The following is a 57,671-nucleotide window of genomic DNA, read 5'->3' as shown; positions in this document are numbered from 1 at the left end:
AGCACCGTGAAGAACAGACTGTGCTTCAGCGTGAAGCGGAACAGGTCCGACTCGCGTCCCGCCAGTCCCACGGCCGCGCAGGCGATGGCGATGGATTGGGGCGAGATCATCTTGCCCGTCACGCCGCCGGTGGTGTTGGCGGCCACGAGCAGCACGTCGGAAACGCCGATCTGCTGGGCGGTGGTCGCTTGCAGCGCGCCGAACAAGGCGTTCGACGATGTGTCGGAGCCGGTAAGGAACACGCCGAGCCAGCCGAGGAAGGGCGAGAAGAACGTGAACGCCCTGCCGGTATGCGCCAGCGCCAGCGCCAGAGTCGCCGAGAGGCCCGAATAATTGGCGATGAAGGCGAACGCCAGCACCATGCCGATGGCGTAGATCGGGATCTTCAGCTCGTTCACGGTCTCGCCGAAGGTCCGGGCGGCGTCTGCCGGGCGCATGCGCAGATAGAGCACCGACAGCAGCGCCGCGATGAGGATGGCCGTGCCGGTGGCCGAGAACCAGTTGAACTGGTAGACGGCGTCGTAAAGCGTGGGCTGCGGCACGATCGGCGGCGTCTTCTCGACGAGACGGTGCAGGAACGGCACCTCGATCTTGATCACCCAGCTCGCCAGCGGCCCGCCGGCGGCGAAGAGCTGCTTGAACGGTTGCAGGCTCCACAGCGTCACCATGGCGGTGAGGATGAGGAAGGGCGACCAGGCTTTCAGCACCTGCCCCGGCGTGTGATGCGCGCCGGCCTTGTGCGTGCCCGCGCCGGAGGCGGCTTCCTCGGCGCTCAGCGCGAAGCGGAAGATGTGCTTCGGCTGCCATACCTTGAGAAACAGCGTCAGGGCGACCAGCGAGGCGATGGCGGAAGTGATGTCCGGCAGTTCCGGCCCGATGTAGTTCGAGGTCACGAACTGGGCGACGGCGAACGATCCGCCGCCGACCAGAACCGCGGGCCAGGTCTCGCGCACGCCGCGCCAGCCGTCCATGATCGCCATGATCCAGAACAGCACGATGATGGTCAGCAGCGGCAACTGCCGTCCGGCCATCTGGCCGATCTCGAAGGGATCGAGGCCGGTGACCTGCCCGGCGACGATGATCGGGATGCCCATGGCGCCGAAGGCGACCGGGGCGGTGTTGGCGATGAGGCACAGGCCGGCGGCGTAAAGCGGCTTGAAGCCGAGCCCGACCAGAAGCGCCGCCGTGATCGCCACCGGCGCGCCGAAGCCGGCCGCGCCCTCCAGAAACGCGCCGAAGGCGAAGCCGACGAGCAGCATTTGCAGGCGCTGGTCCTCGGTGATGGACAGGATCGACGAGCGGATGATGTCGAACTGGCCGGTCTTGACCGAAACCTTGTACAGGAACACCGCGGCGACGATGATCCAGGCGATCGGCCAGAGGCCGTAGAAGAAGCCGAAGACGCCCGACGCCAGCGCCCGGTCGACGGGCATGCCGTAGAAGAGGATCGCCACCAGCAGCGACAGGACGACGGTGATCGTGCCGGCGACGTGTCCCTTGAGGCGCAGGACGGTCAGCGCGACGAAGAAGAAGGCTATCGGAACAAGCGCCACGAGGCTCGAAAGCCATATGTTGCCTGCGGGATCGTAAACTTGTGCCCAGGCTTGCATGGTGTGAGGGCTCCACGTTGGGGCGGGTGCGGAACGGCAGGCGGCGTCCATGCCGACGTCTGCGCTGCCGGGACGGTTACGGTCAAACTGGTCTGACCATTTATCGCTGCGGGGAAAAGGCCGGCCGAGGCTACGTCGGCGGGCTGCGGTCAACGGCGCCTGCGGATCGCTGTCGGCGCAGGCTTTGAATGGCGCGGTTCCGGTCCGATTCCCTCCGGCCCCATGATGCCGTCGGGCTTGTGCATGCTGCGGCCGGGATCATGACGATCCATGGCGGCGAGGTGATGCGCTTCATGCGTTGCGACTCCCGGTGATCTTGTCGTTTGCTTTTTTGAATCCGTCCAGTTTTGGTCAGACCATCATACCAATTTCGCGACATAAGGTGAAATGCGCGCCGGAGTCAACTGATTTCATACGAAACATTCAGGCGGAAAGGGGCGCGCGTGACGGCGCGGCTCGGGGCGGCTGCGCGCGCGGCGGGCGACGGTGGATCGTCCGCTCAAAACTTGTCTTTGCCCTGCGTCAGAGGCGTGTAACATGCCGGTGCTACCGATTGAGATCTGTCATGATAAGGAGCCGGTCATGTCTCTCGCCCCGGGCACGGCCCGCGCCGACGCAGCAGTTGTTTCCCCGGAGCCGAAAGACGGCCGCCATCATGTCGTCGTGATCGGCGCGGGTTTCGGCGGCTTGCATCTCGTCCACCGCCTGAGCGGCGCGGGCGTCCGGGTCACGCTCATCGACCAGCGCAACCATCATCTGTTCCAGCCTCTGCTCTATCAGGTGGCGACCACCATCCTCGCCACGTCCGAAATCGCCTGGCCGATCCGCCGGCTGTTCCGCGACCGCAAGGAGGTGAGCACGCTGCTGGCGCGCGTCGTCGGTGTCGACACGGCCCGCCGGGTGGTGGAACTGGAAGACGGAGACAGCGTCGGCTACGATACGCTGGTGGTGGCGACGGGCGCCCGGCATGCCTATTTCGGTCATGACGAATGGGAAACCGTCGCGCCCGGTCTCAAGACGCTGGAGGACGCCACGACGATCCGCCGCCGTCTGCTTCTGGCTTTCGAGCGCGCCGAGCGCGAACCGGACCCGGCGAAACGCGAGGCTTTGCTGACTTTCGGCGTGATCGGCGCCGGCCCGACCGGAGTCGAACTGGCTGGCATTATCGCGGAACTGGCGAAACAGACGCTCTGGCAGGAGTTTCGCAACATCGATACGCGCAAGGCGCGCGTCATGCTGATCGAGGCCGGGCCTCGCGTTCTCGCGGCTTTCCCGGAAGATCTGTCGACTTACGCCGCCGAGGCGCTGAAAAAACGCGGCGTCGAGCTGCGACTCGGGCAGCCGGTTTCGGATTGCACCGGCGAGGGCCTGCGGATCGGCGACGAGTTCATTCCCTGCCGCACCTCGGTCTGGGCGGCCGGAGTGGCGGCCTCACCCGCCGCCGGATGGCTGGGCGTGGAAGGGGACCGTGCCGGAAGGGTGCCCGTCCGGCCCGATTTGACGTTGGCCGATCGGCCGGAGATTTTCGTCATAGGCGATACCGCCGCCGTGAAGGCTCCCGATGGCGGTCCGGTTCCGGGGATTGCGCCGGCGGCCAAACAGCAAGGCGAATACGTCGCCCGCCTGATCCGGGCGCGGCTGGCCGGCGAGCGCGCGCCGGAACCTTTCCATTACCGCCATCAGGGCAATCTGGCCACGATCGGCAAGGGCGCGGCGGTCGTTCATATGGGACGGCTGCGCCTGCGCGGCGGGCTTGCCTGGTGGGTGTGGGGGATCGCGCATATTTTCTTCCTGATCGGCACGCGCAGCCGCGCCGCGGTCGCGTGGAGCTGGTTGTGGAGCTACCTTACCGGCCAGCACAGCGCACGGCTGATCACGCAGGGATCGCAACTCAACCGGAAAAATTAGAGCATCGAACCGACTGGATACGCCTTGTTCAGCTTGAAACAGGCCGTATTCCGGCTTCCTTGTTTCGAGCGCATTCCGATTGCCGTCATCCTGCAAGGCGCCGAACGCAGTCGATGCCGGTTGCGTCACTGAGGATCGACAACGCGGCAGGGGGCTAAAACCACCGGTCAGCCGACTCCGCGAGGTTTTGTCAGGAGTTCCAGGTATCGGGAATGCGCGGTCATCCATGCGAGCGCGCCTGCCTTATATCGTCGATCTGCCGCCGGTCTCCGGGCGATCGGCGTCCCATCCGGCGTGCTTCCTCGGAAAATAAAGCTCAAATCATGCCGCAAGCTCAAATTTAAAATTATACAAATTTTAGAGTAGCCAAAATTGTAATTATCATAAGGTTTCTGCCAACTATTGCGTGTCACGACTTTGCAAGATAAATATACTATTCCATGACGATCGGCGAAAATCGCGTTGACGTCTTTCATCATTACACGGCATCTCCGGTTCCTGTCTTTCGGCGTCAGGCGGATGTGCCTGCAATGACGGCGACCGGGGCGCGCCTTTCGGCCGTTCCGTCTCTTTCTGGAGAGCTGGTCGTGAATACCGGGTTCATCGAGATGCGGGTGCTTGCGACGACGATGCCGAAGCGCCTCGTCACGACAGGGGCCGGCTGCAAGGTTGAATGGACATGGTGAGCTATCGGCATTCCATGGCCTGCCATACCGAAGGCATCCGGGCGCTCGCGCCGGTCAAATGGCGCGGCCTCGACGGCCTGATGAGCGTCTTCTGGGATGCGGAGGGTGAGGCCGGAGCGAAGGCCTACTACCTGTCTCCCGATCCGCGCATCGTGATCTTCTTCAACGACGTATCGCCGCACATTCAGATGACCAACAGGGAAGGCGGGTTCGAGCGGCATTACCGCCGGATGACGCGCGCGCTGTATGTGCCGGCCGGCGTTCCCTTGTGGACCAGTTTCACCTCATCGCATCGCTTCTCGCATCTGGATCTGCATGTGCACAAGGATCGGATGTTGAGATTTCTGTCGCCGTCGGTCGGCGCGTCGGTCGCGCTCACGGCGTTGCGTCGCCCTGTGGAGGTTCAGGATATCGTCGCCATCGAGAAACTCGCCAGCCTGCTGGTCGACGAAGTATCGCATCCGTCGAAACACGCGGTTTATGCCGAAAGCCTCGTCGGCAGCATCGTCACCGGGCTTCTCGATATCCCCGAGCGGGGCGGCGAGCGGCCAGGCGGCAGGCTTACCCAGGCGCAGATGAACAAGCTGATCGCGCGCATCGACGCTTGCAGCGGATGCCGGCTGACGGTTGCCGAAATGGCCGCGACGGTGGGCCTGTCCGAGAGCTGGTTCGCCAATGTCTTCAAGCAGACCACCGGCACCACGCCGCTGCAATGGCAACTCGGGCGCCGTATCGATCTCGCCAGGAAGCTGCTGGCGGAAAGCGACCTGACCATTGCGGATATCGCGGTCCAGCTCGGATTTTCCGATCAGGCGCATCTGACGAAGGCCTTCAGGCAGGTCGCCGGGGAAACGCCCGCCGCGTGGCGGCGCATGCGCCAGACCGGCTGACAGCGAAGGCTGTCCCGCCCGCATGGTTGCGGGCGGGACTTCATCTCACCACGTATGGCGCAGCGTTGCGGAAATCCTGCGGCCGGGATTGTACCAGTCCGCCCCGAAACCGCCGTAGGCGACGTGCTTCTTGTCGAACAGATTGCTGACATTGACCTCCAGCGAGGTGTTTTCGAGGACCTTGTAGCTGAAGGCGGCGTCGACGACGAAATTGCTGCCGGTCGATGTGGTGTTGGCGTTGTCGAAGTAATAGGAACCCGTGTAGCGCCCGCCGACGCCGAACGTCATGTCGCCGCGAACCCCTTCGCCTTTCAGCAGATAGCCGAGCCATAGCGAGGCCGCATGCCGGGGCACGAACTGCGGGCGATTGCCCACGTTGGCGGCCGTTCCGTCCTCGGCGATCTCGGCATCGAGATAGGAATAGGCCGCGGTCAGGCTGATGTTGTTCGCCAGCTCCGCCTTCGCCTCGAGGTCGAGACCCCTGACGCGCACCTCGCCGATCGTGGACTGAACCAGCGTGGCCGGGTTGGTGACGGTGATGTTGGTCTTGCTCAGGTCGTAGATGGCGGCGCTGAACAATCCGGGGAATGCGTCGGGCCGATACTTGATGCCGACCTCGAACTGTTCGCCGCGTTCGGGCTCGACGCCCAGCGACGGGGGCGCGACGGACTCGGCGTAGCTCGCATAGGTGGACAGTTGCTCGGTCCACTTGTAGGTCAGGCCGATGCGCTTCGAGAATTCGCTGACATCGTCCTTGGACAGCGTGTTGTTGAGCTTGTTCCTGGCGCTCAGATCGAGCCAGTCGTTGCGCAGCCCGACCGTCGCGATGAGCTTGTCCGCGATCGTCAACTCCTGCTGTGCGTAGACGGATTTGGTGGTCTGGTCGTTTCGCGTGCTGCTGATGAGCGGAAGCGACGTTGGCGGACCGGAAAAGACAGGGTTGGTCCAGTCGATACCCGGCGCAGGCCCCCAGTTCGTATCGGTATCGGATGTCAGGTCGTTATACCCCACACCGATCAGGGTACGGCTTTTGACGGTGTTGAAGGTCGCGTCGTACTGCAAATGCGCGTCGGCGACGAAATTCTCGCTTGAGAATTTGTTGGCGAAGAATGCCCGGTTGGCGATGGTCGATCCGTTCGTCGGCGTGGCGGAAATATAGGCGTAGCCGAAATCGGTATCGGTGTTGCTGTAACGCGCGTTGGAGCTGAAGCTCAGGCCGGAGCCGAAATCGTGGTCGAACATCACGCTGACCGTGTCCCGGTCCGTGCCGCGATAGTTGAAGTCGGGCTCGCCGAAGAACACGTTCCTGTCGAAATCGGAGCCCACGGGGTGCCCGCCGCTGCCGGGAACGCCGTCGCGGTTGAGATGATCGTAGACGATGCTCAGGCTTGTCCTGTCGCTCGGACGCCACGTCAGCCCGCCCATGAAGAAGTTCTGATCGTCTCGCGAATAGTCGTACTCGTCATCGGCTCTTCTGAACTTTCCGGTCAGACGATACGACAGCGTGCCGTCCTTGGTGATGTTGTCGCCGAAGTCGAAACCGCCCTCGATGAGGCTGAACGATCCGCCGGAGACGTAAGCCTCGCCGAACCTTTCGGTCTTGGGGCGCTTGCTGACGTAATTGACAGTTCCACCCGGATCGGCGACGCCGAAGACGGTCGAATTGGCGCCCTTCAGAACCTCGATGCGCTCGAAGGCGAAGACTTCCTCCCGCACCCCGCCGAAGGGGCGGCCCAGCGGAAGGCCGTCGCGATAGGTCTGGGCATCGAAGCCCCGGATCTTGAAGAAGTCGAACCGGTCGTCGGAGCCATAGAAATCCGCCGTCACGCCGGCGGTGTACTTGAGCGCTTCCTCGACGCTCTGGACGCCGCGCTGCTGCATTTCCTTCGCCGTGATCACGGAGACCGACGCCGGCGTATCGAGGATATCCGTCATCATCTTGCTGCCGCTCGATGTGCGCGTCGCCACGATCGAGCGCGCGTCGTCATCGGCGCGGGTGCCCCCGACGGTGATCGTGTCGAGAACGATGACGGAATCCGCCCCGGCTTCCTGAGCCCGCAATCCGGCCGGCAGAAGGGAGACAAGCGCCGCGCAGCCCAGTAATAGCGTACTCCGATAATGAATGACGGAGTTCCTGCTGTCTCCAGCATGTTGCTTTATAATCATTGTAATTTCCAAAAATTTGTGTTGCTATTACTGGCGATGTGCAAGGCTGGCGTCCGCATTGCCCGAGTGAGTGCCTGTTGATTCCCATCGAAAGCATGCCTCCGGCGCCATGATCGGGATATCCCCGAATGGCGGGCGACGACAGGATGCCCGGTATCATCTTGGGCAACTTGCTAACTTGAGCGAGCTTGTCGGGTATTGTAAATTTCCCTGTCTTTGTAGGAAGCCACGGAAATCTCACCATATTTTCGAGAAGAGGCGGGCCTTGCGGTTGACGCGGCCCGGTGAACCTGAAACTTAAAGGCAGGTGGCGACTATGGGCGGGGTCGGTTTGACCCTGCCGCGAAGCGTCGACATGCGGACGCTATTCTTGCTCACCCGCAGCTTCGGGAGTTCGCCCGAAGCGTCGTGAAACAGGCGTCATCAAACAGCCGTCATGGAGTATCTGCCGAATGCCGCGGTTCCTGCGTTTTCCCGTGCTGCTGGCCGTCATGGCTGTTTCGATCCTCGCTTCCGGCGGCGCCCGGGCGCAGGCGGTCCGGTCAGATGAAATCCGGGCGGGGGAGGGAACCTCGTATCCCGTCGTCATCAAGCATGCGCTCGGTACGACGACCATCGCCGGAAAGCCCGAGCGGGTGGCAACGGTGGCCTGGGCGAACCACGAGGTGCCGCTGGCGCTCGGGATCGTGCCCGTCGGCTTCGCCGCGGCCAATTTCGGCGATGACGACGGCGACGGGCTGCTGCCGTGGGTGGCCGAAAGGCTCGCCGCGCTCGGCGCGGACAAGCCCGTGCTTTTCGATGAAGGCGACGGCATCGATTTCGAGGCGGTCGCCGCGACCCGGCCGGATGTGATCCTGGCGTCGTACTCCGGCCTGAGCCAGTCCGACTACGACACGTTGAGCCGGATCGCCCCGGTCGTCGCCTATCCCGAATCCGCCTGGGCGACCGACTGGCGGGAGATGATCCGCTTCAACAGCGCCGGGCTCGGCCTTCCGGCGGAGGGCGAGGCACTGATATCGCGCATCGAGGGAGAGATTGCCCGCACCGTCTCCGGGCATCCCGAACTCAAGGGCAAGTCGGCGATGTTCGTGACGCATCTCGACACCACCAATCTCAGTGTCGTCAACTTCTATACCGCCAACGACACGCGGGTGAAGTTCTTTGCCGATCTGGGGCTGAAATCGCCGCAAAGCGTGGCGGAGGCGACGCGGCCGGGGCAGTTCGCGGCGGGGGTCAGCGCCGAGCGCGTCGACGCCTTCTACGATGTCGACATCGTCGTCACCTACGGCAGCCAGCCCTTGCTCGACGCCGTGCGGGCCGATCCGCTGCTGTCCAGAATGCCGGCGGTCCGCAACGATGCGATCGTCATGCTCGGCCGGAACCCGCTCGGCACGGCGTCCAATCCGACGCCGCTGTCGATCTCCTGGGTATTGAAGGATTACGTGGCCCTGCTCGGCGAGGCAGCCGGAAAATCCTCCCCGGAATCGCCCCGGTAATTCCCGATGACCGCCAGCCGCGCCGACCCGTTTTCTCATCCGCTGCCCGGCAGGGCACGTCGCGCCCGGAGCCTTTCGCTGGCCGCGCTGGTCGCGGTCCTTGCCGGGCTGTGCGTCCTGTCGGTCGCGATCGGCACGCGCGCGACGGGGTGGGCCGACATCGTCGCCGCGCTCGGCGGCCGGGTTGACAATATCGGCCAGGCCGCGGTCGCCGTCCGTATTCCGCGCACGATGCTGGCCTTGCTCGCCGGCGCGGCGCTCGGGCTCGCCGGGGCGATCATGCAGGGCGTGACGCGCAACCCGCTTGCCGATCCGGGCATTCTCGGCGTCAACATGGGCGCGTCTCTGGCGATCGTGGTCGGGATCGCGTGGTTTGGCATCGCTTCCGCCCATGTGTATGTTTTCACGGCCATTCTGGGCGCGGGCGTTTCCGCCGTCTTCGTCTATGTCATCGGCTCCCTCGGGCGTGGGGGCGCCACGCCGCTCAAGCTGGCGCTCGCCGGGGCCGCTACTTCGGTCGCTTTTTCATCGATGGTCATCGCCGTCGTGTTGCCGCGAAGCGATATCGCGGGCGGCATCCACTCCTGGCAGATCGGGGGCGTGGGCGGGGCGACCTTCGATCGCATCGCGCAGGTGCTGCCGCTTCTGGTCGCGGGCTTCGCCGTCAGCCTGCTTTCGGCCCGCAAGCTGAATTCCCTTGCGCTGGGCGACGAACTGGCGGCCGGGCTCGGCGAGCGCGTCGCGGTGGCGCGCGCCGTCGCCGCGTTCGGCGCGATCCTGCTGTGCGGGGCGACGACGGCGATTTGCGGGCCGATCGGCTTTCTGGGGCTGGTCGTGCCGCACCTGTGCCGCCTGCTGGTCGGGGTCGATCATCGCTGGCTGCTGCCTTTTTCCGCGCTGGGCGGTGCCGGCCTGCTGCTGCTGGCCGATATCGTCGGGCGCATCGTGGCGCGGCCGGCCGAACTCGACGTCGGCATCGTCACCGCCTTCGTCGGCGCGCCGGTCTTCATCTGGATGGTCCGGCGCCAGCGGGTGCATGAGCTGTGACGTCGATTCTTCCCACCCTCGACGCCATCGTCGGCGACCGCCGCCGCCGCGCGCGCCGGCGCGGTCTCGTGATCAGCATTCTGGCCGCGCTGCTCGTCGCGACGTTCGTCCTGACATTGTCGCTGGGACAATCCTTCACGCCGCCGCAGGATGTTATCCGCGTGCTGCTCGGGGAGCCGGTGCCGGGCGCGAGTTTCACCGTGGGGCAATTGCGGTTGCCGCGGGCGGTTCTGTCGGTTCTGGCCGGGCTGAGTTTCGGCCTTGGCGGGGTAGCCTTCCAGATCATGCTGCGCAATCCTCTCGCCAGCCCCGACATCATCGGCATCAGCTCGGGCGCGAGCGCGGCGGCCGTGTTCGCCATCGTCGTGCTGTCGCTGAAGGGGCCGGCGGTTTCGATCCTCGCCGTCGCCGCCGGTCTCGGCGTGGCGCTGCTGGTGTACGCGCTTTCGTTCAGAAACGGTGTCGCGGGCACGCGGCTCATCCTTGTCGGCATCGGCGTTTCGGCGATGCTCAACAGCTTCATCGCGCATGTTCTCTCCCGCGCGCCGGCGTGGGATCTGCAAGAGGCGATGCGCTGGCTGACGGGGAGCGTCAACGGCGCGCAGCTTGGCGATGCGGTGCCGCTGCTGCTGGCCATGGCCGTTTTCGGCGGGCTGTTGGCGAGCCGCGCGCGGGATCTTGACGCGCTGAGGCTGGGCGACGAGACCGCCGCGGCGCTGGGCGTGAGAGTTGCCCGAACCCGCGTCGTGATCATCGTCGCGGCGGTCGGCATGATCGCTTCCGCGACGGCGGTGGCGGGGCCGGTCGCCTTCGTCGCCTTCCTGTCGGGGCCGATCGCCGCCCGCATCGTGGGCAACGACGGATCGCTGTTGCTGCCGTCCGCGCTCATCGGGGCGCTGATCGTGCTGGCGGGGGATTATTGCGGCCAGTTCCTGATGTCGAGCCGTTACCCGGTCGGTGTCGTCACCGGCGCGCTGGGAGCGCCCTATCTGATTTTCCTGATCGTTCGCGTCAACCGCGCGGGTGGCTCGCCGTGACTGTTCATTCCATGATCGCTTCTTCCCCGACCGCTTCTTCCCCCATTGCTTCTTCCCTTGTCGCCAGCCGGGTTTCGGCGGGATACGGCGATACCGAGATCCTGCACGGGCTCGATCTCGCCGTGCCTTCGGCACGGATCACCGTCATCGTCGGCGCCAATGCCTGCGGCAAGTCGACGCTTCTGCGCATGATGTCGCGGCTCATCTCACCACGGCAGGGGCATGTGCTGCTCGACGGCAAGTCGATCCACCGCATTCCCTCCAGAGAGCTGGCCCGGACGCTGGGTCTGCTTCCCCAGTCGCCGGTGGCGCCGGAAGGCATCACCGTCGCCGATCTGGTCAGCCGCGGCAGGCACCCGCATCAGGGCATGTTCTCGCGCTGGGCGCGCAAGGACGACGAGGCCGTCGCCGCCGCGCTCACCGCGACCAGAACCGACGCTCTCGCCGGGCGGCTGGTGGACGAGCTTTCCGGCGGGCAGCGCCAGCGCGTATGGATCGCCATGGCGCTGGCGCAGCAGACGGAAATATTGCTGCTGGACGAGCCCACGACTTTTCTCGACATCAGTCATCAGATCGAAGTGCTCGATCTTCTGACGGATCTGAACCGGGCGCGTGGAACGACGATCGTCATGATCCTGCACGATCTCAATCTTGCGGCGCGCTACGCGGATCATCTCGTCGCGATGGCGGGCGGGCGTCTGCATGCTTCCGGCGCGCCCGAGGAGGTGCTGACGGAACGGCTCGTGCGGGAGGTTTTCGGCCTTGAAAGCCGCATCATCACCGATCCGACCTCGGGAAGACCGATCATGCTCCCGATCGGCCGGCATCGGATGGCGGCGGAAGAGGCCCGATCCGCTCCATAATGGTGCGGTCCGATGCGCTGCGCCGGTCACGATCAGGGCCGGCGAAAGCGGCCTGTGTTCGAGGAAATGCGGCATCCGGCGCGTTCAGATCCTGCGTTTCCGAATGTGGGCCGAAGTTGTTGGATCTACATGTCGAGACAATCATACTATTTCAGGTTGAGTAAAGAAAGCGCTTTACGGGATGAGTTCTGGCGCTTACACTTAACAAAAGGGAGGCTGAATATGCTTCCTGACGTAAGAATATCTGTGGCCGGATGATTTCGAGGCCAGCTATACCATCTGTCCCGCCGGCTTCTTCGCGGGCTGGAGTAATCCTTTCAACCGCGCGAACGAAGATTTCGGCACCCGTCTCCTGCGAAGTGCGTTCCGTTCAAACGGAATCGTTTGAATGATCAGAATCATCTTCTGCTACAACTCCCGAGATGTTGCCCATTTCCGTTCGGTTCAGGAAGAAATTTTATTCTATTCATGGTTGCATTAGTGAATATTCATATATATCAAGAATATTGCTCGTTATGTGATTGCAATTGAGAGAAATATACCAAAAAAATATTTTGTTATATTCATTTTGTCGATCATTTTCTCATCGGGGGGGAGCAATTATGGCCAGATATCCGGGCGCCGAGTGGCTGCCCTTCAGCGGGCCGTCCGGTTCGTTTACCGGCGGCCCCTTCAAGATCGTGCATCACACCACGGAAGGATCGTCGGCCGCCGGCGCGTTCAGCGCCTATCGCGCGAACCGTTCCGATCCTCATTTCACCGTCGATGACGGGAAGATCTATCAGCACATCGACACGGGCGTCGCCGCGCGGGCCTTGAGAAACCGGCCGGGCGGGGTGCAGACCAACCGCGATTCCGCCATCCAGATCGAGGTGGTCGGTTTTGCCCACCGGCCGAAATCCAGGGCGACGCTGCGCAATGTCGCCCGGCTTTGCCGCTGGATCGAGGCCACGCACGGCGTGCCGAAAGTGTGGCCCAACGGCCGGCCCAGGCCCGCGCGCGACGGCGTGGATCCGGGCGGGCATAACCGGGACGCCCATGTGTGGGATACGAAGGGCGGGCACTACGGGCATTCCAACGTGCCGGAAAACACCCACTGGGACCCTGCCTATTCGGATGACGAGGTGGAATTCCTGATGCGGTACTCCGGCGAGGAGGGGCCGGCCTTTTGGGACGAATTTTCTTCCATTCCCGAAACCGATCCCGGCCTCGCGTCCGACTACAGCCGCATGCCGGATCATGGCCATGTCGAGAAGCATCCCTTCGAGGAGCATTCCGCGCAGGCGCGGGTGGCGTCCGGCGCGGCGGCGCGCGAGGAAGCCCGCATGCGGCTTGAGAACCTGCTCGGCGGCTTCGGCGCCGGCGTGCTCCCGGCGGTCGAGGCGGCGGTCGCTTCGGGCCGCATCGATCCCGTCCGCTTCGGTATCGATCCCGCCGCCATCCTGCCCGTGCTCGACCGGATCCGCCCAGCAGGGTTCGAAAGCCGGGCAAGCAGGGGCGGGGGGCTGGAACGGCTCGGCAACATCGCCGGGCTGGAGGCGATCGTGCGCCGGGTGGGGCGTCCGCCGCTGCTGATCCGCAACGACAGGGTGCAGTTCGAGCCGGTTGCGTTGCTGCCTCAGCTCACCCAGGCGAACACCCAGCGGGTCGACCGTTTCGTCCCGTCCGTCGGGCGGGTCGAGTTCGTCAACCACGCGTTCCGCTGGGGCGGCACGGGTTTCGTTGTCGACGAGGCGCCCGGCGGCCGGCGCAAGGTGGTCACGAACCGCCATGTCGCGAGGCTGGTGGCGCGGCGCGGCCGCGGCGGGGAAGGCATCTTCCTCCGCTCGCCGATCGGCGCGCGCTACGGAGCACGGCTGGACATGCGCGAGGAAGTGGAATCGCTGCCCGGCGATGCGTTCACGCTGCCTGTCACCGCCGTCGCCTACATCGCCGACGACACGGAAGCGGATGTCGCCCTGCTGGAGATCGAGACGCGGGACGGCCTCGCGCCCGATCCGATCCCGCTTGCGCCACGGCGCGGGCGCGAGGGCGAGCTCGTCGCCACCATCGGCTATCCCGCTTTCGACGATCGCAACGATCTGGCGCAGATGCACCGGTATTTCAACGATCTCTACGACGTGAAGCGGTTTTCGCCCGGCCTCATCATCACGGATGGCGAGGGCACCGTACTGTCTCACGATTGCACGACGCTCGGCGGCAGTTCGGGCTCATGTCTCATCAGTCTGGAGCAGGAGGGCGTCGTCGGGCTGCATTTCGCCGGTGAGTTCGGCGTCCAGAACGCAGCGGTGAGCGCGGCGACGCTGAAGGATCTGCTGTCCGGCGCGCTCACCGCCGTGGCCGGCCCGCCGCCGGAAGAGGGCGAGCGCGCCGACGGCGCTCACGAGCCTTCGGAACTGGCGGAGCGCGGCGGCTACGATCCGCTGTTTCTCGGCGAGGGCCTCGCCGTGCCGTGGCCGGAGTTCGGCGACGACATCGCCGCCGACCTCGCGCGCCCCTCCGATGCCGACGACGAGCGCCCCCATGAGCTGCGCTATACCCATTTCGGCGTGCTGTTCTCGACGGGGCGGCGGACGCCGCGCGTGACGGCGGTGAACATCGACGGAAGTTCCCTCAGGCACATCAAGCGCGGCGACGACCGCTGGTTTTTCGATCTGCGCATAGACCGCGCCGTCCAGCTCGGGCAGGGGGCCTATCGCGACCGGCAGATCGACCGCGGCCATCTGGTGCGCCGGCAGGATCCCAACTGGGGCGACGACGCCTTGCAGGCGAACGACGACACCTTCCACTACACCAACGCGGCGTTGCAACATTCCACGTTGAATCAGGGCAACGCGCTGTGGCTGGGGCTGGAGAACTACATCCTCGACAGCGCCCGCACGGAAGGCTTCAGGGCGAGCGTGTTCACGGGGCCGGTCTTCCGCGACGACGATCCCGAACTGGCGCCGAGCAATGCGCAGGTGCCGCAGGAGTTCTGGAAGATCGTCGTCATGCCGCGGCCGGAGGGCGGCCTGCACGCCACCGGATACCTGTTGAGCCAGGGCGACCTGATCCGCGAGCTGCTCGAACGCCGCAGCCGGGCCGAAGCGGTCGAGGGGTTCGTGCTCGGCGCCTACCGCACTTTCCAGATCGCCATCCGGCATATCGAGGAAATCACCGGCCTGTCGTTTCCCGTGCTGAGGGACGCGGACCCGCTTGCGCGCACCTTCACGGGCGAGGAAACGATCGACGGCGGCCGGGTTGTCTATCTGCCGGTCGAATCCATTGAGGATATCAGGCTCGACGCGCCGGCGCCGCAGGCGGGCGGGCTGGCCGAGGCCGCGGGAGAAGAAGGCGAGGCGCTTGCGGAACTGGAGACGCGGATCGAAAGCCTCGGCCCTGCCGCGATCCCTCACCGGCTCGTCGCGCTCCAGGAAAGCATCGGCGACGACGATGCCGCCCTTTCGGATGCGGTGGCGCGGCTGTTTCAGGCTTATCACGGCGAAGTGGTTTCGGCGGCCGACACGGAGGAAGCGCCGGCACCCGCTTTCGCCGACCTGAAACGCGGTTATGAGACTCTCTATGCGAGCGCCCGCATCCGTCCCGAATGGCGGAACGCCGTCGCCTGGCATGTCGGAAAGCTGAAGGATTTCCGGCCCCGCTACGAGGCTGTCGGCGGAAAGCTCGGCATTCCGTGGTGGTTCGTCGGCATCACGCACGCGCTGGAGGGCAGCTTCAGCTTCAGGGGCCACCTTCACAACGGCGATCCGCTCGGCGCGCGCACCGTACAGGTGCCGAAGAACCGGCCGGCGGTATGGAACCCGCCGAACGACTGGGAATCCAGCGCCATCGATGCGCTCACGCTGAAAGGATACGACCGGGAGCGGGATTGGTCCGTGCCGCGCGCGCTCTATCGCTTCGAGGCTTACAACGGTTGGGGGTATCGCCCGCGCGGCGTCAACTCGCCTTATCTGTGGAGCTTCTCCGATCACTACACCAAGGGAAAGTACGTGAGAGACGGCCGATACGATCCCGACGCCGTTTCGCGGCAGTGCGGGGCTGCGGTCTTGCTCAAGGCGCTGGATGTCTGAGCACTTTGCGACGGCGAGGGAGATGACGATGACTGGTGATGGCGGGGATGACAAGACAAAGGGCGCAGCGGTGACGCCGCCTGCGGGCAAGACGGAGATCGACGACAAGATAACGCTGGAGGCCGGGATACTGGCAATTGCGGCGGCGCGCAGGATCGCGGACGAGATTGCCGTGCGCGCCGGCAAGGCCATCGGCCGCGAGCCCGCCCTCGTCATTCTCGGCAACGAGACTTTGGCCGCAAGGATCGCCGACTGGCGCGCGGTTTCGGCGCGCATCGGGGTTCTGGAGGAAGCCGGGGAATCGCTGCTGTCGTCGGAGCGCGGGCTCGTCCGTTCGCTGGAGAGCAGGAAGCTCGCAGGGTTGGCCGGCGTGAGCGCGGGCGTCGAGGCGCTGGCGCATTTCCTGTCGTTCTTCAAGGCCGACATCGCCTATGAGGGCCGCGATATCCCGATCAGCGAGGCGGACCTTTATCCGGTGATCGCCGGCGGCCTCGTGCGCGCAGGCATCGACCGCGTGATCCTCGGCGGGGCGCCCGTCTCCGGCGGGCCGGTCGCTCACCGGTGGGATCTCGTCGGCCGCGTCGAGCTGCTGCTCGGGCTCAGGTCGCGGCTGCAACCTTTGGATGTAGACGCTGCCGGGCAGGCGGAAGGCGATCCTGCGCCGGATACATCGCGACAGCGCGCCAACGCGGTGATTGCGGAGATCGACCGCCTCGTGGACGAGTTCAAGGTTGCCGGGGAAAACGCCGCGCGGCTCGCCCATCTTCAGGAAGCCAGCGAGATCGCGCATCTCATCGACGGCAGCGAGCGGGCTTTCCATCTCACGGTCAAGGTCGTCAGGAGCGGCGGGCACTACAGGCGCAAGCGCCATCTGTGGACCGTGCTGTTCGAGGGCGACAGGCTCAGCTACAACGGCGGCGCGGCCGTTAGTTTCGTCCTGAACGATCTCAAGACGGCGCGCGTCGCCGACGGCGACCTGCTCTATCACGCTTCGGGGCATGTCGCGTTTCCCGAAGGCGTGGTCGCGGCCGTTCCCAGCAATCTGACGGCGGGCGGGCGTGCCGCCGGCGCGGAAGCGGCCCGGCCTGCCGCGGCATCGCTCGCGGCGACTGAATCCGCTTCCCTCCGCGAGGAACCCGCCACGCCGAATGCCGGTGACGACGAAGGCGCGGAAGCGGAGGAGGAGGAGCGCAACCTGGCGCCGGCCGGCGGGCTGGAGGGAGCCGGTCCCTGGCGGCTGGCGGAAAGTCTCAAGGTTCTGCGTCAGCAGGTCGACGCCATCGCGCCCGGACGCAGCAGGATCAGCGACGGCGGGATCGGCGATCAGGCGCACCAGAGCCGCAATTCCGATCATAACCCGTGGGTGCGCGATGGCGCCGTGGGCGTCGTCACGGCGTTCGACATCACCGACGATCCGCGCAACGGGTGCAGTGCCGGCCAGATCGCGGAAGCCATCCTGCGCAGCCGCGATTTCCGCATAAAATACATCATCTGGAACCGCCGCATCGCCTATTCCCGCGGCGTCGGCGAGGCCGCGCCGTGGACATGGCTGCGCTACGGCGGCGACAATCCGCACACGCGGCATGTGCATATCTCCGTCAAGTCCGAGAAGGCGGCCTACGACTCCCGGCGGGCGTGGGACATCTGAAGGCGGAGGAAGCAGCCGTTCGGTGAAAGGGAGACGGAAGCATGAACCTGAGCGGAGAACAGATCGATGCGCTGATCCCGGTGCTGCTGCGCACGCTGCGCGGCCGCGCCGAACTGGACCAGATCGTCTTCGCGACCACCGGCGACCGGCTGTTCAACTACGCGGGCGAGGGGCAGCCGCTTCGTGACTCTCTCTTCCAGCTTCTCGCCGCGCTCGCTGCGGACGGCACCGAAAAACCGCTCCTCGCCAGAATCTACCGCGATCGGCCGAACAGGCGGGACGTGCGCGCTGCGATCGCCGCGGTTTACCCCGATGTGGTTCTGGAAGCGCCATTGCCCCAAGCCGGCCTTTCGGTGCAGCGCGCGGGCGTGAGGGAGCCGCAGGCGGCGACCAACGCCTATGCGCCGGGCCTTGAGCGCAACGTGCGGCCGCATCTCCGTCAGCTCGATCTTCACGTCTGGATCAGGCGGCTGGCGCGCATCGAGAACCGCGTGTGCCGGATGGAGATCGACGGACAGGCCGCCGGCACGGGTTTCCTCGTCGGGCCGCAGGCGGTGCTGACGAACTGGCATGTCGTGGAGGGGCTGGCGCGGAGCGCGGGAGAAGGACTTGCCGGGCTCGACTGCCGCTTCAACCATGTACGTCTGGAAACCGGCGCGCGCAGCGAGAGCCGCGTCGCCAAGGCCGCCGCGGCCCCGCTCGTCGACTGGAGCCCCTACGCTCCGGGCGAGGCGGAGGAAGATCCGAACGCCCCGGAGGCTACCGCCGACGAGCTCGACTACGCGCTCATCCGGCTCGCCGAGGCGGCGGGCGAGGATGTGCTGAACGGAGAAAAGCGCAACTTCATCCGCCTGCCCGGCGTCGTGCGGAAGCTCGATGCCGACGCGCCGCTGCTCATCGTCCAGCACCCCGGCGACGCGCCGATGAAGCTCGCCATGGATACGCAGGCCATCATCGGCTTCAATGCTCGCGGGACACGGCTGCGCTACCGGACCAACACGGACGCCGGCTCCTCCGGCTCGCCGTGCTTTTCGATGGATTGGGATCTTGTCGCGCTCCACCATTACGGAGATCCGCACTGGCGCACGCCGAACTTCAATCAGGGCGTGCCGATCGGGCTGATCCGCGAGCGGATCGTGGCGAACGGTCATGGAGCGCTCATCGAAGCGTGAGGAAGGGGGCGGCATGGCTGCGAACGGCATTCCCCCGGATTTGATGATGCCGCTCGCGCGCGCCATCTCGGCCGCGTTCGGGGCGGGCGAGTTCGACCGCATCCTGGTGAGGACCACCGGCAGGAGCCTGTTCAAATTCTATACGCACGAGCAGCAGCCGATGGACGATATCGCCTATCAGACGCTCGATCGTCTCGACCAGCTCGGATTCCAGCATGTGGTGCTGGCGGCGGCCGTTCTTTCGCGCCCCGACGACGCCGGCCTGCGCGATCTCGTCGGGCGGGCATGCCCTGCGGCGCTGGACGGCGTGCCGGGCATCGAAAGCCAGGTTCGCGACATCATCGGCGGCGCCAACTATCTGCGCGCGCAGTTGAGCCGGGATGACGTGCGCGCCGTGGTGGAGGAAACGCGCGGCACGCTGACGGCGGTGGCCGGCGCGCTGGTCGTTCTCGACATCTACAAGCGGCTCCACGATTGCCTGCATCAGGTGCAGATCAAGCAGCTCTCGGGTCTGCGGGCGGCGTTGCAGCGCTTCACCGACGATCCCCTGCGCATCGCCATGCTGCAAGAATATCAGGCGCAACTGCGCCTCAACTGCGATCTCATCGCCGATCAGATCGCGCGTCTGCCGCAGGATTACGCGCAGCGGGCGCTCGAAGCCTTCTGGCACGACAGCCTGGGCGATGCCGTCGCCCGTCTCAGGAGCGGGCTCGACAACCGCGACCGGGACGAGACGGTGCTGGCGCTGCGCGACATTCAGGACGTCATGAGGCAGGTGCCTTCGCGGCTGAATGCCCGCATCTTCGCGACCGCCGACGCCATACCGCTCGGGGCGTTCGGGGAGGCGTTGCGCAAGGTGGAGGAGGCGATCGCCCCCGATGGCGAGGAGATCGCAAAGGCCCGCGCCGCGCTGCGGATCGTCCATCCCACCATCGGCGCGCGCGTCGTCGAACACAGGAGCTGGCAGGAGGCGGACAAGAGCATCGCCGCGCTGGAAGAACTGTTCGATCACGACAACCCGGAGCGCGAAGTCGAGTTCATGCCCTATTGGGGCGACGTGAAGCGGCGGGTGCGCGAACTCGCCGCCCTCGACGCCGGTGACGCCTGGGCGGCCGATGTATTGCGCTATATCGACGCCTTCGACGATATCCTCGCCAGCGAGCAGATAAACGGCGGTCTCAGGCAGGCTTTCGCCTCGCTTCGGCTCGAAGCGCGCTTCCGCTTTTTCCGCGTCGACAAGATCCTGAAAGAGCAATGCGCGGAACTGGTCAAGATAAGCGAGCCGCTTTCGGTTCTTCTCGGGAGGCAAGGCCATGCCTGACGTTTCGGAAGAGTTCCGCTCCCTCGGGGCGCTTCGCGCCGCTCACCTCGACCTGATGAGGCATGCGGCGGACGGGAGAGGGGCGGAGGCGCAGCCGGACGCCGGCTCGCTGCGCGCTTTCATCGCCAGGGCCGTCGCCACGGGGCGGCATCTGGCCGACGACCACGAGCGCGAGGCGGCGCAACGTATTCTCGATTACTGGAGCGCCGAACTCGCGGCGACGCCGGACGCCGTGGCGGACGACTTCCGCCCGTCGCTGCTCGCTCCGCCGTTGCCGGCCGCCGGCGCGGAGGCGTCCGGCACGCGCAAGGGCCGGGACGACGGAGAAGAAGAGGGCGGGCGGATCGACAGCCGGCAGGCCATCCGTCTCGCGGCGCTGGCGCGGCAATGGCGCGATAGCGGACGGGCGAGGGGCTACCTGCTGAGCGGCAGCGCGCTTGCAAAGGCGGACGATTACAGTTGGCTCGATCCCGACATCGCCATGCTCGTCAAGGCCAGCCGGCAGGCCGAGCATGAGGCGGTCCGCCGCTCCAGCAGGACGAAGAACATCGTCATCGCGGTGCTGGGCGCACTGGTGCTGCTCGCGGGCGGGCTCGCGGCCTTCGCCTTTCAGGCGTGGAATGCCGAGAAGGCCGCGCGGGCCGCCGAGGCCGAGGCGCGGGCGGCCGAGGAAGCGGCGACATGGAATGCCGAAAGCGACCGTGCCGAGCTGAGAGAGGTCATCGGGGAGCGCCGGAGCCCGCAGGCGGACGACGACCGCGCGCGGCTCGATGACGCCGCCGCATTCATCGCCGGCCTCGTGCGAGGCGGCGTTCTTCCGCTCACGCAAGTCCCGGAGAGCCTGCGCGAAGGGCTGGACGCCTTCGTGCCGCATCCTTCGCCGGACTCTCGTCCGCCATCCCCGCCGGGCATTCCACGTTTCGACATAGATCGTCTCATCAGGCAACAGACGGCGGACGTCCTGGCCCGTTTCAACGTGTCGCCCGTTGACGTCGGGGATCGTCTGGTGATCGGGACGCCCGCGCCGCAGCAGAACGGCGCGGACAGCGAGGGCGAGCGCCTCGCCGCCCGCGTGCCGGAGCTGAACGGCGGGACGCCCGAGGTGCGGCGGGCCGCCGCGCAGGCGCTGGTGACGGCGCTGCGCGATGACGGCCTGCCGGAAGCGGAGCAGAAGAAGGTGACGGCGGTTCTGGCGGCGGCGGCCGGCGATGCATCGATGCGCGCGCTGACGGTGACGGGGCGATTGAACCTTCTGTTCGTATTGTCGGAGATACCCGCCGTGCATTGGGAGCGGGACGGCTGGCTCGATCTCAAGGCGCAGGCCCGCCGGGCCGTCGGCGATCTCACGGACAGCAGGGCCGCGGGCGAGACCGCGATCGGAGAAGACACCGCCGCCTATCTGCGGCGGTTGCAGGCCAATCTCGGCATCAGCCCCGCGCCGTCGCAGACCGTGTATCCGCATTTCGTCGGAATCACGCGGGAACAGGCCATCAATGTCGGCCGCCTGCTGCGATCGGTCGGCTGGCGTGTGGAGCAAGAGGAACGCGTGCGGGTCGGCCCCGATCGCAGCCAGGTGCGATATCGGCAGGGGGAGGAAGGCGATCGCGCGTCGGCCGAGCTGTTGGCGGCGGATCTCCGCGCCGCCGGCCAGACCGATGCGCAAGCGGCCGCGTTGCCCCAGATTACGAAGGGTGTGCTCGAAGTATGGCTGCGGTAGGCGGGAAGCATATTCGGCTCCGGCTCCATCGGCACAAGGAGGGCTCGACATGGTTGAACGGATCGGGACGGCATCAGACCCGCAGTCGCTGGTGCAGAAACTGGAGCTTCGCCAGACGGGCCGCGCCGGCCAAAGGAGCGATCCGCCGGCGCGTTATCTGATCGTGCCCGGCGCGAAAGAGGCGGCGTCGATCGACGCCGGGCTGCGCCGCCTCCTGCCGGACGAACCCTTCGATATTGCCCGGACCCCGGACGGCGAAGTGATCCTTGCTTTTACCGCGCGAACCTTTCGGCTCGGCGATGCCTTCGCCGCCGCGGATGCGGCCCGCGCTCTCGGCCATTCCCTCGCGTCGGAACTCGGGGCGACGGTCGTCGAGCCGGACCTGCCGCGCGCTTCCGCGCCAGCGCAGCCGCCGGACACGAAGGGACTCGAATCCATCGATCATTTTCCGCCGGGGTGCTGGGCGTGGGAAGAACGCGAGCTGGAAGACAGGAAGTGGGCTCTCCATGCGATCGGGGTTCCCGAGGCATGGGCGCTGTCGGAGAAGTGCGGCCGCCCGTCGAGGGGGAAGGGCATCGTCATCGCCCAGCCGGATACCGGCGTCGCCACGCACGCGGAGCTCGACGGCGTTACGCGCGCGGACGGCTTCAACACGCTCGGAGACGGGCCGGAGAATGACGCCACCGATCCGCTGGACGGCGGACTTGCCGCCAATCCCGGCCATGGCACCGCCACGGCGAGCGTCGTCGTCAGCCCGGATCACGGCCGTGACGACGAGGTGGTGGGCAGCGCGCCGCTCGCCCTTCATCTGCCCATCCGCGCCATCCGCAGCGTGTGGCTGCACGAGGAAATTCCCATCGCTCGGGCCGTCGATCGGGCCGTGGAAGCGGGCGCCCATGTGATCACCATGTCGCTGGGCGGCGCGCCGCTGCCCTTCTCGCCGCTCCGGCGGGCGATCAGACGCGCCGTGGCGCGCCATGTCATCGTCATGGCGGCCGCCGGAAACTGTGTCGGCGTGGTCGTGTGTCCCGCCCGCTTCGACGAGTGCATCGCGGTAGCGGGCACCGATTCGGCCGGCCAAAAGTGGCGGGGCTCATGCTCGGGTTTCGCGGTGGACATTTCGGCCCCGGGCCAGAACGTCTACCGCGCTTCGGTCGAGCCGCGGCCCGGCGGCTCCGTGGGGCAGGGACAGGGCACGAGTTTTGCGGTGGCGCTGACGGCCGGTGTCGCCGCCTGCTGGCTTGCCCATCACGGCCGCGACCATCTCATCGCCGAGGCCGAGAAACACGGGGAAACGCTTCAGGCCATGTTCCGGCGCCTCGTCCGCGCATCGGCGCACCGTCCGCCGGAGTGGGACGGCGCGAATATGGGCGCGGGCATCGTCAACGCGCTGAAGCTCATCGAAGCGCCTCTCGATCAGGAGCGCGGCCTGGAATCCGGCGCGTTCGAGCCGCGTGAGCGCGCGCCTGCCGACGAACTGCGGGCGTTTCTCACCGAACTCCTCGGCACCGATCCCGGGCTGACCGACGGTTTCATTCTGGCCCACGGGACGGAACTGGCCTCGGCGCTGCTCGCGCGCAAGCTTCATCCGGGAAGCGGGATTCCGTTGTCGCCGGCCCTCAGAAGCGGATTGACGGGACCGGCCAAGGCGCTCTTCTGAACGCATCGTCGGCGGTAGACGCGCGGCCTCAAGAGTTTTTCAGCCTCCTGGTTCAGCCGGAATGCGAAACAGCATCGGGGCGAAAAGTGTGCGCACTTTTCGCCTCGCGGCCTTATGCCGTCGGCATGGCAAATTATTTTCCTCATAAAATATACTTTTTTTATCGAATTTATCAATTGATGTGGCTCAAGAAACATGGCTTAATTGTGACCGCATTGGCCTCCGATCAATGCAGCCCGGCGGTGTCGAGACCCGCGAAAACACCGCCGGGCATTCCTTTTTTCCCAATGACATGGAGATTTTGAAAGTTGATTTACATTTATAAGCAAGCATCATTGTGTAAATGTAATTCATCATCGTCAGAATCATAGATTCTGAAGAAAAAACTTCTTTAAATTGAGAATCAATTAGACTGATTGCATTCGAAATGGCAATCGGACAAGTATATATTATATATTTACATCGTGATATATTTACAACCATTATTTTTGATTTATATATGAATTGGCTATTTGCACTTGTTATGAAGTATTTTTATGTGCATTTTCAGTGAGTTCCAAGAGTTGGCGCGCAAATAATCTGTTTTGCGCTAGAATTCTCATTGAATTCGTCATCTCTGCTTGTAAATCGTGAAAATATTGGAGCTTGGCTGTGAACTCATTCAAATTTCTGGTTGCGACATCGCTCATATCTGTTGGCTCCCTCGGTTCGGCGTTGGCTGCCGATCTGCCCGTGACGAAAGCGGAGCCGGTTGAATACGTGCGTGTCGCCAATACTTATGGTGCGGGATTCTTTTATATTCCCGGCACCGATACGGCTATCCAGATCTCCGGCCGCTTGCGCGCCGACTACGTTTACGTTCAGCCGCAGAACAACCAGCTCAACGCCTTTGGGGCGGGCAACGGCCGCTACAAGGACGCCACCGGCATCAAGGCCCGCGCCCGTCTGAACATCGATGCCCGCACGCAGACCGAGTGGGGCACGCTGCGCGCCTTCCTGCGCTTCCAGATCGACAAGAATACGGGTAATCAGGGCACCAGCAACGGCGCGTTGCTGGACAAGGCCTATATCCAGTGGGCCGGCATCACTGCCGGCCGGGCGCAGTCGTTCTTCGACTTCTACGCGGAAGATCTGAACTGGAGCACTTTCGGCGGCATCCTGCCGGGTTCCGACTCCTCGAACAACGTGCTCGCCTATACCGCAACGTTCGGCTCGGGCTTCTCCGCCACGCTCTCGCTCGAAGATCGCAACACCCGCCAGATCAACGCGAACTACTATGATGTCGCCGGCCAACGCCTGCCCGACATCGTCACCAACCTGCGCGTTGATCAGGATTGGGGTTCCGCTCAGCTTGCCGGCGCCCTGCACCAGCTCAACTCCGGCACGATCTACAACCCGTGGGGCAACCAATGGGGGTCGCGCGTCGACACCACCTACGGCTGGGCCGTCCAGGGCGGTGTCAAGTTCAAGCTTCCCGCCCTCGGCAAGGGTGACGTGCTGTGGTTGCAGGCAGCCTATGCCGACGGCGCGCTCAGCTATATCGGCGTCAGCGCCAATGCCACGATCGGCAAGGTCGCAAACACCGTTGCGGATGGTTATGTCGTCGGCGGTGACATCAAGACGACTTCGGGCTGGAACTTCACCGCCGCCGGTGTTCACTACTGGACCCCGTCCATACGGTCGACTCTCTGGGGCTCTTATACGGACGTCACCTATAATTCGTCGGTCAAGTTCGATAACGCGCTTTTCCGTGACTTCAACGTATGGCAGGTCGGCTCCGCCCTGATCTGGTCGCCGGTATCCAGGTTCAACATCGGCGTCGAGGTTCAGTACGGCCGTCTGGAGCGCGACCGTTTCAACATCGTGGATCGCAATACGCCGATCCATGTCAAGCGGGCCGAGGACTCGGTCCAGACCCGTCTGCGTTTCCAGCGCGACTTCTGATCGAGCGTCAAGCTGAAAAAGCAAAGCTTTTTCAGCCGCAGGTAAAAACGGGAGTGCTTCCGTTTAAAAAAGGAAGCACTTCCGAGCGCTTTCGGATTAAATGAAATCATTCAAGCGCTCAGAGTTCACTCAAAAAATGAATCCGGAATGTGTCTTGCCTCAATCTAAACAGGACATCTTCTGAAGCGCCGGCCTTATCAGAATTGAATATCCGCTGCTCCAATCTCCCGTCTTGCCGGCTCGACCGGGCGGGAGTCTCGTATCAGGAAGGTCGATTCAGTCCGGGTGGATTTCACCGTTCCGTTGATCCGCCCGGAGTTGTTTGATTCTGTTGAGAAATTCGTTTTCTGTCAAATGGGGCAAGTTCTGTGCCGCCTCGCGGAAATAGGGCTGCCCCTGCCAGAGCGTGCGGTCGCCGACCATGTAAAAGCGCCGCTTCGCCCGTGTCAGCGCCACATTCAGGAGATTGGGTTTCGACGCGGCCCATCTCACCGCGCCCTGTGTGTTTTCATCGGCCCCCAGCAGCATGATGACGGCGTCCTCTTCCTTGCCCTGAAAAGTATGAACCGTGCCGATGCGGCTGGACAGCCAATCGCGGAACTCTTTTCCCCGCAACCCGGGAGCACTCATGGAATCCCACAGCGATTTGTCTTGCAAGCGTGCCGCAAGGCTCGACTTCACTTCCTTGAAAGGCGAAATCACGTAAAGCTTCGGAAGCTCGTCGTAATGGGCGATGGCGTCGGCGATGAGCCTGGCGACGAAATCGATCTGCGCGGGCACGGTCTGGCGCCCGGCGACCGCTCCGGGCAGGTCGATCCAGACCGAATCGCCGAAGAAGGGCGCCTGGTCAACCGGATCCAGGCGGTTATCCAGGCCGAATATCATCCGGTCGTCGTAGGCGATCCTGTTGGCGATGCTGAACATCGGATCCAGGCAGCGCCGATGGACGCGCAGCGGGCTGCCGATCCAGATGCCTTTATCTCCCTCTCCGCCGGCCTCGGTGCCATAGGGGTTGCAGCGGTCGGCCAGCATTTGCACCGATGCGCTGTCGGGCGAGTAGTCCCCGCCGGCGGTATGGGGCGATTGCCCGGCAAGATCCGAGATCAGCCGCTTCGGCAAGGTGAAGACGGGTTCGATCTGCAACGGGTCTCCGATAACGACGGCGCGCTTCGCCCGCAGGAGCGCCCCGGTTGCCGCCTGCGGCACCGCCTGACCCGCCTCGTCGATGAACAGCCAGCCGATCGACTCCGGTCCCATCTCACCGAATTGCCGGGCGAAAGAGGAGAAGGTGCTGGACACCACAGGCACGATCATGAACAGGCTTTGCAGGATTGCAAGCCGCTCCTCCGGCTCGCAATCCAGCTTGTTCTTCAGCAGTTCCTGCACGGCGACGATGTTGGGGCCGAAGCCGCCGCCTTTCCGGGAGACGGCGAGCAGCCACGCTTCATGTAATTGCAGCGCTTTGCGGAAGAGATCCGAGCGTTGCTCTGCAAGATCCTCATCATGCCAGAAACCGTTCTTCTGGATGTTCCCGGTTTCCAGATCGTCGAGATTGTCGGGCGGGCTGACTTTGCCATAGCGCGCCCGTCCTTCCGCAAGCTCGCGGCACATCTCGTTCCAGCCGGCCTCGGCTTTCGCCACTTCGGCCTCCACGGCGGCGGCCAGCGTTTCGGCCTTATTCCGTGCCGGCTCCAGCGTTTTGGCGATCTCCGCCGCGATCCGGCTTATCGTCTGCCGCTCAACGATCTGCTCGCCGGCGTTCTGGCTGACATTTTTCCGGTATTGTCTGGCGGACGGAGTGCCGAGCAGCTTTTCCCACCATGAAGGACGTGTTTTTTCGAGCAGGGCGGCCAGTTCCTGCAATTCGCCCAGCTTGCCGCGGGTTTCCTCAAGCTCCTTTTCGGCGCGCGTCAATGCCGCATCGGCTGCGGCCCGATTCTCGCCGGCCCGGTCCAGCTTGCGCCGTTCTTCCTCGCACCAGGTTTCCCGCGTATGTCCCGCCATTAACGCGCGCAGATCCTCGAACTTCTGCATCTTGTCGAGGACCCGGTCGATCTCTTCCTTGGCCGATAAGAAAGCCGCCTGAGCATCGCGGAAGGATGCTATGCCGTCCGTCTTGCTGCCGTCCGTCTTGCCGGCCCTTTCATCGCGCCACTCCCAGAAGGTGAGGGGCCGTTCCGGCCCGGACCACGTCTTGCGGGCGTCCGGGGCAATCCTGTTCCAGAACACGCTGTTCACGAAGGCGGAGCGGTTGGTTGCCTTGCCGAGAGCGCAGGCGATCAGCCCCCACGGCATATCGGCGTCGGATAATTCCTTGCATCTTCCGTCGCGATCTTGCGCGGCGAACTTGTGTGCGACAGGCTGGAGATAGCGGATGCTTTTGCTTTCGCTGTCCCACACCGAACGGGCTTTGGGCAGGTCACGGGAGATGTTTTCGACTGCCGCGTTGTTGGACGAGGCGACGACCATCTCGAATCCGGTCAGCTCCGGGATCAGGCGCGCATACGCGCCCGACTTGTGAAATGCGTCGGACGGCTTCCCCAGTTTTGCCAGAACCCGCGCCCGTCTGGTGATGTTTTCTGCGATCAGATCACGCAACAGGGTGGTTTTTCCGGTTCCGGGCGGGCCGTTGACTGAAAAGAGCCCCGCCGCGTCGCCGATTCGCTCCAGCGCGGTGTTGATCGCGAACTGTTGCATCAGGCTCATCGCGTGAGCGGGATCGCTGAACCAGCGGCCCCTGTTCTGGCGAGAGGGGGAAAGCGCCTTGACGATCCGCGCCCGGCCCTCCCCGGAATAGAGGTCGATGCGCTCATGCGCGGAAATCGGGGTGAGATATTGCCGCAACGTCTCCGGCGCCCGGCCCGCGGCGACCGCGGCCATGGCCCTTTCGATGTCTTCGATGAAGAAGCTGTTCAGAATGCCGATTTCGACGGGGCCGGCATCCTCTTCGGCCTCGTCTTCCGTTGCGCCCGGATTGGCGGTCGCCGTTTCCTCCGGTCGTGACGGCGCGCTGCGCTTCTTTCTGAAGCGGACTTCGAGCAGAGCGGCGGGATGACGGGCCTCGTCGGGGCGAAATCCGCTCCAGTCGGCCAGCAGGCCGACCAGTTCGTCGACCTCCTGCGGTGCGAGAGGCGGCTTGCGCCCGTGCGTCTCGTCATCTGCGGGGAGTGTCGGGCGGAGATTTGCGACGTTTTCCAGCTTGCGTCGGAGAAGTTCACGCGCATCATTGAACGCGCCGCTGTGAAGCGCGCTCAACCCGTGAGAGCGGGCGCGGCCGACCGCCCAGGGAAGGGTAGAGATGCTGAACGTCTCGAAAAGCGGAACTGCATCCGCTCCCAGCTCGATGCTGGCCATGCAGGTCAGGCCCTCAAGTCCCCCGCGCTGCTCTTCCTCGAGCGCCTCGTCATCGGTGCGGGATAGGCGTCCGTCGACTATATCCCGGATGTCGGCCTTATCGAACACGCCGAGAAAAACGGTATAGCCGGAGATTTCTTTCCCGTCGGATATATCGATAAAGGTGATGGGGCCGCTTTCGTTATAATGTCGCCAGATACGTTTACGATTTTCACGTTCTCGTATCCGGTTATCCAGGTCAAACGGAATGAAGAATTCCAGCTTGTGCCAAAAGCCAAGAATATCCGACAGGCGCATGTCTTCGGCAGTCATCGGCGGGATCCGATCATCGTTGACGGGGCCGCATAACCCTTCACGATTATCCGCGCCAGTCAAGGCGCTGAGCCGCGAAAAGCCGAAATGACGAAGAACGCGAATGGCCACGCCCCTCCGGCCACGCCCACCGACGGCGATCAGCGATTGCCTGCGCACCAACCTCTTCAGCAACGAGCCCCTTTAATGGCCACGATACGCCCGCCGCACGACGAATTGATCATATGGCGCGGCTGGAATTTTTCCTCTGATCTGTCAGATTGGCGAACAGCAGCGTTCCGGTCAGGGTGTCGTTGCGGGCAGGCCGTTTTCTCTGATCCACTATTTTTCGCCGGCCCCTCTCACACTCTCCCCATGAGTTGCGGCTGGACCGTTTTCTCTGATCTGCTAAGCTATGCTTGGCGTGCGGGTTGAAAAATGGGTTGTTGCGGCTGGACCGTTTTCTCTGATCTGCTAAGCTCTGCGTGGCGGGCGAGGACTGCGATGTCCAGTTGCGGCTGGACCGTTTTCTCTGATCTGCTAAGCTCCCACGAGCAGGAAGACGTTGCCGACACGCAGGTTGCGGCTGGACCGTTTTCTCTGATCTGCTAAGCTATCTTTCGCAAGGGTAAACGACGCCACGACGTTGCGGCTGGACCGTTTTCTCTGATCTGCTAAGCTGCTCGACATAATCAATGACTTCCGGCGCTTGTTGCGGCTGGACCGTTTTCTCTGATCTGCTAAGCTTGCGCCTCGCGACGGCCGCCATCGTCGCGCGTTGCGGCTGGACCGTTTTCTCTGATCTGCTAAGCTGCGATCCCAAAACTGTCGCCGCCATGCTCAGTTGCGGCTGGACCGTTTTCTCTGATCTGCTAAGCTCTAAGGACGTCAGGAGCACTAAGGACGTCAGTTGCGGCTGGACCGTTTTCTCTGATCTGCTAAGCTACGGTAGCGAGCCCCTTCGCGTATTTACTAGTTGCGGCTGGACCGTTTTCTCTGATCTGCTAAGCTAACGGTATGCAGTTCGACCTAACAGTGATCGTTGCGGCTGGACCGTTTTCTCTGATCTGCTAAGCTCTAGCCCCACGCGGACAACGTCGGGCATATGTTGCGGCTGGACCGTTTTCTCTGATCTGCTAAGCTTGAAGCCCCGTAGCCCCGACCCCCAAGAGAGTTGCGGCTGGACCGTTTTCTCTGATCTGCTAAGCTACCCTCAACGCCATGCGCTGCAACGCTTTCGTTGCGGCTGGACCGTTTTCTCTGATCTGCTAAGCTCGCAAGCTTGATTCCTTCACTGGAAACCACGTTGCGGCTGGACCGTTTTCTCTGATCTGCTAAGCTACGCCCTATCAACGTGCCAGCCTTCCGGCAGTTGCGGCTGGACCGTTTTCTCTGATCTGCTAAGCTATTCCAAAGCAAGGTATTATTTCTATTATAGTTGCGGCTGGACCGTTTTCTCTGATCTGCTAAGCTTGATTGCGGGTTCGCTTGGGTTACGGTTGAGTTGCGGCTGGACCGTTTTCTCTGATCTGCTAAGCTTGATTGCGGGTTCGCTTGGGTTACGGTTGAGTTGCGGCTGGACCGTTTTCTCTGATCTGCTAAGCTCGTCAGCATACCAAACAGCGATGTCGGTATGTTGCGGCTGGACCGTTTTCTCTGATCTGCTAAGCTCGCCGACATCTCGGCGAAGTCGATCATCTCGTTGCGGCTGGACCGTTTTCTCTGATCTGCTAAGCTCGCCTCGGCGCGCGTCCAGCGCGTCGGCACGTTGCGGCTGGACCGTTTTCTCTGATCTGCTAAGCTTCACCGCGCCGTCGACCGCGCGCTCGAAACGTTGCGGCTGGACCGTTTTCTCTGATCTGCTAAGCTCGCAGGTCGGGGTGCGGAAAGGCGGATTTCGTTGCGGCTGGACCGTTTTCTCTGATCTGCTAAGCTCCGCGAAAAACGCGGCTCCAGTCGTCGGCAGTTGCGGCTGGACCGTTTTCTCTGATCTGCTAAGCTACCCAGCTATCGCTCCCCTCTCTTCAGGGTGTTGCGGCTGGACCGTTTTCTCTGATCTGCTAAGCTCCACGGAAGTCAGTGAACGTCTCATTGATGGTTGCGGCTGGACCGTTTTCTCTGATCTGCTAAGCTCCAAATGGAGATTGTGAACGCATTTGCTCTGTTGCGGCTGGACCGTTTTCTCTGATCTGCTAAGCTCTCTTTCGCCATGGACCGCCATGCGCCGGTGTTGCGGCTGGACCGTTTTCTCTGATCTGCTAAGCTAACATATTCAGACTCTACAGAACATAATTTGTTGCGGCTGGACCGTTTTCTCTGATCTGCTAAGCTCGATATTCGGCCAATTCCCTGAATGTAAAGGGGAATTGGTCGATATCGGTTGCATCGAAATGGCTCCGGGGGCTAGAATAGGGCGAGTTGATCGGGATTTTTCCGGCGTTTCCTGCGGGCCTGATCGGAGAAGCGGATGATGTTTTCATATTGTCGGTCCGTGAATTGGAAAATGTAAACATCGCCCCATTCCGGCAAGCCTTTTTCAATCTGCCGCACATAACTCTCAAACTGTTCTTTACCGTTGCAAAATCTTAAATAATTGGAAAGTTGACTCATTTCGAAGCCGATGTCCAGCAGATGCTGGCGGAATCCGGTTGCCGCCGCTCGTTGTTGCTTTGTTTCCACCGGCAGGTCGAAGGTAACAAGCATCCACATGATCTGATACCCGCTCAAATGCCTCGGTCCGCTGGCGGCTTTTTTGTGAAAGGCTGTCATTCTTCCTCCAGCGCCGATTTGCCGAGACCCGCCAGTTCGAGCGGCGAAGGCGGGGAGGGCAGTTCAAGCCTGACTTCGCCCGCCTCGAAGCTGGTCGCAACGGAGTGGACAAAGCGACCGACCTGAACCGATACCGGAGAAAGGCCGACTGGCGTTTGCAGATCGAAGGTGGCGATAGAGGTCAAGGCCCTTTTCGCGGCGGGCGAAAGGATGTTTATCCCGGCGGCCGTGAGATTGAATACCAGTTGATCGACAAGCGGCCGGTAGGGCTCCATGAGGTCGTCGGCCAACGCAAAAGCATTTGCCCGATTGGAATGGAAGATGCCGATCGTCGGATGCAGGCCGGAAGCGCAGATGGCGCGGGAAACCAGAGCGCGCAACACAGTGTAGCCGTAATTCAGCAAGGCGTTGGCGCCATCGGCATTCGGATCGCGATAGAAGTCCGTGCCGAACAAGCTTTTCCAGTAGCGACGCGCCGCCTGCGCTTCGATATTGTCGGGATCGCCGGAGCGAACCTTGCGCGCCAGCATGTCGAATGCGCCCGCTTCCTTGCCGTTGGCGGCAAGCACCTGTCCCTGCATGCGTATCTTGGCTGCGATCACCCTCTGCCAGAGTTGCTTCCGCAGGGGTTTCGAGGCATCGATCTGCGCTCTCAGGCGCGCGCCCTGCGCATGATGGCCCTCAAGCGGCCAGACCACCGAAACCGGGGCATGATTGGCGGCGCAAAGCACCACCGGTACATTGCGCTCCGCCATCCTGACGAAAACCTGGTTCGACCAGGTCGTGCCGTGGGCATGCACGATCAGCGCGCCGATATCGTCGAGCGCAATCCTTCCCCGCTCCTCGCCGTTTGCCGAAACGGTCAGGAAGCCGCGGTAGATGGCCAAATGCAGACCATCCGTCGATATGTCCACAATACGCTCCATGAGAAGTTCATGTCATGGAACGATAAAGAAATCATAAATGGATGTCAGGTGCTATCCTGGGATTTATTCTTCCGTTTCCGTCTGGGCTTCGACTCCATATCCTGCGGTCCGGGATCGAATACGCGCCCAAGCTCGTCGACTCGCACCTGACGGCAGAATATCTCTTTCAGACCATTGGCCGATTTGCTCAGATAGCGGAAAGGGTCGTTCTTGTCGGCATCGCGTTCCTTCAGTTTTCCCGTTTCCTTGTGGGGGGCGAAGTAAACCCGGTCGCCCGAGAACTTCACCACTCTTGCAATGGTATAGCCATCCTTGGGATGCTCATAGGCCACCATGTCGTTTTGTTGAAGGCGCAGGACGCGGCGCGCGGCCGGATGCCCGGCGTGAAAAGCCGATTGCCACCCCGGTTGATGGGCGTCGAACATCGAGACGACTTCCGAATGCCATTTTCCATCGAGCGTTTCCCAGACGTCGTAACGGTAATTGGCATCACCCTTGTAGCCTTTGTACGCCTTGCCGTCGCGGTCATGGATCGCAATGAGACCAAGGGTTTCCGCCATCCGCACGCGGCGGATGCCCTTGTACTTCGGGTGCTGGTTGCGGAAGCGATCGAGCGCCTCGAATCGCGCCTTCTTATCGTTGGCCAGGGCGCCGATCGCGTCATGAAGCGCGTTGCGCAGTTCCTCGTCGCGGATGGCGGGGATATCCTTGGGCTCCAACGAGAGGAACGGCTTGCGGTGCACGGCGACCGGGTTGCCGTTTGCATCCTTGCCAAACCCGTAGGCCGTGTCGTTGTGCAGCCTGCCCGCCGTCTGGCCCTTGCCCGTGGCGTAGCCCGCGCGTGAAACCGTGCCGTGATCCGGCTTGTGGCTGACGACGATGGCGTTGACCGCCCTTTGCAGATCCTCGCGAAAACCCCGCCATGGCGGGTTTTCGGAGACGGTCTTCTTCACGAAGTTCTCGAAATTCACGCCGTCCAGACGACCCGCGGCGGTGGAGATGCGTTGCAGCAGGGCGGGTGTGGTCACGCCGACCACGGCGGCGTCGATGGCGTGATGGCGGTGGTCCTTGCGGTTCTTTTCCTGCGCCGTTTCGCCCTGATTGTGGTCGGGCAACAGATTGTTGAGCCCCCAGTTGCGCCGCAGCAATTCCGTGAGGCGCCCCGGCGAGACGCGCACATACCGACGCTTGACCCTGCCGCCTTTTCCGTCCGGTTCCGTCGACGGGTAGAGGCAGTTGAGATATTCCAGCGCCATGCGGGAAAGATACTGCGTGTCGATCAATTGCCGGGCGAGGAACCCGCCTTCTGCCTCGAATTTTTCCATGGCGTCCGGCGCGAAGCGCCAGCGCTTGTTCTGCGGCAGGCGCGCGGCGCGGGCGAGGATTTCGTCATAGCGGTCGTGCCATTCGGATACATCCGCCGGGGCGCGGTTGCGCTTCTCCCGATTGGCGGATGTCAGGCATAGAATTCGGTTGGCGTGACTATCGTCCAGCGTTCTCGACCAGGGCAGGATATGATCGATGTCTACGTCGGTTGAGAACAGCATGCTGATAGTGATCGGTTTGCCGGAATAGATGCAGACACGATCCTCCGGCTTGTCAAGGTTCAGTTCCTCCCACAGCTTCAGAAGCACGCGATTATAGCCAGTGTCCGGCTGGCCCATTTCCCGGAGTTTCCTCGATCGCGCTTCGGCATAGCGGGTGTTTTCTCTGTTTTTTTGCTCGATTTTTCGCCTTTGCTCCTCGGAGAGCGGGAGATCGCGCGCGAGTTCCACCGTGATATATGTCGGCTTGCCGTGGCGGGCGATCAGCCTGTTGACGAGCCGGCGCAACTGGTTGAGGCCGATGTGCACGGTGGGATTGGTGAAGCGGCCCATCCGGATATCGTAGAGATCCTCCGGGTCGTTGGTGCCGGGCCGTATGCGGTGGGCAAGGATTTCCTGATAACGTGGCAGGAAGGGCTCGCCTTCGTCGCGCTCATCGCCGAGGTGAGTGGGATCATATCCGCAACGTCTGGCGGCTTCCGCTTCCGGGATGACGTCCGCCTTCATTTCCTCCAGCATGGACGATAACGCGGTTTCGCCAAGCCGGCCGTATCCCTCCGGCAAGGGGGCGTTGGCGATCGCCTCCGCCTGCTCGCCTTCGAAGCCGAATTCCGCCTTCAGCCAGGCGAAGAGCACCGCCGGGTCCTCGTCGTCCCGCAGTCTCTGAATGATGTCCCATTGCCGTGCACGCGAAAAACCGCTCCAACGCGGACCGAAACGCGTCTTGTCCGAAAAGGTGGCATGAATCTCGTCGCCCTTGAGCTTGTCGCGGTTCATGCTTTCCTTGTTGAAGACGATATCGGGCGTGAGTTTCAGCGTTTTTCGCAATACCTTGAAAGAAACCTCTCTCCGGCCGCGCAGCAGGGTGACGAGCGCGTTGCGCTGGTCGATGTCGAGCTTCCGGCGGCTTTGGTCGGGCATAACCAGCGCCAGTTCGTTTACCTCCTTGTAGAGCCGGAATTCCTGAAACAGCGGATGCGCCTTCGCCAGTTTCTTTTCCCTTGCGTTGAAAAGGCAGTTCCCGACCGTTTGTTTCTTCAGAGGGCGCTGATAAAACATGACATCGAACAGATGTTGCCGCCGTTCCGGTGTCATCAGACCAGGATAATACTTTGTCTGGGCGTCCCATATCCGCTGGAACTCGTCTTCAAGCAGCGCGCGTTCCGGGTAGAAGGCATAGCTGTCGCCGGCGAAGGCTTCCGATCCTGCCCGCAGCCGCGTTACATGGCCATTTGCGCGCCGCATGGCGAGCCATTCGCCATAGGTTCGCGCCCCGGCCTTGCGCATTTCGGCATGGAGTTCCTCGATGCCGAGCGCGATTTTGCCCTTCTCGTTGTCCTTGCGGTCCGTTTTGCGGTTGGATTTGAAGCCGCGCCGTTGCCCGAGCTGGAACAGCGCCCGGCCGATATAGGCGAGCGGCAGCTTTTCCGTCAGCGCCTTCGCGCGCAAGGCGTAAGGGGTGGCGCTGGCCTCGCCGGTTTCCTTCCTGCGGTCGCCGGTTTCCTTCAACAACGCCTTTCGCTCTCCCTCGTCGGCGGGAAGCAGGCCATATTCAACCAGCGTGCGAAGCACGGCCCTGCGCCGGCGCAGGTAGCGGTCGCGCCGGCGGGACATGGAGCGGGCCGCGCGTCGGGCGACGGCGAGCGGCGTTTTCGATTGTGCGTCACGTCCATCGGAAAAGGTGCGCGCGCCGATATCGATGATGAACGCGGGTTCGCCGCGCGCGTCCAGTCCGAAGAGGCACCACCCGATTGAGGTGGAGCCCATGTCCAATGACAGGAGTGTGTTCGCGGTTTTTACGTTTGCCATAGGTGTGCGCTCAATTTTTAAATATTGGTGATATAAGGGAATTTACAATCAATCACAAACAACGTATGGTAATCATGCTACCATCGGCAACGGATACCTTGAGGGTCCAAACCAACGACAACCGCCATCGCGTATAACACTAAACACTTGGTAGCACGGCTTTGCGTCCATACCAAAGTCAATTTTAACTATTGTAACACTATCGAACGGGATTCGATCGTTGGTGATATAGTTGCGGTCGGGCCGCATTGACGCGTCAGCTAAATGCTGGTAGATATATAGGCACTTATCAGATCAGAGAAAGCGGTCTGGCCGTTAACAAGCCAAGATGGCACCAGATAAGGTCGCCCCTCCGGGGGCGGCTTTTTATTTTTTAACTTCCAGTTTCTAGCGCATGAGCCCCAAAAGTGGATCAATTTGGGGGAAAGCCACGCTTCAACAACATGACGTCGCCTTCCTGCGTTTGACTGACAGGTGGAATGCTTAAAGAAGGAAAGGCGTAATCCGCTTTTCCCGGAGTTGGGTGACAAAAAGCGCTTCAGCGGAAAGCGGTCGACTCGTTGGCGGCTTGCGGGGTGACGCCGTTTTCGCGCGCCCAGGCGATTACGCGGGTGGCCACTTCCTTCCCTTTCTGCTCGAAGATCAGGAGATGGCAAACGCCTTCGGCCAGATCGTAATCGGTGCGCGCCGGCGCGAGCGTTTGCCATTGCCATGCGTTGAACACCAGAGCAGGCGCGATCAGACGGTCCTCGCCGGCTGCGATGAGGAGAAGCGGCGCCTGTCGGGCCGGCGGCCAGAGAAACGTGCCGAGACCTGTCGCCGCCTCGCCATAGAGCCGTCCGGGGCTCGGCACCGTGCTGTCGTAGATTTCCCCGCGCCTGCGCGGCGGCAGCGTGTTGGCGACGCGGGTGTCGAAGACGTCGCGGGCGATATCGTAGGGCTGGTTCCAGCCCCGCCAGTCCAGCCCCACGAGGATCGCCGATCCGAGGGAAACGGGATCGGGCCAGAGGCCGGCAAAGGGCGCGGGCGCGAGCGCCGCCCCGGCGGCGCCAAGCCCGCGCGCGAGCAGCAACTGGACGACGAGCCCGCCGAAGGAATGGCCGACCAGCAGGGGAGGCGTGTCCAGCGCGGCGACGATGCGCGCGTAATGATCGGTGATCTCGTTTATCGAGAGTGCGCCCAGACGCGGATCCGACGCTGCGCGCAGGTCCTCCACCGGCCCGTCGAGGCCGGGCCATGCCGGCGCGAGCGTCGCGAAGCCCGCGGCGTCGAACGGCTGGCGAAACTCGTCCCAGCAGGCCGGGGTGAGCCATGCCCCGTGAATGAAGAGAACCGCGCGTTGCTTCGGGCCTTGCGGGTTCGCAGCCTCCGCCGTCCGGGCATCCGCAAGCGTGACCTGTCCCATGGCGCCCCTTCCGTTTCAGGGAAAAGATGATGATGTACGCGGAAGCAGATTATCCTGTTCTGCGGTTTTGCGGAAGAAATCACAGCGTCGGCAGCGCCGCCGCTTCCTCTTCCGTGAACAGGCGCGAGCGCGTCAGGAAACGGACATCGCGGCCGTTCTCGAGCGAGAACATGCCGCCGCGGCCCGGCACAACGTCGATAATGAGCTGTGTGTGTTTCCAGTATTCGAACTGCGGGCGGCTCATGTAGAACGGTGCGCCGCCGATCTCGCCCATCAAGACGTCGCTGTCGCCGATGAAAAACTCGCCCTGCGGATAGCACATCGGCGACGATCCGTCGCAGCAGCCGCCCGATTGGTGGAAAAGGATCGGCCCGTGTTCCGCGCGCAGGGCGTCGATCAGCCCGAGCGCAGCATCGGTTGCCAGAACGCGAGGTGGTGCTTCGGTCATCTCCGGCCTCCCTTGCCTGTCTCATCGGCCCGCGACATCGGCATATGTCGGGGCGACGGCGGAATATCCTGCTTTGGAGCGTCGGACGTTCTGATGGAATCAGAACTGACGCTCTGACTTTTTACTTTAGAGCATTTCGGCGTTTCGTTGAAACGCCGAAATGCTCTATCTTATTGATTTGGCTCGTTTTCTTCAAGCAAAGCGGTACCCGCTTTGCTTGAAAACGCTTTAACGCATCTTCGTCGACGAAAAGTGGTGCCCACTTTTCTGCACGATGCTCTGGAATCAGAACAGGCCAAGCTTCTGCGAGCTGTAGCTCACGAGAAGGTTCTTGGTGTTCTGGTAATGGCTCAGCATCTGCTTGTGGTTCTCGCGGCCGATGCCGGACTGCTTGTAGCCGCCGAACGCCGCGTGCGCCGGATAGGCGTGGTAGACGTTCGTCCATACGCGGCCCGCCTGAATGGCGCGGCCGAAGCGATAGGCGCGGGTGCCGTTGCGCGTCCACACGCCGGCGCCGAGGCCGTAGAGCGTGTCGTTGGCGATGGCCAGCGCCTCGTCGTCGTCCTTGAAGGTCGTGACGGCGAGAACGGGACCGAAGATTTCCTCCTGGAAGATGCGCTGCTTGTTGTGGCCCTTGAACACGGTGGGCTTGACGTAGTAGCCGCCTTCCAGATCGCCCGGCAGGACGTTGCGTTCGCCGCCGGTCAGCAGCTCGGCGCCTTCCTGCTTGCCGATGTCGATGTAGCTCAGGATCTTTTCGAGCTGCTCGCTCGACGCCTGCGCGCCGATCGCCGTCGAGGGATCGAGCGGATTGTCCTGCTTGATCGCCTTCACCCGCTCCAGCGCCCGCTCGATGAAACGGTCGTAGATCGATTCCTGAATGAGCGCCCGGCTCGGCGCCGTGCAGACCTCGCCCTGGTTGAAGGCGAAGAGCACGAAGCCCTCGAGCGCCTTGTCGAAGAATTCGTCGTCGGCTTCAAGCACATCGGCGAAGAAGATGTTCGGCGACTTGCCGCCCAGCTCCAGCGTTACCGGAATGAGGTTCTGCGCCGCGTATTGCGAGATCAGCCGGCCGGTCGTCGTCTCACCGGTGAAGGCGATCTTGGCGATGCGCGGGCTCGACGCCAGCGGCTTGCCCGCTTCGAGGCCGAAGCCGTTGACGATGTTCAGCACGCCGGGCGGCAGCAGGTCCTGGATCAGCTCCGCCAGCACCAGAATGGATGCCGGCGTCTGTTCGGCGGGCTTGAGCACGATGGCGTTGCCGGCGGCCAGCGCCGGGGCGATCTTCCAGACAGCCATCAGGATGGGGAAGTTCCACGGAATGATCTGGCCGACGACGCCCAGCGGCTCGTGGAAATGGTAGGCGACGGTGTCGTGGTCCAGCTCGCTGATGCCGCCTTCCTGCGTCCTGATGACGCTGGCGAAGTAGCGGAAGTGGTCGACGGCGAGCGGAATGTCGGCGGCGGTGGTCTCACGGATCGGCTTGCCGTTGTCCCACGTCTCGGCGAGCGCGAGCAGTTCGAGGTTTTCCTCGATGCGGTCCGCGATCCGCAGCAGCACCAGCGCCCGATCCGCCGCGCTGGTCTTGCCCCAGGCCTCCTTGGCGGCGTGGGCGGCGTCGAGCGCCAGTTCGATATCTTCCTTCTGCGAGCGGGCGACCTCGGTGATCTTGCGCCCGTTGATGGGAGACGTGTTGTCGAAATAGCGCCCGTCGACGGGGGCGACCCAGCGCCCGCCGATGAAGTTGTCATAGCGCTCCTTGAACGGCGAACTGGTCAGGGCGGTGGCGGGTTCGTACTTGTTCACGGCGTTCCTCCAGATTTGATCGCGAAATGTTGCGCGTGCAACTGTCATGCAGGTGAGCAACTCCCGTGCCAGCGGCCATGTGCGGTGCGACAATTGCATGCTGCGTCGCGGCGCGGGCAGGGCGGCGATGGATAAAATTCGTTTCCCGCCCCGCCGGTGAAAACGCGGCCCCGATGCGGGTCGCGAAGGTATCGGGAAAAGTGTTGCAAACTGCATCGCTGTTGATGCAACAATTGTGGCAAATAACAACATCGGGGGGCGGCCATGGCAACGGGCAGGAGTATGACGCGGGCGACGAATACGGTTTCCGCTGCGCGCGACCGGTTCTTTTCCGAGCGCGAGGCGCCGGGAGAGCTTGTCTCCAGCACCATTCTTCAGTCCTGGCTCAGATGCGCGCAGCTCGGGCACGATGCGGGCCGCGCGCCTTCCGTCGCGCCGGTCAGCGCGCGCGACCTGCGGGAAATCCGCGAGCAGCACGAGACGCTGCTTCACCTGAGCCGCGCGGAGATCGAGGCGCTGCGACGGGAGATCCGCGCGACGGGCAACATCGTGATACTGGCGGACCCCACGGGGGTCGTGCTGGATTCGGGTGGCGACGCCTCGTTCGCCAACAAGGCGACGCGTCTTGCGCTCAGCCCCGGCGTCGACTGGAGCGAGGCGTCCATTGGCACCAACGCGATCGGCACAGCCCTTTACGACGGCTGTCCGGTGACGGTGATCGGCGGCGAGCATTTTCACGAGTTCCATGGCGGGCTCGGCTGCACGGCCGCGCCGATCTTCAGCCCCGTGGGCGCGATCGTCGGGGCGATCGACATGTCGGGCAATCCGTCCACGATTTCACAGCATTGCTTCTCGATGGTGTGCCTTCTCGCGGACCGGATCGAACATCGCCTGTTCAACCACACGCTCGACAGGATGGCCGGCGCGCGCGAACGCGACATCCTGCGCTTCCACGCGGATCCGGCGCTGCTCGGCACCGCGCGCGAAGGCATTCTGGTGTTCGAGGGCGAGCGCCTCGTCGCGGCCAATCGCCATGCGCTCAGAAGCGTTTCGCGGGACTGGAGCGCGCTCGGCCACGCATCGTTCGATTCACTGTTCGAGGGAGGCATGAAATCCCTGCGCCGGGAGGGCACGCTGCACGCCCTTGCGGGCGGTGTCGTGCATTACAGGCTGCCGCGCGGCGGCGCGGGCGCGCCGGTCGCCTTGCGGGGCGGAACGTCCCTGCCCGGAGCGCGGCCGGCTCCTGCGGAACCTGCCACGGTCGTGCCGTGGCCCGAACCCATGTTCGACGCCCGGACGCTCGCCAACATCGGAAACGCCGTGCGCCTCGTGAGCGCCGACGTGCCGCTGCTGATCAACGGCGAGACCGGATCCGGCAAGGAGGCTTTCGCACGCGCCGTTCATGCGGGAAGCCGTTTCGCCGATATGCCGTTCGTCGCCGTCAACTGCGCGGCCATCCCGGAAAGCCTGATCGAATCGGAGCTTTTCGGCTATGAGGAAGGCGCGTTTACGGGCGCGCGGCGGCACGGTTCGCGCGGGCTTCTGCGCGAGGCCGATGGCGGTATCCTGTTTCTCGACGAAATCGGCGACATGCCGCTGGCGCTGCAATCGCGCCTGCTGCGCGTGTTGCAGGATCGGCAGGTGGTGCCGCTGGGAGGCGGCCGGCCCGTGCCGGTCAACATACGCCTGATCAGCGCCACGCATCGCGACATCGAGGCGCTGTCGCGGCAGGGGCAGTTCCGCTCCGATCTTTTCTATCGTCTGGCCCAGTTCAGCATCACGCTCGATCCGTTGCGCAAGCGCGGCGACCTTCCGTCTCTCATCGATAATCTCTGGCGGCAGGTCACAAGCGGCTCCACCCCGCTGGCGGAAGAAATCCGCCGCAGGATGGAAGCCTACGACTGGCCGGGGAACTATCGTGAGCTGGTGGGGGCGTTGCGCGCCCTTGCCGCGCTCGCGATGGCCGGCGTGCAGCCCGGTCCCAACCTGCTGCCGGTCGCCCTGCGCGGGTTTCAGGGCGAGGCGGGAGCGGCGCAGCCGGCGGAGACCGGCTCACTGCACCGCCATGCCCACGCCATGATGCGCGAGGCGCTCGAAGCCAGCGGCGGCAACGTGTCGCTGGCCGCGCGCCGCCTCGGCATCAACCGCAGCACGCTCTATCGCCACTTGCGGCGCTTGCAGTAACCGGCCGTCATCAGGCGGCCGGCGCGCCGAGATAGGCGTCGGTCGACAGCACGGCGGCATAGGCGAAAGCCAGCGCCGCCATGGCGGCGTCGTGAACCTGCGCGGCCGGAACGGTCGTGCCGTTGAAGTCGAGATCCCGCGTAGCAACGGCGTCGTGGACGACCGTGGTGCGATAGCCGTAATCGGACGACGCGCGCGTGGCGGCGTCGACGCACATGTGGCTCATGGCGCCGACGATCGTCACGTCGGCCACGCCGTTGCTGTCGAGCACGTCCTTCAGGTCGGTGTTCAGGAAGGCGTTGACGGCGTTCTTGAGCACGACGGTCTCGCCGTCGCGGGGCGCCACGGCGCCGTTGATCGCCGCGCCTTCGGTGCCGGGGGCGAAGAAGGGCGCGTCGTCTCTCGCGAATTCATGGCGGACATGCACGACGAGATCGCCGCCGGCGCGCGCCGCGTCCAGCACGCGCGCCGCGTTGGCGGTGGCGGCGTCGATGTTCACCAGCGGAAAACGGCCGCCGGAATAATAGTCGTTTTGCAAATCGATGATGATCAGCGCACGCTTCGTCATTCTTCCCTCCTTGTCGTGCGCGCCGCGCGGCGCGTTCTGCAACGATTGAAGGCATAAGGCGGCTGTGGCAGTGTGAACATTGGCGATTTTGACAAATGACGGGGCGTTTTCGACAAATGACGGACCCTTGCCGCCCCTGGCATGTGGCGATCCTGATCTATCCTCACGCGCAGATGTCCGCCGTGCTCGGCCTGACCGATCTGTTCGCCGTGGCGGATCGTCTGGCGCGCAACCGGGCCGGGGGCATGCCGCCACGGCTGCGCGTGAGCCATGTCGGGCCGATCGCGGAAACCGGCCGTATGGCCGTATCGTTCGACACCGCCGCGCGGGAACGGGCGGAGGAGGCCGACGAGCGGCCGGATGTCGTCATCCTGCCGCCCAGTCTCGGCGATCCGCCTTCGGGAGAGGCGGTGCCGGCTCTTGCCGGCTGGCTGCGGCGACGCCACGCGGCCGGGGCGACGCTGGCTTCCGTCTGCGCGGGCGGGTTTCTGCTCGCCGAAACCGGACTGCTGGACGGGCGACCGGCGACGACCCACTGGACCTGCTCGGAGTCTTTTGCCGCGCGCTTCCCGCGCGTGAGGGTGGATACGGAGAAGCTGCTGATCGACGACGGCGATATCGTCACCGCCGGCGGGCTCATGGCCTGGACCGATCTCGGGCTTCACCTGCTCGGCCGCTATCTGAACAGGGCCGCGATGGTCGAGACCGCGCGTTTTCTGGTGATCGATCCGCCGGGCCGGGAGCAGCGCTACTATACCGCCTTCTCGCCCCGCCGCGATCACGGCGACGCAGCCGTCCTGAAGGTTCAGCGCTGGCTCGACATACAGGACGAGCGGGCTTTCAGCGTCGGCGCGATGGCAATGCAGGCGGGCCTGGAAGAGCGGACATTCCTGCGCCGCTTCTCGGCGGCGACCGGCTTGCGGCCGGTGGAATACTGCCAGCATCTGCGCATCGACCGCGCGCGCGAACTGCTGGAGAGCACGAACGCGACAGTCGAGCGGATCGGATGGGATGTCGGCTACGGCGACCCGGCTTCGTTTCGAAAGCTTTTTCTCAAACTCACCGGACTGACGCCCAGCAGCTATCGCCGCCGTTTCGGGGCGCGGTCTCAGGCCGATGCGTCCGCTCCGTAGTGATGCGGAGATTTTTCACGTTTCACCGAGATGCAAAAACGCTCTATCGTATGAGCATCTTTTTTCGACCCGAAGGGCCGTGAAGCAAAATGCCCGTGCCGTTCGGGTCGATGCTTTATCGCAATACGTCGACGGCGCTGTCGATGGCCCGTTTTCCGCTGTCGAGCACCGTGACGGATGCATCCGCAGCCCATGCCAATATCGTGCGGCCGGCGTTCATCACCTTGCCGGAATAGGACGGCCGATCTTCCTGCGGGGCATGCGCCACCCGTCCGTCGCAATCCACGCTGCACAGGTTCAGGGGCGCTGCGGCGAGGCGGGCGGGTGGCGCCGCGATCGTCAGCGCCGGCCGGGGAACGGGCTGTGAGGCCGGCGGCCCCGAGAAGGCTGCCGATGCGGTGGACAAGACGGGCCGGCGCGGCGGAAGCGGCGGAGCGGGCGGGAGCCTGCCGGCCTGTAACGCCGCTTCGCCGTCATGGCTGCCGGTCCCTTGCGTGTTGCAGCCGGCCTGTCCCGTGATGCAGGCTGCGGGGCTGGCCTGTCTGTCCGGCGCTTGCGTCGCGACGGCGGGCTTTGCAGCGGGTGTTGCGGGATGCTCCTCGAATTCGATGATGAGATCGCCGCGGTGGCGGCCTGTCCATGGCGCGTCGGTGGCGGCGAGGGCGAGCATCTCGTTGTCGAGCCGCTCCCGCTCGGACATGCCGGGTTCCAGATGGCCGAGCGCGTAGATGAGGCAAGCCGCGGCCGCCACGGCGCCGATCCGCGCGCCGGAGCTTCCGCCTATCCGCAATCCGATATTTTTCCAGCGTGTCGATTGCAAATCCATCGAATGTTTCGTCCTTCAGTCGAGCTCGGAAAGTGTTTTCAAGCAACGCGGATGCCGGTCTGCGTGAAGAAAACGCGTAAAATCAGGAAGACGGAGGGTTTCCACGTTCCAACGAGATGGAGAAACCCTTCAGCCGCAGATTTCGTCGGAGCGGGCCAATATCCTGTCGGCGAGCCGGTTGAGGTGAATGCCGTCCGGCGCGTGAAGCGGCTCGCGCGGGGAAAGACCGTCTGCGGGCGGGAACAGCACGACGCGGCGGCATTTTCCGCTGTCGCAGGTCTCGCCGACGATGGCGTCGAATGCCCGGACGGCCGCCGGCGAGAAGCCCGTCGCTCCCGGCTCCCGCAACGGGGGCACCTGCGATACGACGACGCGCGTCGATTTCCAGTGCAGGATCGAGAGCAGGGTGTCGAGGTTTTCCCGGAAGCCGGCGCGCGCCGCGTCCGTATCCGGCTTGCGCTTGAGGTTGGCGTCGTTGGTGCCGGCGATCAGCAGCGTCAGTTTCGGCGGCCTGATCTTCGCGGCGGAGAGAAAGGGCGCCATGTCGGCGAGCGTCGCGCCGGAGAGGCCGGCGTTGAGGGTCGGCAATCCGCAAAGCGCGGGCAGAAGGAGCCGCTCCGTGTGCGAATCCCCCGCGAGCAGGATGTAGTCGCCCTCGATCTGTTCGGCCTGCGCCTCCACCGTCCGCAGCCGCACGAGCGCGTAACCGTCATGCGGCCCGGCGGCTTCCGTCATCATGAATGCGGAAACGGGAACGATGGCGATCATGGCCAGTATTCCCACGCCGATCAGCGTTTTCGTTATCCGGCCATAGGGCGGCAGGCCGCGCGGCGCGATCAGCGGCCACCGGAACCATGCCGGAAATGGAGAGCGGGCGTGCATAGGGGCCTCCTTCGTGAGGCAGCACCATCGCCGACGTTTGTTTCCCGGTTATTCCGGCTTTGAGGCGTTTTGTATCATGCCGGTTTCCACCGGCGGCGCAGAAACAATCCGATACAAAATTCCGATTTCTTCAGCCAGGATCATGCGTTAACTGGTGCCATCGAACACCGGCATGCGAGGGGTGGCTGGGAACATGGGCGATGCGCCGCATATCCTGATCGTCGAGGATGACCCGGATATCAGTGCACTCGTTGCCCGCTATCTGGACAATAACGGATTCAGGACCTCCGTCGCGGCGAACGGGCGGGCGATGGATCGCATCCTCGCCGACGCCCGCATCGAGCTCATCGTCCTCGATCTCATGCTGCCGGGCGAGGACGGCCTCAGTATCTGCCGCCGGTTGCGGTCAAGCTCCACCATTCCGGTGCTGATGCTGACGGCGCGGGGCGAGGAGATAGACCGCATCGTCGGTCTCGAGATGGGCGCGGACGATTATCTTGCCAAGCCGTTCAATCCGCGCGAGCTCATGGCGCGCATCCGCGCCATCCTCCGGCGGGCTGCGCAGGACGGCGGAGAAGTGGAAGACGACGTGCCGCTGCACACGTTCGAGGGCTGGGTGGTGGATGCGCGCCAGCGCCATCTCGTTGACCCGGACGGCGCGCGCGTCTCCCTCACCGGGGCGGAGTTCGATCTGCTGATGGCTTTCTGCACCCGTTCGCAGCGCGTGCTGACGCGCGAGCAATTGCTCGATCTCACGCGCGGAAGGGAGCCCGGCCCCTTCGACCGCAGCATCGACATTCTGGTCAGCCGCCTGCGGCAGAAGCTCGAACGCGATCCGCGGGATCCCCGCTTCATCAGGACGGTGCGCAACAGCGGCTACATGTTCGCGGTCAAGGTGGAGCGGCAATGATTTCCGATCTCGCAACGGTGATTCACCCGCGCCGCATCGCGGGGCAGATCGCGCTGCTCAGCATCGCCGCGGTCGTGCTGTCGCAAATTCTGATCTCGACGGTGTTCCTTGTCTTGCGGCCGCTGCCGCAGGAGCGTGAGTTCGAACGCCGCGACGCGGAGCTTGCCGCCATCGTCGGCATGGTGGACGATATCGCCGCGGGGCCGACGCTCGGCGCGGTTACGGCGTCTCTGGCGGGGCGTTATCCGTGGCTCGGCGTGTCCGCGCAACTGCCCGCATGGGCGACGGTTCCCCTGCCGCCCGATCATCCGGCCGTGGCGAGGTTCGGCCGGCGCTTCGGTGAGGATGTCGCGGTCTATCATCGCCGGGATCTGTCTGGAACCGGCGCGGGCGATATCGCCCTGCGCCTCGCCAACGGCATGGTCCTGATCGCGTCCGGCATACCGGAGATGCCGCCCGGCCCGCCCGCCGGCGTCCGGCTGATGGTGATGCTAGGGTTCCTTGCGCCGGTTCTCGTGCTGCTGACATTCTGGGCTGTGACGGCCATCACCGCGCCGCTGCGGCGGTTCGCGGAGGCGGCGGAGAACTTCGACGTCAACCGCGAGCACGAGCCGCTTCTGGAGCAGGGGCCGGAGGAGATCCGCAGCGCGGCGCGGGCCTTCAACCGCATGCGCGACCGCATCAAGGAGCTTATCGACGAGCGCACCCAGATGCTGCTCGCCGTCAGCCACGATCTCAGGACGCCCATCACCCGCCTGCGGCTGCGCACGGAGTTCATCGAGGACGAAGCCGCCCGCACGCAGATGGAGCGGGATCTCGACCAGATCAACGCCATGCTGGGATCGGCGCTGTCGCTCATCCGCGACGAGCGAACCGGGGTCGCGCTTTCCACCATCGATATCGCGAGTCTCACGCAGACGGTGACGGACGAATTCGCCGAGCTTGGCCACGGCGTCAGCTACATCGGCCCCGACCGTCTGGTGTGCCTGGGCCGGCTCGACGACATGCATCGCGTGCTGACCAACCTTGTCGGCAATGCCGTGCGCCATGCGCGGACCGTGGTGGTGCGTCTGCGCTACGGCGACAACGGCGGCATCGTCCTGACGGTGGAGGACGACGGACCGGGCATTCCGCCCGAGCGCCGCGAGGCCGCGCTGAAGCCCTTCGTGCGTCTGGAGGACGAACGCCCGGTTCGCTCGGGGCAGGGCTTCGGGCTGGGGCTTGCGATCGCGCGTTCGCTTGTGCGGGCGCAAGGCGGGCGGCTGTCGTTGCATGACAATGTTCCGCATGGACTCGTGGCGCGTATCGACCTGCCGCAAATACCGGCGCATTCATCCGTATCGGGGCATTCATGAGTAATGGAAGGCGGCGACGGGTTGTCGTCAGGGTGCTGCTGCTTTTCGTTGCGGCTGCCGGCCTCGGGGCGGCATATCTGGTGCGGGAGCGCGACCGGACGACCTCGCAGGCGGCCAGCGTGATGACGGCGCCGGTGACGCGCGGCAATGTCGAGGTGACGGTGCTCGCCACCGGCATCCTCAAGCCCGTGCGGCTCGTCGCCGTGGGCGCGCAGGTCTCAGGCCGGGTGACGGCGCTCAAGGTCGAGCCCGGACATCAGGTGAAGGCGGGCGACCTCATCGCCGAAATCGATTCGGTGACGCAGGAGAACGCCTTGCGCACCGCGCAGGCGGCGCTGGCCGGCGTGCGCGCCCAGCGTGCCGAGAAGGCAGCGAGCCTCAGGCTCGCCGAGATCACGCTGGAGCGCCAGCGCAGGATGGCGGCCCAGCGCGCGGTATCGCAGGCCGAACTCGACAGCGCCGACGCGGAAGTCGCCGTCACGCGCGCCCAGATCGAGGCGCTGGACGCGCAGATCATCCAGTCGGAGGTATCCGTGGAAACGGCGAGAGCCAATCTCGGCTACACCCGCATCACCGCGCCGATCGACGGCACGGTGCTGGCGGTGGTGACGCAGGAGGGCCAGACGGTCAACGCCGCGCAATCGGCGCCGACCATCGTCATCCTCGGGCAGCTCGACACCATGACCGTGCGCGCCGAGATATCGGAGGCCGATGTCGTGCATGTCGCGCCCGGCCAGCCGGTTTACTTCACCATCCTGGGGGATACCGGCCGGCGCTACGACGCGACGTTGCAGCGCATAGAGCCCGCGCCCGATTCGGTGTCCAGCGACAGCAGCTTCAGCACTTCGTCGGGCGGTTCGTCCGCGAGCTCGTCCAGCTCGACGTCCGCCATCTATTACAACGGCGTGTTCGACATTCCCAACCCCGAAGGGCGGCTGCGCACCTACATGACCGCCGAGGTGCATATCGTGCTGGGCCGGGCGGAAAACGCGCTCACGATTCCCGCCACCGCGCTGGGGAAGGCGACGCCGGACGGCGGCGCTTATGCCGTGCAGGTGGCCGAGCCGTCCGGCCGCATCGCGGCGCGGCAGGTGACGATCGGCCTCAACAACAAGATCACGGCGGAGGTGCTTTCCGGTCTCGCGGAGGGGGAGCGCGTCGTGATCGGGACGTATACGGCGCAGGCCGGCGCGGCGGCGGGCAGTTCCCGCCGGGGGCCGCCGTCGCCCATGGGGTTCTAGGCGATGGACCGGCCAACGGACGACCGCCCGGCGCACGAGCCGCTGCTCGTGGTCGAGCGCCTGCGCCGCGCCTTTCCGGCCGGCGACGATACGCTCGTCGTGCTCAAGGACATCGACCTGACGATCCATGCCGGCGAGATGGTCGCCATCGTCGGCGCGTCGGGCTCCGGCAAGTCGACCCTGATGAACATCCTGGGGTGCCTCGACAGGCCGACCGCCGGCGGCTACCGCATCCGCGGCCGGGAGACGTCGACGCTCGACAGCGACGAACTGGCGGAACTGCGGCGCGAGCATTTCGGCTTCATCTTCCAGCGCTATCACCTGCTGCCGGAGCTGACGGCGATCGGCAACGTCGAGATGCCGGCGATCTACGCCGGTATCGGCGCGCGGGAGCGCGAGGCCCATGCGACGGAATTGCTCACCCGTCTCGGCATGGCGGACCGCCTGTCCCACAGGCCGGGCCAGCTCTCCGGCGGGCAGCAGCAGCGCGTCTCCATCGCCCGCGCCCTGATGAACGGCGCCGACGTCATCCTCGCCGACGAGCCGACCGGCGCGCTCGATTCCCGCAGCGGCGAGGAGGTGCTTGCGATCCTGCAAGAGCTGAACCGCGCCGGCAAGACCGTGATCATCGTCACGCACGACATGGGCGTGGCGCAGCGGGCGCAGCGGATCATCGAACTGAAGGACGGCGCCATCGTCGCCGATCGCAGAACCGGGCAGGACGAGGAAGCGGACGCGGGCGAGGCGGGCCCCGCCGATGCGGCGGAACGCCGGCCGCAGGCGAAAAAGCGGTGGCGGACGGGAATCGATCGCTTCAGCGAAGCGTTCCGCATGGCCTTCCTGTCGATGAGCGCGCACAAGCTGCGCACGTTCCTGACCATGCTCGGCATCATCATCGGCATCGCCTCGGTGGTGTGCGTCGTCGCGCTCGGCACCGGATCGCGGCAGCAGGTGCTGGCGAACATCAGCAGCCTGGGCACCAACACGCTGGAAATCTTCGCGGGCAGGGATTTCGGCGACACGCGGTCCGGCAAGATCACGACGCTCGTGGTCGCCGACGCCGATGCGCTCGCCATGCAATCCTACGTCGCCGCCGTCACGCCGACGGTGTCGACCAGCGACCTGCTGCGGTTCGGGTCGATTTCCGCCAATGCCATGGTCAACGGCGTGGGCGACCAGTATTTCGACGCCAGAGGGGTGAAGCTCGCCGAGGGCCAGTTGTTCGACGCCGGCAGCGTGCGCACCAGGGCGCAGGAAGTGGTCATCGACGAGAATACCCGCAAGGCGTTGTTCGCGAGTTTTTCCGGCAGCCCGGTGGGGCAGGTGATCCTGATCGGCAAGATGCCCGCGCGCGTCATCGGCGTGACGCTGCCGCAGCAGGGGGGATTCGGCTCCAGCCAGAACCCTTCCGTCTATCTGCCCTACACCACCGTGCAGACGCGCATTCTGGGCAATACGACGCTGCGCAGCATCACGGTGCGCGTCGCCGACGACACCCCGACCGCGCTGGCGGAGCAGGCCGTCACCGATTTCCTGCTGGCGCGCCATGGCGTGAAGGACTTCTTCATTCTCAACACCGACGACATCCGCCAGACCATCACCAGCACGACGGAGACGCTGACGCTGCTGATATCCGCCATCGCGCTGATCTCGCTTCTGGTCGGCGGCATCGGCGTCATGAACATCATGCTCGTCACGGTTTCCGAGCGGGTGGGGGAGATCGGCGTGCGCATGGCGGTCGGCGCGCGTCAGGGCGACATCATGCAGCAATTCCTGATCGAGGCCATCGTCGTCTGCTTCATCGGCGGGCTGGGCGGCATCGGGCTGGCCTTGGGCTTCGGCGCGATCTTCGAGCTTGCGGGGTCGACTTTCCGCCTGGTCTATTCATCCGCTTCCATTGCAGCCTCGCTGCTGTGTTCGACGGTCATCGGCGTCGCTTTCGGATACCTGCCGGCAAAGAGCGCCGCGCAGCTCGATCCGGTCGTCGCGCTGTCACGCAACTGAAGCGCCCCGCGCGGCGTCGCCGACCCTTTCGGGGTCAATGCGGCGCGGGGAGAGCGTATTCATGCGTTTTAAGTGATACAAGTTCTAATGAAAGACTTTCACGCGCCCATATAAGGGTTCTTATTATTGAACGAGAGCCATGGATGGGCTATGAGGTGCCCTGAGAATAATTGATGTAACTTCCTGAGCGGCGTGAAGAGTGCATTCATGAGTTCGATCGACGGTATCACCGGATTGCTTCCGGCGGGCGTATGGATTTCGTTGCTGTCGGTTGCGGGGATTGGCGCGCTCGCGGTCGTGGCCGTGTTCGTCTGGTTCCGGTATGACATCGTGCCGGCCGAGCCGTTTCAGCCCACGGCTGCGGAAGCCGGCCGGCTTGCCTTTTACGCGCAGCCCGCTTCCTGGTTCGCCGACCGGCTTCAGGGAGCGCCCGAAAACATCGACGGGCAGAGCCTCGATCCCAAATTGCAGTACATGATGGAGCAAAGCCGGCCCTTCGCCGCATGGATGCCGCGCGTCATGCCGGCGATCTACGCGACCGCGCCCGGCCGCGCCTGGCTGCGCAACAAGATCGATCGCACCTGGCTGCTGTACACCAAGGCGACCGGGCCGATGCGCAGCGTGGCGGACCAGGAAATCGCCGGGCGCGGCGGGCCGATCCCGATCCGCATCTATCGCCCCGAGGTCGCTTCGGATGACCCGCTGCCGGTGCTCGTCTACCATCACGGCGGCGGATGGATCTTTTCGAGCATCGCGGCCACGGATCAGGTTTGCCGCCTGCTCGCCAACGAGGCGGGGGTTATCGTCGTGTCGGTCGGTTATCGGCTTGCGCCGGAACATCCGTATCCCGCCGCGAGCGACGACGGGGAAGATGCGTTCCTCTGGGCGAGAGCCAACGCGCCGTCTCTGGGCGGCGATCCGGCCCGCGTCGGCGTCGGCGGCGACAGCGCCGGCGGACATGTCGCCATCAACATCGTCCAGCGGCAGCTTGCCGCCGGCAGGCCCGGCCCGCGCGCCATGCTGCTGTTTTATCCCGGCACCGGCCTGCCGGTCGCCGACCGGTCCTTCGCGCTGTTCGGGCGCGGCTACGGCCTCGACAGCACCTTCATCGATTTCATCCTGCCGCGCGTGTTTCCGGGCCATTCCGATCCGCATGACGGCGTGGACGATTTCATGGACCCGCTGCGCGCGCGAAGCCTCGCGGGGTTGCCGCCGACGATCGTCGCCAGCGCCGGTTTCGACATCCTGCGCGATTCCGGCCGCGCCTTCGCCGAGAGGCTGGAGGCGGAGGGCGTGCCGGTTCGCTACACCCTTTATCCGTCTCTCACGCACAGTTTTCTCCAGTTCTCCGCCGTCGTCGAAGAGGCCGACAGGGCCTCCGTCGAGCAGGCGAGACTGTTCGGGCAGGTCGTTCGCGGGAACGGCGCGGCAGAGTAGGCGACGCCGGCAACGGCCCCGCGGTTTCCACGGATGGGGATGGCGATCCGGGTTTCAGCGCCGGCGGAGATCGAGCGTGTCGGGAAATTCCCGGTGCGGCGTTTCCGCAGGCGGCTGGTAAGAGCCGGGCGTGTGGCCGTGGCCGTCGAAACGGGCGAGGCGGCGCGCCTCGGCCTCGTTGCCGTTGACGGGAAAGGTGTCGTGATTGCGCCCGCCCGGATGCGCGACGTGATAGACGCATCCGCCCAGCGCGCGACCGGACCACGTATCGAAGATGTCGAACGTCAGCGGCGCGTCGACCGGCAGCGCGGGATGCAGCGACCGCGGCGGCTTCCACGCCTTGAAGCGCACGCCCGCCACGGCGGCGCCGGGTTCCGTCGCTCTCAGCGGCACGCGCCGCCCGTTGCAGGCCACGATGCAACGCGCGGGATCGGCGCCCTCCAGCCTCACCTGCAAGCGTTCCACGGAGCTGTCCGTATAGCGCACGGTGCCGCCGATGGCCCCGGTTTCGCCGAGCACGTGCCACGGTTCCAGCGCCTGACGCAGCTCCAGCCGCACGCCCTCAAAGGACACTTCGCCGCAGAACGGGAAACGGAACTCGGCCTGCGCCTCGTACCATTCCTCGCGCAGGTTGAAGCCGTGCCGGCCGAGATCGGCCAGCACGTCGCGAAAATCCTGCCAGACGTAATGCGGCAGCATGAACCGGTCGTGCAGCGCGGTGCCCCAGCGGGTGAACTCGCCCTTGAGCGGGGTCTGCCACAGGCGGGCGATGATCGCCCGGATCAGCAATTGCTGGGCAAGGCTCATGCGCGGATCGGGCGGCATCTCGAAGCCGCGGAATTCGACAAGGCCGAGCCGCCCCGTCGGCCCGTCCGGCGAATAGAGCTTGTCGATGCAGATTTCCGCCCGGTGCGTGTTGCCGGTGACGTCGATGAGCAGGTTGCGCAGCAGCCGGTCCACGAGCCACGGCCGCGGCGGCGTTCCTTCGCCGGGCAGGGGGATCTGCGCCAGCGCGATTTCCAGCTCGTAGAGGCTGTCGTGCCGGGCCTCGTCGATGCGGGGGGCCTGCGATGTCGGGCCGATGAACAGGCCGGAGAAGAGATAGGACAGCGACGGGTGGCGCTGCCAGTAGAGGATGAGGCTCGCCAGCAGATCGGGACGGCGCAGGAAGGGGCTGTCGAGCGGCGTCGCCCCGCCCACGACGACATGGTTGCCGCCGCCGGTGCCGGTGTGCCGACCGTCGATCATGAACTTGTCCGCGCCCAGCCGCGCCCGGCGCGCCTCCTCGTAGACGCCCTGCGTGATGACGACGCATTCGTCCCACGAGGCGGCGGGATGGATGTTGACCTCGATCACGCCCGGATCGGGCGCGACGCGGATGACATTGAGGCGCGGATCGTGCGGCGGCGCGTAGCCCTCGATATGCACCGGCAGGCCCGTGCGCCCGGCGGCCGCTTCCGCCGCGGCGACGAGTTCGAGATAGTCCTCCAGCCGCTCGACGGGCGGCAGGAACACGCACAGCCTGTCGCCGCGCGGCTCGACGGAGATCGCCGTGCGCACGACGCCGTCGACTTCGGACAGGCGCTGTTCGACGAGCGTTTGCCCGGCTTCCGCCGCCGCGAAATGCGCCACCGCCTGTTCCGGGCCGGCCCTGCGGGCGGGCGCCCCGCTGTCGCCCGCATCGCCGGCATCCGGCAGGGGACCGCGCGGCTCGGTCGGGTCGGCCGGGTTGATGTAGGGATAGTCCGCTTCGGATACGTGGGGCAGCGAGCCGAGCGGCAGGCGGTAGCCGACCGGGCTGTCGCCCGGCACGAGCAGAAGATGTCCGCGCCGCGTCTTCCATTTCTCGGACATCCAGCCGCGAGCGGCTCCTCCTTCCGAAGCCGCCTTGCCCTGCCAGCGCTGGACGGGCAGCACGAAGCCGGTGGGCACGCCGAGTCCGCGATCGAACACGGCGGCGATGCGGTGGCGCTCTTCCGGGTCCCGCAGACGGGAATCGTCGGCCGTGACGTTGTCCGGCAGATTCGCCTCGCGGACCAGCCATTCCGCCGGGTCCTCGAAGGCGGGCGCGACGAACTCCGCCGACAGCCCCAGTTCGCCGGCGAAGGCGTTGAGGAAGCCTTGCGCGTCGTCGGGAGCGAGTGCGTCGCCACGCGTCTCCTGCGGCGCTTCGGCCGCGATCAGGCCGGCATCCTGCCATATCGGCTTGCCGTCGCGCCGCCAGTAGAGCGAGAATGTCCAGCGCGGCAGGCTTTCGCCCGGATACCATTTCCCTTGTCCGTAATGCAGGAAGCCGCCGGGCGCGAAGCGCTCGCGCAGCCGCCGGATCAGATCGTCGGCCAGCGCCCGCTTGGCGGGGCCGACGGCGGCGCTGTTCCATTCCTCGCTCTCGAAATCGTCGATCGAGACGAACGTGGGCTCGCCCCCCATGGTCAGCCGTACGTCGCCCGCCTCAAGGGCCGCGTCGACCTTGCGTCCTTCCGCGTCGAGCGCCTGCCAGCTCTCCTCGGAGAAGGGTTTCGTGATGCGCGGATGCTCCGCGATCCGCATCACCCGCATGTCGAAGGAAAAGTCCACCTCCGCATAGCTCGCGAGTCCTGATATCGGCGCGGCATTGCGGTAATGGGGCGTTGCGGCGAGCGGAATGTGGCTCTCGCCCGCCAGCAGGCCGGACGTGGGATCGAGCCCGATCCAGCCCGCGCCCGGCACATAGGCTTCGGCCCAGGCGTGCAGGTCGGTGAAATCGTGGTCGGTGCCCGACGGTCCGTCGAGCGCCTGGAGATCGGGCTTGAGCTGGATCAGATAGCCGGAAACGAAACGCGCCGCGATGCCCAGATGGCGCAACGCCTGCACCAGCAGCCAGCTCGAATCGCGGCACGAGCCCGTCGCGAGGCGCAGGGTTTCTTCCGGCGTCTGCACACCGGGTTCCATCCTGATGACGTAGCCGATTTCCGCGGCGACCCGGCGGTTGACGGCAACGAGAAAATCGGTGGTGCCGATGCGCGCGCGCGGAATGCCGGCGAGAAACGTCGCAAGACGCGGCCCGGCCGGCTCGGCGGCGAGATAGACCGCCAGATCCTGCGCGATGTCCGGCGGATAGGCGAACGGCCAGTGCCCGGCGGCTTCCTCCACGAAGAAGTCGAACGGGTTGTAGACCGTCATGTCCGCGACGAGATCGACCTCGATGCGCAGTTCCCGCACCGGCTCGGGAAAGACGAAACGCGCCAGCCAGTTGCCGTAGATGTCCTGCTGATGATTGACGAAATGCGGCTGCGGCTCCACCTTGAGCGTGTGCGAGATCACCCGCGTGCGGCTGTGGGGCGCAGGGCGCAGGCGGATCACCTGCGGGCCGAGCGTGACCGGACGATCGTATTTGTAATGCGTCAGATGGTGGATGGCGGCCTTGATGCTCATCGGGCGTTTCCTTCGGCATTCCGTCATTCGGCAGCTTCCCGGATGTTGTCGGCCGGGAAGCTTTGACGGTCTCTAGAAATAGGGCGGGTCGGGGATGGCGATATGCGCCGCCCGCAGCGCGGCCGACCAGCGGTCGCTGAGATCGCGGAAATAGGGATCGTCCGCTTCCACGCGATAGGTCGTCTCGGGCACCAGCGCGCCGCGCTTCACCGTGACGAGATCGAGCGGCAGGCCCACGCCGATGTTCGAGCGCAGGGTCGAATCCATGGAGATCAGGCCGAGCTTCAGCGCCTCGTGCAGCCCGGTATGGAAGGTGATCGAGCGGTCGAGGATCGGCTTGCCGTACTTGTGCTCGCCGATTTGCAGGAAGGGCGTGTCCGGTTCGCATTCGATGAAGTTGCCGGCGGCGTAGATCATGAACAGGCGCATGTTCTCGCCCGCCACCTGGCCGCCCAGAATGAAGGTGACGTCGGCCGACACGTTGGCCCTTGCCAGCGCCGCGCCCTGTTCCGCATTGAGCTGCTGGATGGCGCGGCCGATGAGCTGCGCGGCGCGGAACATCGACGGCATGTCGACGAGGCGCTCCGGCTCGCCCGTCTCAGGCGAGGGAAGCCCCTCTTCCAGCAGGCTGATGACCGATTGCGAAATGGACAGGTTGCCGGCCGTGGCGATGGCGAAGATCTTCTCGCCGGGCAGCGTGAACAGGCGCAGCTTGCGGTAGCTGGAAACGTTGTCGATTCCCGCGTTGGTGCGTGTGTCGGCGATCATGACCAGTCCGTCATCGACGCATATGCCCACACAATAGGTCATTCCGGTTTGCTCCATATCGACGCCGGGGAAGATGGGCGAGCCCGTGCGTTGCGCGCGCGGACCCGCCCGGAGGTGGCGTCAGGATAATAGATACTGCTGCGCGATCTCGTCGCCGAGTCTGTTGTTGTCGGCGATGAAACCTGTGATGAACTCGTGCAGCCCCGCCTGAAACAGGCTCTCCATGCAGGCTTCCCCCAGCCGGGCGAGCGTCGCGTCGGCGAGACGCTGGCTCTCCCCCCGGCTGCCGTAGGTATCGGCCATCAGGTCGAGGTGGCGCACCAGCGCCTCGTAGCAGCTCGCCAGCGAGCGCGGCATCTGGCGGTTGAGGATGAGCAGATCCGCGACGAGCCACGGCTTGATGCTTTCGCGGTAGACCCAGTGATACGCCGTCAGCGCCGATACCTCGCGCAGGATGGTGGTCCATTGAAAGTAGTCGAGCCCGCCGCCCACGGCCTCGTTGACCGGCAGCAGCAGATGATATTTCACGTCGAGGATGCGCGCTGTGTTGTCCGCCCGCTCGATGGAGCCGCCGACGCGGGTGAAGTAATAGGCGTCGTTGCGCAGCATCGTGCGGTAGGCGGCGCCCTCGAACATCTGCACGACGCCCTTCACCCAGGCGATGAAGCGGGCGATCTCGTCCCGGTCCATCTCCCGCCCGGCGCTGCCCTTGAGTTCGAGCCACGCGTCATTGATCACCTCCCACATCTCGCTGGTCAGCGCGGTGCGCACGGCGCGCGCGTTGAGGCGCGCCGTGGTCAGGCAATTGCAGATGGACGACGGGTTGTTGGGGTTGAAGGCGATGAAATCGCGCACGGTCCATTCGTCCATGCGGTCGTAAAGGCTCCTGAACAAGGCCGCGCCGCCGGTGGAGGCGATGGCCCCCTCCCATGCATTGCCTTCTCCCGCGTAGCTCGCGGGCAGCGAGGCGAGCCGCGTGCAGGCGTCGAGAATGCGGGCCTGGAAATCGGCGCGTTCAAGGTATCGGGCGCTCCAGTAGATACTTTCTGCCGTTCTCGACAACATCGGCATGCTCCCGAAAGGTTCGAATCTGTCTATGCCGCTACGCACGGTTGAACTTTCTGATGTCTTGCGATCCGCGCATCTCCGTTATCCGTCGAGAATCCACGTGTCCTTGGTGCCGCCGCCCTGGCTCGAATTGACCACCAGAGAGCCTTCCCGGATCGCGACGCGCGTGAGGCCGCCGGGCACGACACGGATTTCGTCGGTGCCCGAGAGCACGAAAGGCCGCAAGTCGACATGGCGGGGGGCGACGCCCGACGCCGCGAAGGTCGGGCAGGTCGAGAGGGCGAGGGTGGGCTG

37 protein-coding genes and 1 CRISPR repeat array (2 of these 38 running past the window's edge) are annotated in these 57,671 nt (G+C 64.5%); of the genes, 21 read left to right on the top strand and 16 right to left on the bottom strand.

Annotated features, from left to right (window positions below; all coding sequences use genetic code 11):
- Positions 1-1,610, bottom strand: partial view of an L-lactate permease gene (lldP, locus tag ACOYJQ_RS08365; RefSeq protein ID WP_433457613.1) — the 5' portion only. 55 nt of this gene lie to the left of the window's left edge; only the first 1,610 of its 1,665 coding nucleotides appear in the window; it begins with the start codon at positions 1,608-1,610; its stop codon lies beyond the left edge, outside the window.
- Between the two features lie 582 nt (positions 1,611-2,192).
- Here lldP and ACOYJQ_RS08360 point away from each other — a divergent pair.
- From ACOYJQ_RS08360 to ACOYJQ_RS08350, 3 genes are all read left to right on the top strand, one after another.
- On the top strand, positions 2,193-3,518 hold the full coding sequence (locus ACOYJQ_RS08360; protein ID WP_433457611.1) for an NAD(P)/FAD-dependent oxidoreductase: 1,326 nt from the start codon (positions 2,193-2,195) through the stop codon (positions 3,516-3,518).
- Between the two features lie 440 nt (positions 3,519-3,958).
- Positions 3,959-4,204 (top strand): hypothetical protein, encoded by a 246-nt coding sequence (locus ACOYJQ_RS08355; protein WP_433457609.1) that lies wholly within the window; start codon positions 3,959-3,961, stop codon positions 4,202-4,204.
- Positions 4,201-5,094: a helix-turn-helix domain-containing protein gene (locus tag ACOYJQ_RS08350; protein WP_433457850.1), complete on the top strand. Its 894-nt coding sequence runs from the start codon at positions 4,201-4,203 to the stop codon at positions 5,092-5,094. The genes ACOYJQ_RS08355 and ACOYJQ_RS08350 overlap by 4 nt, the downstream gene beginning before the upstream one ends.
- A gap of 45 nt (positions 5,095-5,139) precedes the next feature.
- On the opposite strand, the gene ACOYJQ_RS08345 is transcribed toward ACOYJQ_RS08350, so the two are convergent.
- Complete coding sequence (locus tag ACOYJQ_RS08345; protein ID WP_433457608.1) at positions 5,140-7,260, bottom strand: TonB-dependent siderophore receptor; 2,121 nt, start codon at positions 7,258-7,260, stop codon at positions 5,140-5,142.
- A gap of 452 nt (positions 7,261-7,712) precedes the next feature.
- Here ACOYJQ_RS08345 and ACOYJQ_RS08340 point away from each other — a divergent pair, with 452 nt between their 5' ends.
- The 11 genes from ACOYJQ_RS08340 to ACOYJQ_RS08290 all read left to right on the top strand — a co-directional run bounded on the left by ACOYJQ_RS08340 (position 7,713) and on the right by ACOYJQ_RS08290 (position 25,235).
- The gene (locus ACOYJQ_RS08340) at positions 7,713-8,756 is read left to right on the top strand and encodes an iron-siderophore ABC transporter substrate-binding protein (RefSeq protein ID WP_433457606.1); all 1,044 of its coding nucleotides are present in this window, start codon (positions 7,713-7,715) and stop codon (positions 8,754-8,756) included.
- 6 nt (positions 8,757-8,762) lie between these two features.
- Positions 8,763-9,803, top strand: a complete 1,041-nt coding sequence (locus ACOYJQ_RS08335) for a FecCD family ABC transporter permease (protein WP_433457604.1) — start codon at positions 8,763-8,765, stop codon at positions 9,801-9,803.
- Positions 9,800-10,840: a FecCD family ABC transporter permease gene (locus ACOYJQ_RS08330; RefSeq protein ID WP_433457603.1), complete on the top strand. Its 1,041-nt coding sequence runs from the start codon at positions 9,800-9,802 to the stop codon at positions 10,838-10,840. The genes ACOYJQ_RS08335 and ACOYJQ_RS08330 overlap by 4 nt, the downstream gene beginning before the upstream one ends.
- 11 nt (positions 10,841-10,851) lie before the next feature.
- Positions 10,852-11,703, top strand: coding sequence for an ABC transporter ATP-binding protein (locus tag ACOYJQ_RS08325; RefSeq protein WP_433457848.1), 852 nt, complete (start codon positions 10,852-10,854; stop codon positions 11,701-11,703).
- A 602-nt stretch (positions 11,704-12,305) separates the two neighbouring features.
- Positions 12,306-15,773, top strand: coding sequence for a DNA/RNA non-specific endonuclease (locus ACOYJQ_RS08320; protein ID WP_433457601.1), 3,468 nt, complete (start codon positions 12,306-12,308; stop codon positions 15,771-15,773).
- A 28-nt stretch (positions 15,774-15,801) separates the two neighbouring features.
- Entirely contained in the window at positions 15,802-17,421 is a 1,620-nt protein-coding gene (locus ACOYJQ_RS08315) for a hypothetical protein (protein WP_433457600.1), read from the top strand.
- Positions 17,422-17,462: 41 nt separating this feature from the next.
- Positions 17,463-18,593 carry a trypsin-like serine peptidase gene (locus tag ACOYJQ_RS08310; protein ID WP_433457598.1) on the top strand — a complete coding sequence of 377 codons (1,131 nt, stop codon included), beginning with the start codon at positions 17,463-17,465 and terminating at the stop codon, positions 18,591-18,593.
- 13 nt (positions 18,594-18,606) lie between these two features.
- On the top strand, positions 18,607-19,914 hold the full coding sequence (locus ACOYJQ_RS08305; RefSeq protein WP_433457596.1) for a hypothetical protein: 1,308 nt from the start codon (positions 18,607-18,609) through the stop codon (positions 19,912-19,914).
- Positions 19,907-21,631: a hypothetical protein gene (locus ACOYJQ_RS08300; protein WP_433457595.1), complete on the top strand. Its 1,725-nt coding sequence runs from the start codon at positions 19,907-19,909 to the stop codon at positions 21,629-21,631. Before ACOYJQ_RS08305 ends, ACOYJQ_RS08300 begins: the two co-directional genes overlap by 8 nt.
- Before the next feature lie 49 nt (positions 21,632-21,680).
- The gene (locus ACOYJQ_RS08295; RefSeq protein ID WP_433457593.1) at positions 21,681-23,291 is read left to right on the top strand and encodes a S8 family peptidase; all 1,611 of its coding nucleotides are present in this window, start codon (positions 21,681-21,683) and stop codon (positions 23,289-23,291) included.
- Positions 23,292-23,942: 651 nt separating this feature from the next.
- Complete coding sequence (locus ACOYJQ_RS08290) at positions 23,943-25,235, top strand: porin (RefSeq protein ID WP_433457592.1); 1,293 nt, start codon at positions 23,943-23,945, stop codon at positions 25,233-25,235.
- 276 nt (positions 25,236-25,511) lie between these two features.
- Here ACOYJQ_RS08290 and ACOYJQ_RS08285 read toward each other — a convergent pair whose 3' ends face one another.
- The 7 genes from ACOYJQ_RS08285 to adh all read right to left on the bottom strand — a co-directional run bounded on the left by ACOYJQ_RS08285 (position 25,512) and on the right by adh (position 39,587).
- Positions 25,512-29,012: a DEAD/DEAH box helicase gene (locus tag ACOYJQ_RS08285; protein WP_433457590.1), complete on the bottom strand. Its 3,501-nt coding sequence runs from the start codon at positions 29,010-29,012 to the stop codon at positions 25,512-25,514.
- Between the two features lie 247 nt (positions 29,013-29,259).
- A CRISPR array of direct repeats spans positions 29,260-31,211; the repeat unit is 36 nt; unit sequence GTTGCGGCTGGACCGTTTTCTCTGATCTGCTAAGCT.
- 72 nt (positions 31,212-31,283) lie between these two features.
- Positions 31,284-31,649, bottom strand: a complete 366-nt coding sequence (gene cas2 / locus ACOYJQ_RS08280; RefSeq protein ID WP_433457588.1) for a CRISPR-associated endonuclease Cas2 — start codon at positions 31,647-31,649, stop codon at positions 31,284-31,286.
- Positions 31,646-32,575: a type II CRISPR-associated endonuclease Cas1 gene (cas1, locus tag ACOYJQ_RS08275; RefSeq protein ID WP_433457586.1), complete on the bottom strand. Its 930-nt coding sequence runs from the start codon at positions 32,573-32,575 to the stop codon at positions 31,646-31,648. Before cas1 ends, cas2 begins: the two co-directional genes overlap by 4 nt.
- Before the next feature lie 44 nt (positions 32,576-32,619).
- Positions 32,620-35,886 (bottom strand): type II CRISPR RNA-guided endonuclease Cas9, encoded by a 3,267-nt coding sequence (gene cas9, locus ACOYJQ_RS08270; RefSeq protein ID WP_433457584.1) that lies wholly within the window; start codon positions 35,884-35,886, stop codon positions 32,620-32,622.
- A 580-nt stretch (positions 35,887-36,466) separates the two neighbouring features.
- Positions 36,467-37,333 carry an alpha/beta hydrolase gene (locus ACOYJQ_RS08265; protein ID WP_433457582.1) on the bottom strand — a complete coding sequence of 289 codons (867 nt, stop codon included), beginning with the start codon at positions 37,331-37,333 and terminating at the stop codon, positions 36,467-36,469.
- Positions 37,334-37,412: 79 nt separating this feature from the next.
- Positions 37,413-37,781: a DUF779 domain-containing protein gene (locus tag ACOYJQ_RS08260; protein WP_433457580.1), complete on the bottom strand. Its 369-nt coding sequence runs from the start codon at positions 37,779-37,781 to the stop codon at positions 37,413-37,415.
- Positions 37,782-38,066: 285 nt separating this feature from the next.
- Positions 38,067-39,587, bottom strand: a complete 1,521-nt coding sequence (gene adh / locus ACOYJQ_RS08255; protein WP_433457578.1) for an aldehyde dehydrogenase — start codon at positions 39,585-39,587, stop codon at positions 38,067-38,069.
- Positions 39,588-39,851: 264 nt separating this feature from the next.
- On the opposite strand from adh, the gene ACOYJQ_RS08250 reads away from it, so the two are divergent.
- Positions 39,852-41,771, top strand: coding sequence for a sigma-54-dependent Fis family transcriptional regulator (locus ACOYJQ_RS08250; RefSeq protein ID WP_433457576.1), 1,920 nt, complete (start codon positions 39,852-39,854; stop codon positions 41,769-41,771).
- A gap of 10 nt (positions 41,772-41,781) precedes the next feature.
- On the opposite strand, the gene ACOYJQ_RS08245 is transcribed toward ACOYJQ_RS08250, so the two are convergent.
- Positions 41,782-42,339, bottom strand: a complete 558-nt coding sequence (locus tag ACOYJQ_RS08245) for a cysteine hydrolase family protein (protein WP_433457575.1) — start codon at positions 42,337-42,339, stop codon at positions 41,782-41,784.
- A gap of 116 nt (positions 42,340-42,455) precedes the next feature.
- Here ACOYJQ_RS08245 and ACOYJQ_RS08240 point away from each other — a divergent pair, with 116 nt between their 5' ends.
- Positions 42,456-43,472, top strand: coding sequence for a GlxA family transcriptional regulator (locus tag ACOYJQ_RS08240; protein ID WP_433457574.1), 1,017 nt, complete (start codon positions 42,456-42,458; stop codon positions 43,470-43,472).
- Positions 43,473-43,587: 115 nt separating this feature from the next.
- Here ACOYJQ_RS08240 and ACOYJQ_RS08235 read toward each other — a convergent pair whose 3' ends face one another.
- Together ACOYJQ_RS08235 and ACOYJQ_RS08230 are read right to left on the bottom strand one after the other, a co-directional pair.
- Positions 43,588-44,223, bottom strand: a complete 636-nt coding sequence (locus ACOYJQ_RS08235) for a hypothetical protein (protein WP_433457573.1) — start codon at positions 44,221-44,223, stop codon at positions 43,588-43,590.
- A gap of 204 nt (positions 44,224-44,427) precedes the next feature.
- Positions 44,428-45,180, bottom strand: coding sequence for an SGNH/GDSL hydrolase family protein (locus ACOYJQ_RS08230; RefSeq protein ID WP_433457572.1), 753 nt, complete (start codon positions 45,178-45,180; stop codon positions 44,428-44,430).
- 193 nt (positions 45,181-45,373) lie between these two features.
- Here ACOYJQ_RS08230 and ACOYJQ_RS08225 point away from each other — a divergent pair, with 193 nt between their 5' ends.
- From ACOYJQ_RS08225 to ACOYJQ_RS08205, 5 genes are all read left to right on the top strand, one after another.
- The gene (locus ACOYJQ_RS08225; RefSeq protein WP_433457846.1) at positions 45,374-46,090 is read left to right on the top strand and encodes a response regulator; all 717 of its coding nucleotides are present in this window, start codon (positions 45,374-45,376) and stop codon (positions 46,088-46,090) included.
- On the top strand, positions 46,087-47,445 hold the full coding sequence (locus tag ACOYJQ_RS08220; protein ID WP_433457571.1) for an ATP-binding protein: 1,359 nt from the start codon (positions 46,087-46,089) through the stop codon (positions 47,443-47,445). The genes ACOYJQ_RS08225 and ACOYJQ_RS08220 overlap by 4 nt, the downstream gene beginning before the upstream one ends.
- Positions 47,442-48,686 carry an efflux RND transporter periplasmic adaptor subunit gene (locus ACOYJQ_RS08215; protein WP_433457570.1) on the top strand — a complete coding sequence of 415 codons (1,245 nt, stop codon included), beginning with the start codon at positions 47,442-47,444 and terminating at the stop codon, positions 48,684-48,686. Before ACOYJQ_RS08220 ends, ACOYJQ_RS08215 begins: the two co-directional genes overlap by 4 nt.
- Positions 48,687-48,689: 3 nt before the next feature.
- Positions 48,690-50,690, top strand: a complete 2,001-nt coding sequence (locus ACOYJQ_RS08210) for a MacB family efflux pump subunit (RefSeq protein WP_433457569.1) — start codon at positions 48,690-48,692, stop codon at positions 50,688-50,690.
- A 207-nt stretch (positions 50,691-50,897) separates the two neighbouring features.
- Entirely contained in the window at positions 50,898-52,127 is a 1,230-nt protein-coding gene (locus ACOYJQ_RS08205; RefSeq protein ID WP_433457568.1) for an alpha/beta hydrolase, read from the top strand.
- Positions 52,128-52,181: 54 nt separating this feature from the next.
- Here the strand turns inward: ACOYJQ_RS08205 and ACOYJQ_RS08200 are convergent, their stop codons facing one another.
- From ACOYJQ_RS08200 to ACOYJQ_RS08185, 4 genes are all read right to left on the bottom strand, one after another.
- Positions 52,182-55,541, bottom strand: a complete 3,360-nt coding sequence (locus tag ACOYJQ_RS08200) for a DUF2126 domain-containing protein (RefSeq protein WP_433457567.1) — start codon at positions 55,539-55,541, stop codon at positions 52,182-52,184.
- A 72-nt stretch (positions 55,542-55,613) separates the two neighbouring features.
- Positions 55,614-56,351, bottom strand: a complete 738-nt coding sequence (locus ACOYJQ_RS08195) for a peptidase (protein WP_433457566.1) — start codon at positions 56,349-56,351, stop codon at positions 55,614-55,616.
- Positions 56,352-56,429: 78 nt separating this feature from the next.
- Positions 56,430-57,374, bottom strand: coding sequence for an alpha-E domain-containing protein (locus ACOYJQ_RS08190; RefSeq protein WP_433457565.1), 945 nt, complete (start codon positions 57,372-57,374; stop codon positions 56,430-56,432).
- A gap of 84 nt (positions 57,375-57,458) precedes the next feature.
- Positions 57,459-57,671, bottom strand: partial view of a circularly permuted type 2 ATP-grasp protein gene (locus tag ACOYJQ_RS08185; protein WP_433457563.1) — the end only. Its footprint extends 1,218 nt past the window's final position; the window shows 213 of its 1,431 coding nt (coding positions 1,219-1,431); its start codon lies beyond the right edge, outside the window; the stop codon is at positions 57,459-57,461.

This window comes from Pseudochelatococcus sp., assembly GCF_050946405.1.
In the GTDB taxonomy this organism is placed as follows: Bacteria; Pseudomonadota; Alphaproteobacteria; order Rhizobiales; family Beijerinckiaceae; genus Pseudochelatococcus.
The sequence above is the reverse complement of the archived record's forward strand: the minus strand, read 5'-3'. Positions and strand labels throughout refer to the sequence as shown.

Coding starts and splice junctions, on each gene's coding strand:
- ACOYJQ_RS08205 (WP_433457568.1), top strand. CDS start 50,898: ATGAGTTCGATCGACGGTATCACCGGATTGCTTCCGGCGGGCGTATGG.
- ACOYJQ_RS08245 (WP_433457575.1), bottom strand. CDS start 42,339: ATGACGAAGCGTGCGCTGATCATCATCGATTTGCAAAACGACTATTAT.
- ACOYJQ_RS08300 (WP_433457595.1), top strand. CDS start 19,907: ATGCCTGACGTTTCGGAAGAGTTCCGCTCCCTCGGGGCGCTTCGCGCC.
- ACOYJQ_RS08240 (WP_433457574.1), top strand. CDS start 42,456: ATGACGGACCCTTGCCGCCCCTGGCATGTGGCGATCCTGATCTATCCT.
- ACOYJQ_RS08305 (WP_433457596.1), top strand. CDS start 18,607: ATGGCTGCGAACGGCATTCCCCCGGATTTGATGATGCCGCTCGCGCGC.
- ACOYJQ_RS08210 (WP_433457569.1), top strand. CDS start 48,690: ATGGACCGGCCAACGGACGACCGCCCGGCGCACGAGCCGCTGCTCGTG.
- ACOYJQ_RS08230 (WP_433457572.1), bottom strand. CDS start 45,180: ATGCACGCCCGCTCTCCATTTCCGGCATGGTTCCGGTGGCCGCTGATC.
- ACOYJQ_RS08325 (WP_433457848.1), top strand. CDS start 10,852: ATGATCGCTTCTTCCCCGACCGCTTCTTCCCCCATTGCTTCTTCCCTT.
- ACOYJQ_RS08295 (WP_433457593.1), top strand. CDS start 21,681: ATGGTTGAACGGATCGGGACGGCATCAGACCCGCAGTCGCTGGTGCAG.
- ACOYJQ_RS08340 (WP_433457606.1), top strand. CDS start 7,713: ATGCCGCGGTTCCTGCGTTTTCCCGTGCTGCTGGCCGTCATGGCTGTT.
- ACOYJQ_RS08310 (WP_433457598.1), top strand. CDS start 17,463: ATGAACCTGAGCGGAGAACAGATCGATGCGCTGATCCCGGTGCTGCTG.
- ACOYJQ_RS08335 (WP_433457604.1), top strand. CDS start 8,763: ATGACCGCCAGCCGCGCCGACCCGTTTTCTCATCCGCTGCCCGGCAGG.
- ACOYJQ_RS08200 (WP_433457567.1), bottom strand. CDS start 55,541: ATGAGCATCAAGGCCGCCATCCACCATCTGACGCATTACAAATACGAT.
- ACOYJQ_RS08260 (WP_433457580.1), bottom strand. CDS start 37,781: ATGACCGAAGCACCACCTCGCGTTCTGGCAACCGATGCTGCGCTCGGG.
- ACOYJQ_RS08215 (WP_433457570.1), top strand. CDS start 47,442: ATGAGTAATGGAAGGCGGCGACGGGTTGTCGTCAGGGTGCTGCTGCTT.
- ACOYJQ_RS08195 (WP_433457566.1), bottom strand. CDS start 56,351: ATGACCTATTGTGTGGGCATATGCGTCGATGACGGACTGGTCATGATC.
- ACOYJQ_RS08220 (WP_433457571.1), top strand. CDS start 46,087: ATGATTTCCGATCTCGCAACGGTGATTCACCCGCGCCGCATCGCGGGG.
- ACOYJQ_RS08315 (WP_433457600.1), top strand. CDS start 15,802: ATGACTGGTGATGGCGGGGATGACAAGACAAAGGGCGCAGCGGTGACG.
- ACOYJQ_RS08250 (WP_433457576.1), top strand. CDS start 39,852: ATGGCAACGGGCAGGAGTATGACGCGGGCGACGAATACGGTTTCCGCT.
- cas1 (WP_433457586.1), bottom strand. CDS start 32,575: ATGGAGCGTATTGTGGACATATCGACGGATGGTCTGCATTTGGCCATC.
- ACOYJQ_RS08320 (WP_433457601.1), top strand. CDS start 12,306: ATGGCCAGATATCCGGGCGCCGAGTGGCTGCCCTTCAGCGGGCCGTCC.
- ACOYJQ_RS08360 (WP_433457611.1), top strand. CDS start 2,193: ATGTCTCTCGCCCCGGGCACGGCCCGCGCCGACGCAGCAGTTGTTTCC.
- ACOYJQ_RS08190 (WP_433457565.1), bottom strand. CDS start 57,374: ATGTTGTCGAGAACGGCAGAAAGTATCTACTGGAGCGCCCGATACCTT.
- ACOYJQ_RS08265 (WP_433457582.1), bottom strand. CDS start 37,333: ATGGGACAGGTCACGCTTGCGGATGCCCGGACGGCGGAGGCTGCGAAC.
- cas2 (WP_433457588.1), bottom strand. CDS start 31,649: ATGACAGCCTTTCACAAAAAAGCCGCCAGCGGACCGAGGCATTTGAGC.
- ACOYJQ_RS08225 (WP_433457846.1), top strand. CDS start 45,374: ATGGGCGATGCGCCGCATATCCTGATCGTCGAGGATGACCCGGATATC.
- cas9 (WP_433457584.1), bottom strand. CDS start 35,886: ATGGGCTCCACCTCAATCGGGTGGTGCCTCTTCGGACTGGACGCGCGC.
- ACOYJQ_RS08355 (WP_433457609.1), top strand. CDS start 3,959: ATGACGATCGGCGAAAATCGCGTTGACGTCTTTCATCATTACACGGCA.
- ACOYJQ_RS08345 (WP_433457608.1), bottom strand. CDS start 7,260: ATGATTATAAAGCAACATGCTGGAGACAGCAGGAACTCCGTCATTCAT.